General features: G+C 70.8%; 46 protein-coding genes (1 of these 46 running past the window's edge). 16 read left to right on the top strand and 30 right to left on the bottom strand.

Annotated elements, in window-relative coordinates:
* The 9 genes from ACFWW9_RS20505 to ACFWW9_RS20465 all read right to left on the bottom strand — a co-directional run.
* Positions 1-127, bottom strand: partial view of a hypothetical protein gene (locus ACFWW9_RS20505; RefSeq protein WP_390379906.1) — the 5' portion only. The gene continues 338 nt to the left of window position 1, outside the view; the window shows 127 of its 465 coding nt (coding positions 1-127); it begins with the start codon at positions 125-127; the stop codon falls past the left edge of the window.
* A 336-nt stretch (positions 128-463) separates the two neighbouring features.
* Positions 464-2,938, bottom strand: a complete 2,475-nt coding sequence (gene pheT, locus ACFWW9_RS20500) for a phenylalanine--tRNA ligase subunit beta (protein WP_390379903.1) — start codon at positions 2,936-2,938, stop codon at positions 464-466.
* Positions 2,939-2,941: 3 nt separating this feature from the next.
* Entirely contained in the window at positions 2,942-4,009 is a 1,068-nt protein-coding gene (locus ACFWW9_RS20495; RefSeq protein WP_390379900.1) for a phenylalanine--tRNA ligase subunit alpha, read from the bottom strand.
* A gap of 150 nt (positions 4,010-4,159) precedes the next feature.
* Positions 4,160-5,197 (bottom strand): acyl-CoA dehydrogenase family protein, encoded by a 1,038-nt coding sequence (locus ACFWW9_RS20490; RefSeq protein ID WP_390379897.1) that lies wholly within the window; start codon positions 5,195-5,197, stop codon positions 4,160-4,162.
* 18 nt (positions 5,198-5,215) lie between these two features.
* Entirely contained in the window at positions 5,216-6,757 is a 1,542-nt protein-coding gene (locus tag ACFWW9_RS20485) for an aldehyde dehydrogenase family protein (RefSeq protein ID WP_390379894.1), read from the bottom strand.
* 16 nt (positions 6,758-6,773) lie between these two features.
* Positions 6,774-7,697 carry a 2Fe-2S iron-sulfur cluster-binding protein gene (locus tag ACFWW9_RS20480; protein ID WP_390379891.1) on the bottom strand — a complete coding sequence of 308 codons (924 nt, stop codon included), beginning with the start codon at positions 7,695-7,697 and terminating at the stop codon, positions 6,774-6,776.
* Positions 7,694-9,481, bottom strand: coding sequence for an NAD(P)H-dependent oxidoreductase subunit E (locus tag ACFWW9_RS20475; RefSeq protein ID WP_390379888.1), 1,788 nt, complete (start codon positions 9,479-9,481; stop codon positions 7,694-7,696). Before ACFWW9_RS20475 ends, ACFWW9_RS20480 begins: the two co-directional genes overlap by 4 nt.
* 13 nt (positions 9,482-9,494) lie before the next feature.
* Positions 9,495-11,450 carry a molybdopterin oxidoreductase family protein gene (locus ACFWW9_RS20470; protein WP_390379885.1) on the bottom strand — a complete coding sequence of 652 codons (1,956 nt, stop codon included), beginning with the start codon at positions 11,448-11,450 and terminating at the stop codon, positions 9,495-9,497.
* Positions 11,451-12,461: 1,011 nt separating this feature from the next.
* The gene (locus tag ACFWW9_RS20465) at positions 12,462-13,451 is read right to left on the bottom strand and encodes a 2-dehydropantoate 2-reductase (RefSeq protein ID WP_390379882.1); all 990 of its coding nucleotides are present in this window, start codon (positions 13,449-13,451) and stop codon (positions 12,462-12,464) included.
* 225 nt (positions 13,452-13,676) lie between these two features.
* On the opposite strand from ACFWW9_RS20465, the gene ACFWW9_RS20460 reads away from it, so the two are divergent.
* Complete coding sequence (locus tag ACFWW9_RS20460; RefSeq protein WP_390379879.1) at positions 13,677-14,411, top strand: GntR family transcriptional regulator; 735 nt, start codon at positions 13,677-13,679, stop codon at positions 14,409-14,411.
* Between the two features lie 223 nt (positions 14,412-14,634).
* On the top strand, positions 14,635-14,820 hold the full coding sequence (locus tag ACFWW9_RS20455; protein ID WP_390379876.1) for a hypothetical protein: 186 nt from the start codon (positions 14,635-14,637) through the stop codon (positions 14,818-14,820).
* A gap of 942 nt (positions 14,821-15,762) precedes the next feature.
* Here ACFWW9_RS20455 and ACFWW9_RS20450 read toward each other — a convergent pair.
* The 6 genes from ACFWW9_RS20450 to ACFWW9_RS20425 all read right to left on the bottom strand — a co-directional run bounded on the left by ACFWW9_RS20450 (position 15,763) and on the right by ACFWW9_RS20425 (position 24,061).
* A complete protein-coding gene (locus tag ACFWW9_RS20450; RefSeq protein WP_390379874.1) occupies positions 15,763-16,776 on the bottom strand; it encodes a TerC family protein in 1,014 nt (337 codons plus the stop codon).
* Positions 16,777-16,778: 2 nt separating this feature from the next.
* Positions 16,779-17,309 (bottom strand): hypothetical protein, encoded by a 531-nt coding sequence (locus ACFWW9_RS20445; RefSeq protein ID WP_390379871.1) that lies wholly within the window; start codon positions 17,307-17,309, stop codon positions 16,779-16,781.
* 10 nt (positions 17,310-17,319) lie between these two features.
* The gene (locus tag ACFWW9_RS20440; protein ID WP_390379868.1) at positions 17,320-18,726 is read right to left on the bottom strand and encodes an Nramp family divalent metal transporter; all 1,407 of its coding nucleotides are present in this window, start codon (positions 18,724-18,726) and stop codon (positions 17,320-17,322) included.
* Positions 18,727-18,885: 159 nt separating this feature from the next.
* Positions 18,886-21,030 carry an acetate--CoA ligase family protein gene (locus ACFWW9_RS20435; RefSeq protein WP_390379866.1) on the bottom strand — a complete coding sequence of 715 codons (2,145 nt, stop codon included), beginning with the start codon at positions 21,028-21,030 and terminating at the stop codon, positions 18,886-18,888.
* A 16-nt stretch (positions 21,031-21,046) separates the two neighbouring features.
* A complete protein-coding gene (frc, locus tag ACFWW9_RS20430; protein WP_390379863.1) occupies positions 21,047-22,276 on the bottom strand; it encodes a formyl-CoA transferase in 1,230 nt (409 codons plus the stop codon).
* 30 nt (positions 22,277-22,306) lie between these two features.
* Entirely contained in the window at positions 22,307-24,061 is a 1,755-nt protein-coding gene (locus tag ACFWW9_RS20425; RefSeq protein WP_390379860.1) for a thiamine pyrophosphate-binding protein, read from the bottom strand.
* A 243-nt stretch (positions 24,062-24,304) separates the two neighbouring features.
* Between ACFWW9_RS20425 and sucC the strand changes: the two genes are divergently transcribed.
* On the top strand, positions 24,305-25,462 hold the full coding sequence (gene sucC, locus ACFWW9_RS20420; RefSeq protein ID WP_390379857.1) for an ADP-forming succinate--CoA ligase subunit beta: 1,158 nt from the start codon (positions 24,305-24,307) through the stop codon (positions 25,460-25,462).
* A gap of 1 nt (position 25,463) precedes the next feature.
* Positions 25,464-26,345, top strand: coding sequence for a succinate--CoA ligase subunit alpha (sucD, locus tag ACFWW9_RS20415; RefSeq protein WP_390379854.1), 882 nt, complete (start codon positions 25,464-25,466; stop codon positions 26,343-26,345).
* A 73-nt stretch (positions 26,346-26,418) separates the two neighbouring features.
* Here the strand turns inward: sucD and fdhD are convergent, their stop codons facing one another.
* The 3 genes from fdhD to ACFWW9_RS20400 are packed head-to-tail and all read right to left on the bottom strand — an operon-like array spanning position 26,419 to position 28,965.
* Positions 26,419-27,222: a formate dehydrogenase accessory sulfurtransferase FdhD gene (gene fdhD, locus ACFWW9_RS20410; RefSeq protein WP_390379851.1), complete on the bottom strand. Its 804-nt coding sequence runs from the start codon at positions 27,220-27,222 to the stop codon at positions 26,419-26,421.
* Complete coding sequence (locus ACFWW9_RS20405; RefSeq protein ID WP_390379848.1) at positions 27,113-27,679, bottom strand: hypothetical protein; 567 nt, start codon at positions 27,677-27,679, stop codon at positions 27,113-27,115. Before ACFWW9_RS20405 ends, fdhD begins: the two co-directional genes overlap by 110 nt.
* The gene (locus ACFWW9_RS20400) at positions 27,676-28,965 is read right to left on the bottom strand and encodes an MFS transporter (RefSeq protein WP_390379845.1); all 1,290 of its coding nucleotides are present in this window, start codon (positions 28,963-28,965) and stop codon (positions 27,676-27,678) included. The genes ACFWW9_RS20405 and ACFWW9_RS20400 overlap by 4 nt, the downstream gene beginning before the upstream one ends.
* Before the next feature lie 63 nt (positions 28,966-29,028).
* Between ACFWW9_RS20400 and ACFWW9_RS20395 the strand changes: the two genes are divergently transcribed.
* The 4 genes from ACFWW9_RS20395 (at position 29,029) to ACFWW9_RS20380 (ending at position 36,340) form a co-directional block, all read left to right on the top strand.
* On the top strand, positions 29,029-31,338 hold the full coding sequence (locus ACFWW9_RS20395) for a molybdopterin-binding protein (protein WP_390379842.1): 2,310 nt from the start codon (positions 29,029-29,031) through the stop codon (positions 31,336-31,338).
* 82 nt (positions 31,339-31,420) lie between these two features.
* Positions 31,421-33,205, top strand: a complete 1,785-nt coding sequence (locus ACFWW9_RS20390; protein WP_390379839.1) for an HSP90 family protein — start codon at positions 31,421-31,423, stop codon at positions 33,203-33,205.
* Positions 33,202-36,009, top strand: a complete 2,808-nt coding sequence (locus ACFWW9_RS20385; RefSeq protein ID WP_390379836.1) for a hypothetical protein — start codon at positions 33,202-33,204, stop codon at positions 36,007-36,009. The genes ACFWW9_RS20390 and ACFWW9_RS20385 overlap by 4 nt, the downstream gene beginning before the upstream one ends.
* 1 nt (position 36,010) lies before the next feature.
* Positions 36,011-36,340: a hypothetical protein gene (locus ACFWW9_RS20380; RefSeq protein WP_390379833.1), complete on the top strand. Its 330-nt coding sequence runs from the start codon at positions 36,011-36,013 to the stop codon at positions 36,338-36,340.
* Here ACFWW9_RS20380 and ACFWW9_RS20375 read toward each other — a convergent pair.
* From ACFWW9_RS20375 to infC, 4 genes are all read right to left on the bottom strand, one after another.
* Entirely contained in the window at positions 36,337-37,191 is an 855-nt protein-coding gene (locus ACFWW9_RS20375) for a TrmH family RNA methyltransferase (RefSeq protein WP_390379953.1), read from the bottom strand. The genes ACFWW9_RS20380 and ACFWW9_RS20375 overlap by 4 nt on opposite strands.
* Positions 37,188-37,580 (bottom strand): 50S ribosomal protein L20, encoded by a 393-nt coding sequence (gene rplT, locus ACFWW9_RS20370; RefSeq protein ID WP_390379830.1) that lies wholly within the window; start codon positions 37,578-37,580, stop codon positions 37,188-37,190. The genes ACFWW9_RS20375 and rplT overlap by 4 nt, the downstream gene beginning before the upstream one ends.
* Before the next feature lie 76 nt (positions 37,581-37,656).
* The gene (rpmI, locus tag ACFWW9_RS20365; RefSeq protein WP_390379827.1) at positions 37,657-37,851 is read right to left on the bottom strand and encodes a 50S ribosomal protein L35; all 195 of its coding nucleotides are present in this window, start codon (positions 37,849-37,851) and stop codon (positions 37,657-37,659) included.
* A 65-nt stretch (positions 37,852-37,916) separates the two neighbouring features.
* Positions 37,917-38,537, bottom strand: coding sequence for a translation initiation factor IF-3 (gene infC / locus ACFWW9_RS20360; RefSeq protein ID WP_315932154.1), 621 nt, complete (start codon positions 38,535-38,537; stop codon positions 37,917-37,919).
* A gap of 295 nt (positions 38,538-38,832) precedes the next feature.
* On the opposite strand from infC, the gene ACFWW9_RS20355 reads away from it, so the two are divergent.
* Complete coding sequence (locus tag ACFWW9_RS20355; RefSeq protein WP_390379824.1) at positions 38,833-39,174, top strand: DUF1844 domain-containing protein; 342 nt, start codon at positions 38,833-38,835, stop codon at positions 39,172-39,174.
* 1,557 nt (positions 39,175-40,731) lie between these two features.
* Here ACFWW9_RS20355 and ACFWW9_RS20350 read toward each other — a convergent pair.
* Complete coding sequence (locus ACFWW9_RS20350; RefSeq protein WP_390379821.1) at positions 40,732-41,328, bottom strand: hypothetical protein; 597 nt, start codon at positions 41,326-41,328, stop codon at positions 40,732-40,734.
* 68 nt (positions 41,329-41,396) lie between these two features.
* Here ACFWW9_RS20350 and ACFWW9_RS20345 point away from each other — a divergent pair, with 68 nt between their 5' ends.
* A complete protein-coding gene (locus tag ACFWW9_RS20345; protein ID WP_390379818.1) occupies positions 41,397-43,757 on the top strand; it encodes an ATP-binding protein in 2,361 nt (786 codons plus the stop codon).
* A gap of 33 nt (positions 43,758-43,790) precedes the next feature.
* Here ACFWW9_RS20345 and ACFWW9_RS20340 read toward each other — a convergent pair whose 3' ends face one another.
* The 3 genes from ACFWW9_RS20340 to ACFWW9_RS20330 are packed head-to-tail and all read right to left on the bottom strand — an operon-like array spanning position 43,791 to position 45,905.
* On the bottom strand, positions 43,791-44,174 hold the full coding sequence (locus tag ACFWW9_RS20340; RefSeq protein WP_390379815.1) for a RidA family protein: 384 nt from the start codon (positions 44,172-44,174) through the stop codon (positions 43,791-43,793).
* Between the two features lie 13 nt (positions 44,175-44,187).
* Entirely contained in the window at positions 44,188-44,937 is a 750-nt protein-coding gene (locus ACFWW9_RS20335; protein WP_390379812.1) for an IclR family transcriptional regulator, read from the bottom strand.
* Positions 44,934-45,905: a sugar kinase gene (locus ACFWW9_RS20330; protein ID WP_390379809.1), complete on the bottom strand. Its 972-nt coding sequence runs from the start codon at positions 45,903-45,905 to the stop codon at positions 44,934-44,936. Before ACFWW9_RS20330 ends, ACFWW9_RS20335 begins: the two co-directional genes overlap by 4 nt.
* Before the next feature lie 114 nt (positions 45,906-46,019).
* Between ACFWW9_RS20330 and ACFWW9_RS20325 the strand changes: the two genes are divergently transcribed.
* From ACFWW9_RS20325 to ACFWW9_RS20305, 5 genes are all read left to right on the top strand, one after another.
* Positions 46,020-47,303, top strand: coding sequence for an amino acid deaminase (locus tag ACFWW9_RS20325; RefSeq protein WP_390379806.1), 1,284 nt, complete (start codon positions 46,020-46,022; stop codon positions 47,301-47,303).
* A 9-nt stretch (positions 47,304-47,312) separates the two neighbouring features.
* Positions 47,313-48,902, top strand: a complete 1,590-nt coding sequence (locus ACFWW9_RS20320; RefSeq protein ID WP_390379802.1) for an amidohydrolase family protein — start codon at positions 47,313-47,315, stop codon at positions 48,900-48,902.
* Positions 48,899-50,293 (top strand): GntP family permease, encoded by a 1,395-nt coding sequence (locus tag ACFWW9_RS20315; RefSeq protein WP_390379798.1) that lies wholly within the window; start codon positions 48,899-48,901, stop codon positions 50,291-50,293. Before ACFWW9_RS20320 ends, ACFWW9_RS20315 begins: the two co-directional genes overlap by 4 nt.
* Positions 50,294-50,770: 477 nt before the next feature.
* Positions 50,771-51,487, top strand: a complete 717-nt coding sequence (locus tag ACFWW9_RS20310; RefSeq protein ID WP_390379795.1) for a hypothetical protein — start codon at positions 50,771-50,773, stop codon at positions 51,485-51,487.
* Positions 51,484-51,777 carry a hypothetical protein gene (locus ACFWW9_RS20305; RefSeq protein ID WP_390379791.1) on the top strand — a complete coding sequence of 98 codons (294 nt, stop codon included), beginning with the start codon at positions 51,484-51,486 and terminating at the stop codon, positions 51,775-51,777. The genes ACFWW9_RS20310 and ACFWW9_RS20305 overlap by 4 nt, the downstream gene beginning before the upstream one ends.
* Before the next feature lie 69 nt (positions 51,778-51,846).
* Here ACFWW9_RS20305 and ACFWW9_RS20300 read toward each other — a convergent pair whose 3' ends face one another.
* From ACFWW9_RS20300 to ACFWW9_RS20285, 4 genes are all read right to left on the bottom strand, one after another.
* A complete protein-coding gene (locus ACFWW9_RS20300; RefSeq protein ID WP_390379788.1) occupies positions 51,847-53,067 on the bottom strand; it encodes a hypothetical protein in 1,221 nt (406 codons plus the stop codon).
* A gap of 82 nt (positions 53,068-53,149) precedes the next feature.
* Positions 53,150-54,466 carry a nucleobase:cation symporter-2 family protein gene (locus tag ACFWW9_RS20295; RefSeq protein ID WP_390379785.1) on the bottom strand — a complete coding sequence of 439 codons (1,317 nt, stop codon included), beginning with the start codon at positions 54,464-54,466 and terminating at the stop codon, positions 53,150-53,152.
* A gap of 37 nt (positions 54,467-54,503) precedes the next feature.
* A complete protein-coding gene (locus ACFWW9_RS20290) occupies positions 54,504-55,004 on the bottom strand; it encodes an SRPBCC family protein (RefSeq protein WP_390379782.1) in 501 nt (166 codons plus the stop codon).
* Between the two features lie 45 nt (positions 55,005-55,049).
* Positions 55,050-56,804, bottom strand: a complete 1,755-nt coding sequence (locus ACFWW9_RS20285) for a TOPRIM nucleotidyl transferase/hydrolase domain-containing protein (RefSeq protein WP_390379779.1) — start codon at positions 56,802-56,804, stop codon at positions 55,050-55,052.
* A gap of 162 nt (positions 56,805-56,966) precedes the next feature.
* Between ACFWW9_RS20285 and ACFWW9_RS20280 the strand changes: the two genes are divergently transcribed.
* The gene (locus tag ACFWW9_RS20280; protein ID WP_390379776.1) at positions 56,967-57,371 is read left to right on the top strand and encodes a superinfection immunity protein; all 405 of its coding nucleotides are present in this window, start codon (positions 56,967-56,969) and stop codon (positions 57,369-57,371) included.
* Positions 57,372-57,671: the final 300 nt, after the last annotated feature.

The following is a 57,671-nucleotide window of genomic DNA, read 5'->3' as shown; positions in this document are numbered from 1 at the left end:
TGAGGTCCGACACCCCGGCCTCGCCCGCGCTCACCGAGTACGCCATGGCGGGCAGCTGGGGCTCCGGCCACGTCAGGTGCATCGCCGCGACGACCGCCGCGCCCACGCCCAGGATGGTCGTGGCCACGGCGATTTCCATTCGCGGGCCCAAACTTCGCATGGCGCAACTCCACAGGCTGTTGCTCCCCAGGCGGTGGGTTCGCCTCTAGCTCCCTGCCGGACCGGCGACCAACTCGCCCGGCAGTTCATCGCTTCGCCCCTCGGCCCCGCGGGCCGCCCGCCAATCTTGGAGAACATTCAACCGAGACGCAAGGACCATTCACCTAACGTGAGCACTCGTCACTAGGGGCTTTCGGCCCGCGACGCACCCCGAAACACATCGTGAACAGGGAGTACGCCGTTATTCCGCGTGACCGTGATTCACCCGGTCGGGCTAGTGGACCCGACCGGGTGTACCAAAGGATTACCGGAGAGTAGCGCCGTGCCGTTCCGCGAGCGCCGCCACGGCCGCGTCCCGCGCGGCGGTGGCCTCCTCGACGGTCAGCGTGCGGTCGGACGCCCGGAACCGCAGCGCGTACGCCAGGGACCGCTTGCCCTCGCCCACCTGCTCGCCCGTGTAGACGTCGAACAGCCGGATGTCCTCCAGGAGGTCACCGCCGCCGGATTCGAGCACAGCGGCCACCTCGGCGGCGGGCACGGCGTCGTCCACGACGACCGCCACGTCGAGCAGCACCGGCGGGTACGCCGAGATGATCGGCGCGGGCCGGTTGTCGTTGAGCGGCAGCGCGTCCAGGTCCAGCTCCATCGCGACCGTGCGCTTGGGCAGGCCGAGGGCCTCCACGACCTTCGGGTGCAGCTCGCCCGCGTGGCCGACCGGCCAGTCGCCGACGCGCAGCTCCGCGCAGCGGCCGGGGTGCCACGGCGCGAGGTCGGACGCGACCACGCGCAGCGTCACGCCGTACGCGCGCCCGACGAGCTTGGCGGCCTCGACCGCGTCCGCCCAGTCGGCCTGGCGGCCCTTGCCCCACCAGCCCGCGTGCTCGCGGTGCCCGGCCAGCACGACGGCGACGTGCACCGGCTGCTGCGGCAGCGCCGCGAACATGGACGCCACCTGCGCGTCCGTGGGCCGCTGCGCCACGCCGACGTCCGGCACCGGCACCTGCTGGGTGCGCGGCAGCGTGACCTGGGCGATGTTGAACAGCGCCACGTCCTTCTGGCCGCGCGACAGGTTGCGCTGCACGGCGTCCAGCAGGCCGGGCAGCAACGTCGTGGCCAGCGCGTGCTTGTCCGCCTCGAGCGGGTTCAGCACGCTGACGACGTTGCGCCGCGAGTCGTTGGCGTTCAGCCCGAACGAGTCGAACACCGCGGGCGAGACGAACGGGAACGGCAGCACCTCGGTGTAGCCGTCCTCGGCCAGCGCGCGCGACACCGTGCGGCGGCGGCGCTGCTGCTCGGTCAGGCCGCGACCGGCGGGGGCGGGCGGCAGCGTGGACGGGATCGTCTCGAAGCCCTCCAGCCGCAGCACCTCCTCGACCAGGTCGGCGGGCTGCACGAGGTCCGAGCGCCACGTCGGCGGCGTCGCCGTGACCAGGGTCTGGCCGTCGTCGCCGGTGCTGACCTCGACCAGGCAGCCGATCTGGCCGAGCCTGCGCGCGGTCACGCCGCGGGCGTAGCGCACGCCCGCCACGCGGTCCGGCAGGTCGATCGGCATGGTGACCGGGCCGGGCAGCACGGGCGAGCCGACGTCCGTGCGGCCGGGCTTGATCGAGCCGTCGCCGTAGACGTGCAGCAGCTTCGCCGCGCGCTCCAAGGCGACCGGGGACAGCGCCGGGTCGACCGTGCGCTCGTACCGCTTGGCCGCCTCACTGGGCAGCTTGTGGCGGCGCACGGTGCGGGCGATGGTCGCCGGGTCCCAGATGGCGGCTTCCAGCAGGATGTCGCTGGTCTTGTCGCCGACCTCGGTCGACGCGCCGCCCATGACACCGGCCATGGAGATGACGCCGCTGTCGTCGGTGATCACGATGTCGTCCGCGTCGAGCACGCGCACGGTGTCGTCGAGCGTGGTGAGCTTCTCGCCCGCCTTCGCCCGCCGCACGACCAGGTTGCCGCGCACCTTCGAGGCGTCGAACGCGTGCAGCGGGTGCCCGAGCTCGATCATCACGTAGTTGGTCACGTCGACCGGCAGCGAGATCGAGCGGATGCCCGCGAGCATCAGCCTGCGGCGCATCCACCACGGCGTCGGCGCGGTCGGGTCGACCCCGCTGACCTGGCGCGCCACGAACCGCGCGCAGCCCGCCCGGTCCTCGATGTGGACGGGCCACACCTCGCCCTCGGCCTCGGGGACCTCGACCACGGCCGGGTCGCCGAACGCCACGTCGAACGCGCAGGCGATCTCGCGGGCCAGGCCGCGCACCGAGAAGGCGTAGCCGCGGTCCGGCGTGGGCGTGATCTCCAGGACGGTGTCGTCCAGGCCGAGCAGCTCCACGGCGTCGTCGCCGGGCTGCGCGGTGCCGCTGGGCAGCACGAGGATGCCCGAGTGGTCGTCGCCGAGGCCCAGCTCGTCGGCGGCGCAGATCATGCCGTCGCTGGTGTGGCCGTAGGTCTTGCGCGCGGCGATGGTGAAGTCGCCGGGCAGCACAGCGCCGGGCAGCGCCACGACGACCGTGTCGCCCTCGACGAAGTTCGTGGCGCCGCAGACGATCCCGTTGACCTTGCCGGGCCCGACCTCGACCTGGCAGTAGCGGATCGGCTTCTTGAACTCGGTGAGCTCCTCGATCTCGACCACGCGCGCCGCGACGATGGGACCGCTGACGGGCCCGAGCGGGCGCACGTCGTCGATCTCCATGCCGATCCGGATGAAGGCCTCGGCCAGTTCGTCCGGCGTGGGCGCCTCGGCGAACTCGAGGTGCTCGGTCAACCAGCTAACCGGAATACGCACCGGTCAGGCCTCCGTTCCGAAGGGCAGCGTGAAGCGGACATCGCCCTCGACCATGTCGCGCATGTCGGGCAGGCCGTTGCGGAACTGCAGCGTGCGCTCGAGGCCCATGCCGAAGGCGAAGCCCGAGTAGACGTCCGGGTCGACGCCGGTGGCGCGCAGGACGTTCGGGTTGACCATGCCGCAGCCGCCCCACTCGACCCAGCCCGCGCCGCCCTTCTTCTCCGGGAACCAGACGTCCACCTCGGCGGACGGCTCGGTGAACGGGAAGAAGTGCGGGCGCAGCCGCGTCTTCGAGTGCTCCCCGAACATGGAGCGCGCGAACGCGTCCAGGGTGCCCTTGAGGTGCGCCATGGTGAGGCCCTTGTCGATGGCGAGGCCCTCGACCTGGTGGAACACCGGCGTGTGCGTGGAGTCCAGCTCGTCCGTGCGGAACGTGCGACCGGGGCACACCACGTAGATCGGCGGCGTGCGCTCCAGCATCGTGCGGGCCTGCACCGGCGAGGTGTGCGTGCGCAGCACCAGGCCCGAGTCGGCGGGCGCGACGTAGAAGGTGTCCGACATCGTGCGCGCCGGGTGGTCCTTGCCGAAGTTCAGCGCGTCGAAGTTGAACCACTCCGTGTCGAGCTCGGGGCCCTCGGCGACCTCGTAGCCCATGGCCACGAAGACGTCGGCCACGCGCTCGGCGAGCGTGGTGATGGGGTGGCGGGCGCCGCGCGGCGTCCGGTCCCACGGCAACGTGACGTCGACGGACTCCTCGCGCAGGACGTGCTCGTCCCGCTCGGCCTGGAGCACGACGAGGCGTTCGTCGAACGCCTTCTTCACGGCGGCCTGGGCCACGTTGACCCGCTTGCCCGCCTCGGCCTTGGCCTTGGGGGGCAGCGCGCCGATCTCGCGGCGGGCCAGCAGGACCGGGGACCGGTCGCCGACGTGCGCGGGCTTCAGCGCGGCGAGCGCGTCGAGGTCGGCCGCGGCGGCGAACGCCTCCTGGGCCTTCTGGACGGCCGCGTCGAGGGCCTCCGGCGCGAGCGCCGCGACCTCCTTGGGGTCGTACGGGTCGTTTGCTCCGGACATGAGTGGTGGACAGCTCCCGTTGGGCACGTCGCGGATAGGCGGAATCGACTCCACCACCCGACACGCGGCGGAGCAGGCCGATAGTAGGCGATCGACTCCGCGGGCTTCCCCCGCGTGCCCGGTCGATCGCCCAGCGGGCGTTCGGTGACGTCAGCGGAACGGGTGACGGGCCACGAGGTCGAGCGCCGAATCCGCGGTGGGTTCGACGGCCGTGGCGGCGCGGGCGTCGCGGAACCCGCGCTCCACGGCGGGATCGGCGTCGCCGCACAGCTTCATGGCCAGGTCGGTGACGGTGAGCAGGGCGTCGGCGGCGGCGAGGGTTAGCTGGCACGCCTTGCGCCGGGCGCGGGCGGGTTCCCAGCCGTGTGCGGCGAGGGCGTCGTCGTGCAGGACGCGGACGGCGTCGGTGCGCAAGCGCATGCGGGCCAGGTCGGCGGCCGGGTCGCGGCGGTGGCGCAGGGTGGCGGCGAGCGCGCCCTCCATCAGGCCGAGCGCGACGGAGGAGCCCAGCAGCGCGAACCACGGCAGGGCGTCGTGCAGGAGGGTGTCCAGTCCCGCGCCGTCCGCGCCGAGGCGGCAGCTCGCGGGGACGCGGACGGGGTCGGCCCAGACCGTGGTGGCGCCGCTGCCGCGCAGGCCGATGCCGTCGGGGAACGCCGGGACGAGCAGGTCGGGGGCGTGGCCGGAGACGAGCCAGAGGGTCGCCGCCCCCGGTTCGCGGACCGGGGCGGACGACCAGACGTAGCTGTCGGCCTCGCCCGCCGAGATCACCCGCGTCTTGCGATCCCGCAGGGACACGACGTCGCCCCGCCGGGACGCGGTGCCGGTCGGGGCGAGGAGGTCGCCGGTGTGGAAGACCGCGAGCGTGGCGAGGTGCCGCCCGGCGGCGACCTCGGTGCGGAGGGCGCGGTCGCCGTGCCGGTCCAGCACGGCGACCGCGGCGAAGTGCGAGCGCAGCACGGTCGCGGTCCCGGCGCAGTGCCGGGCGACCTCCTCCACGACCCGACTCGCCTCCGCCGGTCCCTGCCCGCCGCCGCCGAGGCCGCGCGGGACCGTCATGCCGAGGATCCCGGCGCGGCCGAACGCCTGCACGGCCGCGCGCGGGAACCGGTGGTCGCGGTCGGTCGCCACCGCGGCGGGGGCGACGACGGTCCTGGTGATCCGGGTCAGCTCGGAGCGGAGCGACATCGTCCTCCCCCTTCGGTGTCAGGTCGGCGGGTAGAGCGAGTAGGACGGGAAGTTGCCGTACAGCCGTTCGCCCGCCGGTCCCTCGGTGACGGCGTGGACCAGCAGCGCGCCGCCGACGAACGCCCCGCGCCAGGACGCGCCCCGGCCGCCGAAGACCTCGTCGCGGTCGCCGCGCGAGCGGGGTTTGTTGACGCCGACCTTGAACGCCTGGAGGTCGGCGGACAGCCGTTTCGCGGTGGCCCGGTCGTCGCACGCGAGCGTCGCGACCAGTGCCCCGTTGCTCGCGTTCATCGCGGACAGGAGTTCGGCTTCTGTATCCACCAGGACAATCGTGTCCACGGGCCCGAAGGGTTCGGCGTAGTGCAGGGGCGACGAGCGCGGCGGCGACAGGATCGCGGTCGGCGGCAGGTAGGCGGCGGTCTGCTGGCCGGGCAGGAAGCGGCCGTCGTCGAGCGAACCCCGGTAGAGCGGGACGCCGCCCATCCGGACGGCCTCGTCCACCACGTCGGTCAGCTCCTTGGCCTTCGCGTCGGTGATCAACGGCCCGAAGTCCAGGTCCGGCAGCGGGTCGTCCGGGTGCTCGACGGCCAGCGGGTGGCCGAAGGCGACACCGCGCACGGCGGGCAGGTAGACGGCGAGGAAGCGGTCGAACAGCTCCCGCTGCACCACGTACCGCGGGTAGGCCGTGCAGCGCTGCTTGGCGTAGTCGAACGCCTTGCGGATCTGCGGGCCGAGGCTGTCCCAGTCGCCGAACTCCCAGATGCCCCAGCAGTTCAGCCCCTCCTGCTCCAGGACGTGCCGTTTGTCGGAGTCGACCAGGCTCGCCACGATCTCGCCGCCGACGCCCCGCCCGCCGACGAACGACAGGCAGCCGATGTCCGGCGACCCGACCAGCACCGGCGACAGCTCGCCGCCGCTGCCGCTGACCAGCGTGAGCGGCAGGCCGTGGCGGGCGGCCAGCGCCGTGGCCAGGGTCAGGCAGCTCACGCCGCCGTCGGTCGGGGCCTTGGCGATGGCGGCGTTGCCCGCGAGGACCTGCACGAGCATCGCGTGCACCAGGACGCTCATCGGGTAGTTCCAGCTGGCGATGTTGCTGACCGGGCCGCTCAACGGCGTGCGGCCCGCCAGCATCGCGTCGATCTCCTCGACGTACCAGCGCACCCCCTCGACGCACCGGTCCACGTCGGCGGTGGCGAGCCGCCACGGCTTGCCGATCTCCCACACCAGCAGCAGGGACAGCAGGTCCCGATGGGTTTCCAGGTCGTCCAGCGCGGCCGTGACACGGGCTTTCCGTTCTTGGAGCGGCACTTCGGCCCACGCGCGGTGGTCGTCGAGCGCGGCCGCGACGGCGGCACGGGCACTCCCCGCGTCCAGCCGGGGCGGACCGGCGATGGTGCTGCCGTCGACCGGGGAGGTCGCCGGGCTGGGCAGGCCCTCCCGACGCCAGCGGCCGCCGTAGAAGTTGAGGAGGCGGTCGTCGTGGAACGCCTCCGGGGCGATCTCGGCGCAGCGGGCGTACAGCTCGCGCCACGACGTTCCGGGCTTGAGGATCAAGGACATGCGCGGACCTCCCGGTCTAGCGGTTCTGCACGTGCTGCCAGCCGAAGCGGCCCTTGATGCAGAGGTTCCCGTGGGTCACCGAACTGTCGTGCGGTGACGTGACCTTGACGATCTCGTTGTCCTGCACGTGGAGCGTGAGGTTGCAGCCGACGCCGCAGAACGTGCAGACGGTCGTGGTCTCGGTCTGCCGCTCCTCGTCCCACGTGCCGTTCTCGCGCCGGTCGTGCTCGGCCTTGAAGCTCAGCGCGCCCGTCGGGCACACCTCGACGCAGTTGCCGCAGTACACGCAGGCGCTGTCCGGCAACGGGTTCGCGAACTCGGTGGAGATCCGCGCGTCGAAACCGCGGCCCGCGACCGTGATGGCGAAGGAGTTCTGCCACTGGTCGCCGCACGCGTCGACGCACTTGTAGCAGAGGACGCACTTGCCGTAGTCCCGCACGTACAAGGCGTTGTCGACCTTCACCGGTTGACGCACGGTCGCGGCCGTCATCCCGTCCGGGATCTCGTGCTCGCCGGGCTGCCGGTGGTCGCGGTCGTCGCTGGGCGGCGAGGGCGGCCCGAACCGCTCCGGCTCGGCGCCGGTGTCCTCCATCCACCCCTGGACCTCCGGCGTGGTGGACAGGTCGGTCGCCGACGCCAGCAGCTCCAGCACGACCTTGCGGCTGGTCCTGGTCCGGTCGGTGTCGGTGCGCACGACCATGCCCGGCTCGACCTTGCGCGAGCACGACGGGACGAGCGTCCGCGAGCCCTCGACCTCCACCATGCAGACGCGGCAGGCGTTCGCGGGCGCGAGCGTGTCGCCGTAGCAGAGCGTGGGGATCTTCGTGCCCGCCGCGGTGCAGGCGTCGAGGATCGTGGCGTTCTCCGGCACTCGCACGGGTTCGCCGTCCAGCTGGAACTCGACGAGCCTGCGCGGCAACCCGATGTCGATGGCGGTCATGCGCGCGTCCCCTTCTCGAGTGCGCCGAGGCGGTCGATGGCCGATTCGATGGCGTTCCACGCGGTCTGGCCGAGGCCGCAGATGGAGGAGTCGCGCATGACCTGGCCGACCTCGCGCAGCACCTTCAGGTCGTCGCTGTCGGTGCTGAGCTTCCGACCGCCGACGACGCGGTGCAGCGCCTCCTCCTGGCGCACGGTGCCGATGCGGCACGGCACGCACTGCCCGCACGACTCGTCGCGGAAGAACGCGGCGATGCGCAGCAGGAACCCGCCCAGGTCGGCGGTGTCGTCCAGCACCAGCACCACGCCGGACCCCAACGTCGTGCCCGCGGCCCGCGCGTCCTCCATGGTGAGCTTGAGGTCCAGCTCGTCCGGCCGGACGAACCCGCCCGCCGCGCCGCCGAGCAGGATCGCCCGCAGCTCCCGGCCGTCCGGCACGCCGCCCGCCAGGTCCAGCAGCTCACCGAGGGTCGCACCGAACGGGACCTCGTAGACGCCGGGCCGCTTCACGTTGCCGGACAGGCAGAACAGCTTCGACCCGGTCGACCCCGCCGTGCCGATCCCGGCGTACGCCTCGCAGCCCTCCGTGAGGATCAGCGGGACGTTGACCAGCGTCTCGACGTTGTTGACCACGGTCGGCTTGCCGAACAGGCCCGCCTCCACCGGGAACGGCGGTTTCGTCCGGGGTTCGCCGCGGAAGCCCTCGATGGAGCCGAAGATCGCGGTCTCCTCGCCGCAGATGTACGCGCCCGCGCCGCGCCGGATCTCGATGTCGAACGAGAATCCCGCGTGTCCCATGATGTTGTCACCGAGGAAACCGCGTTCACGCGCCTTGGCGAGGGCGTTCTCCAGCAGGTGCAGCGCCAGCGGGTACTCGCCGCGCAGGTACAGGTAGCCCTTGGCGCAACCGGTGGCGAACGCCGCGATGGTCATCGCCTCGACCAGCGCGAACGGGTCGCCCTCGAGCAGCACGCGGTCCTTGAACGTGCCGGGCTCGCTCTCGTCGGCGTTGCACACCAGGTAGTGCGGCCGGACCGGCTGCCTCGCCGTGGCGTCCCACTTGCGGCCGGTCGGGAACGCCGCCCCGCCGCGGCCCATCAGCTTCGAGTCGGTGACCTCGCGGATCACGCCGACCGGGCCGAGCAGCAGCGCGTTGCGCAGCCCCGAGTACCCGCCGCTGGCGCGGTAGTCGTCCAGGCTCGTCGGGTCGACCACTCCGACCCGCTTGAGCAGCCGCAGGCTCGGGTCGCCCTCCTGCGGGACGCGCGTCCGTTCGTCCACAGTGGAGGGACCATGCTTCGCGGCCGTGACGAGCGCTTGTGGTTCGGCCGGTGCCAGCAGCTGTTCGGTCGCGGGGTCGCCCGCCTGGAACACCAGCGCGGCGGGCGCGCGTTCGCAGACGCCGAGGCACGGGCTGCGCAACCACGTGACGTCACCGGTCTTGCCGCTCGCCGGGCCGAACGCGTCGGCGAGGGCATCGATCAGCTTCTCGGCCCCGTTGACCTTGCAGGCCAGGTCGACGCAGGCGTGCACGACCCGCTTCGGGCGTTCCACCAGGGAGAACAGCGAGTAGAAGCTGGCGACGCCGTACGCGTCGGTGGGCGGCACCTCCAAGGTCTGGCAGACGTGGTTGAGCGCGCCCTGGCTGATCCAGCCGACCCGGTCGTTGACCGCGTGCAGCGCGGGCAGCAGCAGGTCCCGCGTCGGCGGCTTCCCGGCGACGGCCCGGTCCACGGCGTCCCGCTCGTCGTCGGTCGGGGTGAAGCTGAGGAACTTCAGGTCCACGGTGACTCCCCCTTCAGACGGGCACGACGGTGAACCGGTCGTCCTCGGTGAACCCCGGCGGCAGCTTGTCGACCCGGATCGCGGACGCCTTGTACTCGGCGGTGCCCGCGATGGGGCAGGTCGCCTCGATGGTGATCACGTTGACGTCGATCTCGTCCGGGAAGTGGAACGTCATGAACGCCAGCCCCGGCTTGAGCCCGTCGTCGATCCGCACCGGCGCGACGATCGCGCCCCGCCGTGAGGAGATCTGCACCAGCTCGTCCTCGCGGACGCCGAGCAGTTCGGCGTCGGCCTGGCACAGGTCCAGGGTCTCGCCGCGCCGCAGCGGCGACTCGAAACCGCCGGACTGGACGCCGGTGTTGTAGGAGTCCAACCGCCTGCCCGTGGTGAGGCGCAACGGGAACTCGGTGGTGAGGAGGTCGACCGGCGGGCTGTGGTCCAGCACCGAGAACGGCGCGGGCCTGCCGCGCTTGGCCGGGTCGTCCTCCCACAGGCGGCCGTGCAGGAAGCTCGGCTCCAGGGTGTCCTCGCTGTAGCAGGGCCACTGGATGCCGCCGAGGTCGGCGAGCCGCTGGTAGGTCATGCCCGTGTGCATCGGCGACAGCTGCCGGAGTTCGTCCCACACCTGTTCGGCGCTGGAGTAGTCCCACTCGTCGTGGCCGAGCCTGCGGGCGAGGTCGCAGAGGATCGCGATGTCGTCCCGCGCGCCCTCGGGCGCCTGCAACGCTTTGCGCACGCGTTGGACGCGGCGCTCGCTGTTGGTGAACGTGCCGTCGGTCTCGCACCAGGCGGCGGACGCGGGCAGCACGACGTCGGCGAGCTGCGCGGTCTTGGTGAGGAAGATGTCCTGCACCACCACGTGGTCGAGGTTCGACAGGCGTTTGCGGGTGTGCTCGGAGTCGGCCTCGGACTGCACCGGGTTCTCGCCGATGATGTAGACGCAGGTCATGTCCCCGCGCTCCATCGCCTCCAGCATCTGCGTGAGGTTCTGCCCCTTGTACGGCGGGATGTGCGAGCCCCACAGCGCGTCGTACTTCGCGCGGACCTCGGGGCTCAGGACGTCCTGGAACCCCGGCAGCCGGTCCGGGATCGCGCCCATGTCGCCGCCGCCCTGCACGTTGTTCTGCCCGCGCAACGGGTTCAGGCCCGCGCCGTAGCGGCCGACGTGCCCGCAGAGCAGGGCGAGGTTGATCAGGGAGAGGACGTTGTTCGTGCCGTTGTGGTGCTCGGTGATACCGAGCGTCCACGACATCTGGCCGCGGTCGGCGCGGGCGTAGGCGTGGGCGAGTTCGCGGATCAGCTCCCGCGGGACGCCGGTCACCTCCTCGGCGACCTCCAGCGTCCACGGCTCGACGGACGCCTTGAACTCGGCGAACCCCTCGGTGGCGCGCTCGATGAACGCGGCGTTGGCGAGGTTGGAGTGGATGATCTCGCGAGCGATGGCGTGGGCCAGCGGGATGTCCGTGCCCACGTGCAGTTGGAGCCACCGGTGGCCCCACTTGGCGGTGCTGGTGCGGCGGGGGTCGACCACGAACAGCTTCGCGCCCTTGTGCACGGCTTTGAGGACGTGTTGGAAGAAGATCGGGTGCGCTTCCCGCGCGTTCGAGCCCCACAGCACGATCACGTCGGCGTCCTCGATCTCCCGGTAGGACGACGTGCCACCACCGCTGTCGAACACACGGGCCAGGCCGGCGACGCTCGGCGCGTGACAGGTGCGGTTGCAGGAGTCCACGTTGTTGGTGCCGATCACCGCACGGGTGAACTTCTGGGCCACGTAGTTCATCTCGTTGGTGGCCCGCGCACACGAGAACATCCCGAACGCATCAGGCCCCTTGGCAGCCACGTTCCGCCGAAACCCCTCAGCCGCCCGCCCCAACGCCTCGTCCCAACTGGCAGGCCTCAACACCCCGTGCTCCCGCACCAACGGCTCCACCAGCCGCACGTACGGCTCGCTCTTCCTGCGCTTCATCGCAGACCTCCCGCGCACGGCACTAATAGTCGACTGTATGCAACATACGTTATGTGACCACCACCACGAAGGGAAGACCCCAACCCAGCGAAAGACCCCGCCCCCGGCGGCCAGCACGAACCCGGCCACCTTCACCCCATCGAGCGAACCGACCGAACAGCCACCTTCACGCAATCGGGCAGCCCACATCCCGCCCCGACACCGCCCAACAAGAAGCCGACAACCGCCTTCAGACCAGCCCGCACTCCAGGTGACCAGCGATCACACGACCCTTGCCACCCCGGCGACCACCCTCGCGCGACGAAGCAGACCGACCCCAGTTCCAGCACCCCCGCAGCCAGCGCGCACCCGACCAACCGCGCGGACACTTCACCCGATCAAGCAGACCAAGCCGCGCCCCGTCATCACCCCGCGGTCAGCCCGAACCCCGCCACCCGACCACCGCCAGCCACGACCCCAAAGACCAGCCACACCCCGGCACCGCCCCGCAGTCAGCGCGACCCCTGCCAACTCAACGACCGCCTCCATGCGACCGAGGTGACCAGCCGCGCCCCGGCACCACATCGCCGTCAACGCGAACCCATCCCCCGACCCAAGACCAGCCACACCCCAACGCCGCCCCACGGTCGGCGCGAACCCCGCCAACCCGACGACCGTCTCCCACGCTCCAAGACCAGCCACGCCCCGGCAGTGCTTCACGGTCAGCGCGAACCTTCGCCAACCCGACAACCGCCTTCATGCGACCAAGCCCCCGCCATCTCGCCTCAATGACCAGCGCCGCAACAAGCAGTTGCCTTCACCCGATCGAGCAGACCAACACCCACCCGACTCCACTCGGCGGCAGACAGGAACCCCGCCAACCCCGCGGCCGCTCTCGCCCTGGAGCAGAACAAGCCTTCGCCCCGACACCGCCCGGCGGCCAACACCAGCCCGCCCCCTCCATCTCCTTCTCGCGGTCGAGCGGACCGGCCCCCGCGCCGGCATCGCGGGTTGCCGGCGCGAGGGTCGGGGTCAGGCAGTGGGGACTACGGCGGCGTTGGTGCGGTTGAGGAGGTCGATGGCGGCGTAGACGTTGCGCAGCGCTGGCGCGGGGATTCGGGTCAGGTCGGCTATCTCCACCACCGCGCCGATGATGGCGTCGATCTCCAAGGTCTTGCCCGCTTCCAGGTCTTGGAGCATCGAGGTCTTGTGGTGGCCGACTCGGCGGGCTCCGTCGATGCGCTTCTCGATGGACATCTCGGGGCTGCTGCCCGCCGCTCGGGCGATGGCCATGGTTTCGGCCATCATCGTGGCGACCAACTCCCTCGTGTCGTCGTGGGCGCAGATCTCGGCCATGGTGGCTCTCGTGAGGGCGCTCAGGGGGTTGAAGGCGACGTTGCCCATGAGCTTGATCCAGATGTCGTCGCGCAGGTTCGGCTCGACGGGGCACTTCAGGCCGCCCGCGATCATGGCGCGGCTGAGGGCCTCGCACCGTTCCGAGACTCCGCCCGCCGGTTCGCCGATGGAGAACCGGGTGCCCTCCAGGTGGCGGATGACGCCGGGCTCCTCGATCTCGGTCGAGCAGTACACGACGCAGCCGATCGCACGGCTCGTCTCGAGGACCGCGCTGACGGAGCCGCCGGGGTCGACGGCCTCGATGCGGTGGTTCTCCAGCGGGTGCCCGGCGAGGCCGTGGAAGTACCACCACGGGATGCCGTTCTGCGCGGCGATCACGGCGGTGTCCTTGCCCAGCAACGGTTTGAGCAACGGCCCCGCCGACGCGTAGGTGTGCGCCTTCAGGCCGAGGAAGACGTAGTCGACCTCGCCGATGAGCGCGGGATCGTCGGTGGCGTGCGGGTGTTCGGTGAAGTCCCCCCGCGGGCTGAGGACGCGCACGCCGTGCGCCCGCAACGCGGCGAGGTGCGGACCCCGCGCGACCAGGTGGACCTCTACTCCAGCGCGATGCAGGGCTGCGCCCACATAGGCGCCGATCGCTCCTGCTCCGAGAACGGCGACTCTCATGTCCTGCCTCGTCTCGTATCCGAGTGATTGCATACAGTATACCGATTTGCGCGAACGGCGATAGAGGGGAGGATTCGCACACGAAACGCGATCGGGTGATTACACAGAGTCCGACATCGGCGACAATTGGCCCGTCACGCCAGCAACGTGACGTACCGCACTCTGAACTTTGCATACAACAACCTGTATGCTGAAACCATTCACCCAACGAGCGAGGAGGTGGCCATGAACCAGCCGACACCGTTCCCCGGCGACGTGACCACCGGACGCCGCGGTTCGCGCGCCGCGCTGAGCGGCGCGGCGGCCAAGCGCGTGGAGCGGCCCGCGCCGCTCCGCCAGGCCGTGTACGAAGCCCTGATCGAGCTGATCGTGAACCGCACCCTGAAGCCCGGCCAGCACCTGGTCGAGGTCGAGCTGGCCGAGTACCTCGGGGTCAGCAGGCAGCCGGTGCGCGAGGCCCTCCAGCGCTTGCAGACCGAGGGCTGGGTCGACCTCAAGCCCGCGCAGGGCGCGTTCGTGCACCTGCCGACCGAGGAGGAGGCGGACCAGCTGCTCAGCGTCCGCGCCGTCCTCGAAACGCACTCCGCCCGCCTCGCGGCGGAGCGCGCCACCGAAGCCGACGTCGACCACCTGTGGGAACTCCAGGGCAGGGGCCAGGCCGCGGTGGAGGACGACGACGTCGAGGGCGTGGTGGCCGCGAACGCCGAGCTGCACGCCTTCATCACCAAGCTGTCCGGCAACACCGTGCTCGCCGAGATGATCGGCATGGTCGACCGCCGCGTGCGGTGGTACTACACGCCGATCGCGGGCAGGCGCGGAGCGGACTCGTGGGTCGAGCACGCCAACCTGATCCAGGCCATCTCCGCGAACAACGCCGACCTCGCGGGTTCGATCATGTCCCAGCACACCGACCGCACCCGGCAGGCCTACCACGACCGGCCGCGGGGCGACCGCGCCTGATCCCACCACCGGTGCCATCACCACCTCCTCGCGAGGGCGGTGATGGCCACCACTACCACCCACATTGCATACGAAAGCCTGTATTCTGAATCCATCAGGCGGGGTCAGTGTCGACCCGAACGCCTCACCCGGCACGCACGGCCCCGACGGGGCATCGTCGACGGGAGGAGGCGCACCCGAAAGCCACCGTCCACTGTGGACGTGACAAGTGAAGGAGAAGGTCATGGCGAACTGGTTCACCGAGGCGCTGAACCGCCCACGCGGGTTCTCCGCGGACGGCCGCGTGCTCGGACTAGGACTGGCCACCGCGCTGGAAGCACAGCGCCGCAAGGACGAGTCGGTCACCGGAGTCGAGGACTACCTCCGCGAAACCGCGGCAAAGGACCAGGGCAGCTCCGCAATGCACTGACCCCAACGCCAACACTCGACAGCCAACAGCCGGCAATCAGCCGGTGCCGACAGCTGACGGATGCCGACAGCTGACCGACGCCAGCAGCTGATCAACGCTGGCAGGCGATCAGTGCCAAACAAGCGACCAATGGCCAACCGGCGACCGGCACCAGCACCAGCACCAGCACCAGCACCAGCACCAGCACCAGCACCAGCACCAGCAAACACCCGGTGCCAGCACCAGCAAACGCCGGTATCAGCGGATGTCGTGCCGACAGGCGGTCAGTGTCAGCACGCGATCGGTGCCAGCGCGTGATCAGTGCCGGAAGGTGATCGACGTCGGCAGGTACTCCGTACCAACCGTCGATCGGCTGGCGGACTACCTGGTACAAACGGTCAACCGATATCGCCCGGTGGTCAAAGCTGGGAGGTGATCGGTGCCTGCGGGTTGCCGGTACCAGCGGATGACCGATGCTGACAAGTGATCTACGTCGACCGCCGATCGATACTGGTGGAAACCAGTACCAGCAGGCGACCGATGCCGACCAGCCGTCAGGGCTGGGAAGCGATCCGTGCCAGCAGGTGACCGATGCCAGTAGGTGGTCCGCGCCAACCGCCGATCAGTGCCGACGGACGACCGGGACCAGTGGTGAACTGTTGTGTACCGGTGGTCACGGCTGGGAGGCGGTGCCGCGGTGAGTTGCCGGTGCTGGTGGATGTCGCCGGGTGATCTACGCCAACGGTCGGTCGGTGTCGATGAGCGGCCCAAGGTCGGCAGGCGACTGACGCCGGCAAGTGATCACCATCCGCGACCGATACCCGCATGCCGGTGGGGCACGGCAGGTCGTGGAGCTCGGCGCGGCCGGTGTTGACGGCGTTCGAGGCAGTCGGGGCAGGCCCGAAACCGGCTCGTGCGGGGACAGCCGGGTGGCGAAGGTGTTCCGCCACCCGACCGTGCCCGTCATCGGCCGCTCCGCAACTCCGCTTCTCCCGACTCCGACTCCGCCTCCGCCGCCCTCAGCTCCGCCGCCTCCCGGCGACGGGTGCCGATGAGGCTCGCGATCGTGGTGACCAGCAGGGTCGCCACGATCACGCCGAGGGACACCGCGATCGGCACCTCCGGGGCCCACGACACCCCGTGGTGGTGCAGGGCCTCGAAGATGAGCTTCAGGCCGATGAACGCGAGCACGAACGCCAGGCCCTTGCTCAGGTAGATGAGCCGGTCCAGCAGCCCTCCCACGAGGAAGAACAGCTGCCGCAGCCCCATGAGCGCGAACGCGTTGGCCGTGAACACGAGGTACGGCTCCTTGGTCAGCCCGAAGATCGCCGGGATCGAGTCGACCGCGAACAGCAGGTCCGTGGTGCCGACCGCGATCATCACGATCAGCATCGGCGTCACGACCCGCCGCCCGTTCACGCGGGCCGTGACCGCCGCGCCGTGGTAGCCCTCCGAGGTCGGCACGACCCGCCGCACCACGCGCAGCGCGGCGTTCTCGGTGAACTCGGCCTCACCAGACCCGGACGACTCGCCCAGCAGCTTCCACGCGGTGAACACGAGGAACGCGCCGAAGACGTAGAACAGCCAGTCGAACCGGGCGATCGCGCTCGCCCCCGCCAGGATGAACACCGCCCGCAGCGCCAGCGCGATCACGATGCCGACGAGCAGCACCTTCTGCCGGTACTGCCGCGGCACCGAGAACCTGGACATGATCAGCACGAACACGAACAGGTTGTCCACGCTGAGCGAGTACTCGGTGATCCACCCGGCGAAGAACTCCCCGCCGTACCGGCCACCCGCGAGCAGCGTGACCCCGAGCCCGAACACGACCGCCAGCGACACGTACCCGAGCACCCACAGCAGGGACTCGCGGAACGACGGGTCACGGGGGTTGCGGGCCACGAGCCAGAAGTCGAACCCGACGACGGCGGCGAACCCGCCCACGGTGGCGAGCCACACCCAGGTGTGCAGATCCATGCTCAGGTCCTTCCGGCGCGGGACGGATGTCGGGAACGCCTGCGCTCACGGGCTTCCGCGAGCGCCGCGGCGTGCACGACGTACCGCTCGAACAGTTCGGCCGCCCTGGGGTTACCCGCTCGCACGCGCCGCAGCCATCCCGGCGCGATCCGCTCGTGCAGCCACAGGAACCCGATGGCCCACCCGAGGCTCACCATCGCCTGGTACGCCAGGAACCCCACCAGGTCGGAGGGCCAGCCGGGCCTACCGCCGAGCACCAGCCCGGACAGCACCTCGTGCGCCAGCCGCGCCAGCGGGAAGCCGACGAACCAGAACAGCGCGGCGGGCGCGAACACCCCGATCCGGACCTTCCCCGATCCGACCAGCACGCCGTAGAGCCCGCCGAGCAGCGCCAGCGGCACGCCGAGCGTCAACGCCGTCACCATCGCCCAGCCAGGAGGCTGTCCGACGACGAGCGCCAGCCCGCCCGCCACGAACCCCGCGGCCATCCCGACCACCGCGCCGGGCACGGCCAGTTCCCCGAGTCGTCTCACCGCGGCCACCTCAACCCACCACGACGCCGAACTTGACCAGGCTGAAGATGAGCATCCCCAGGTAGAACACCGCGCCGAACCCGATGATCAGGTTCGTGACCAGCTTGGGCCGGATGGGCTTCGGCAGCATCCTGTTGTTCACCAACAACAGCACGATGCAGTAGGCGCCCATCGCGAACGTCGACAGGAACGCGAGCACGTCGAGGATCGCCCCCGGTCCGTCGGCCGGTCCCCACAGCAGGATCGCGATGCCGAACAGGATCACGCCCCACAGGAATCCGGCGTACAGCTTGGAAACGCCGAACTTCTTGGCCCCCGGCACGAAGTGGTACGCCATGTCGGACTGCCCGCGGGAGAAGGAGTCGAACAGCCCGAGCGTGGCGTTCAGGCCGATCAGGGCGATGAACCCGAGGAACACGCCGCCGAGCACCGGTCCGCCCGCCGAGGCGAACGCGTCGGACATCGCGTTCAACGCCGCCTCGCGCTCGCCGGACTCGATGAGCCCCTTCACGTCCGGGCTCTGCCGCGAGGCGGCCTGCGCCAGGACCGTGAACGAGATGGTGACCAGCATCGTGATGCCCCAGAACAGCAGCAGCGCGTCGAACGTGACCCAGCGCCGCCAGCCCTTCCACTTCTTCATCTCGTCCGCGTCGTCGGTGTCGAACATGAAGCCGCGGGACGGCATCTCCTCCTCTTCACCGGCGTGCCGGAGGCCGCGCACCTTCGGGATGTGCGCGCCCATGCCCGCGCCGCTGTCGCGCAGGTGCAGCGTGTACCACATCTGCTGCATGCCGGACGGTCCCGCGAACGCGATGGAGCCGACGATGATCGGGAACCACGCGGGCGACATCGCCTGCTCGGGGAAGTAGCCGAAGTGGAACATGCCGGTGATGGTCGAGACGACGTCGGACCACTGGCCCACCATCGCCGCGACGATCGACGTGCTCACCACCAGCAGCCCGATCAGCAGCGCCAGCACGTTCTCCAGCAGCGGGTAGATCACCTTGGCCATGCTGAAGAGCACGCCGACGAGCACCAGGCCCACGCAGGCCGAGATCACCCAGGGAATGCCCGTGATCCTCTCCAACGCCGCCGCGCCCGCCGAGAGGTGGCCGGGCCAGATGTACACGAGGATCGCGACCACGAAGAAGAACCACATGATCGGCTTGAACACGCGCGCGGCGCCGAAGAAGATGCTCTCCCCGGTGGCCATGGCGTAGCGGGCCATCTCCAGCATCACGACCGCTTGCAGCGTGACGCCGATGAGGAACAGCCAGCGGATCTCGGGCCCGAACAGCAGCACGAGCCGCGGCCACATGTACGACTCCCCCATGCCGACGCCGAGCGCGACGAGGAAGACCGTTGGCCCTAACAGGTGGATGGAGGGTGGTGCGTCGGGCAACTTGCGGATGGGCATGGGTTCCAGGCGCCCTGCCTGCCACACCCGCTCGTCCGCGGGCGGAGGGGTGACTCCGCTCTCGGACGAGCTTGCGGCGGGCGCGTTCGACGAGTCCACGGTTCGGCCTCCACGGGGAGTTGGGTTCTCGACTGACCTCCAAGGCGGCGGAGGTCGGCGCTAGAGCAGCCGGGCGGACCGCGCCCAGCGGTACTTCGCGCCGAGCACCGCGACCGGCTTCTCGGTGGTGTACGGGTACGCGACGATCCCGTGGGCGTAGAGGTAGTCGCTCGCCTCTTCGACCTCGACGTCGCCGGAGAGCGAGGCCACGACGGGCTTGTCGATGCCGTTGCTCCGGTATTCCTCCACCACTTCGACCACGAGCTTCGCGAACACCATCGGCGGGGTGACGATCGTGTGCCAGTACCCCAGGATCAGGGCGTGGATCCGCTCGTCCGCCAGCCCGAGCGCGATCGTGTTGCGGTAGGTCGACGGCGGTTCGCCGCCGGTGATGTCGATCGGGTTGCCCGCCGCGCCGAACGGCGGGATGAACTTCCGGAACGCCTCGTCCAGGTCGTCCGGGATCTCCATGAGCGCCAAGCCGTTGTCCACGCACGCGTCGGACAGCAGCACGCCGGAGCCACCAGCGCCGGTGATGATGACGACGTTCTCGCCCTTGGGGGTCGGCAGCAGCGGGATGCCGCGCGCGTACTCCAGCATGTCGTTGAGGCCCGGCGCCCGGATGACGCCGCTCTGCCGCAGGATGTCGTCGTACACGCGGTCGTTGCCCGCCAACGCGCCCGTGTGCGAGCTGGCCGCTTTCGCGCCCTGCGCGGTGCGCCCGGCCTTCAGGACCACGACGGGCTTCTTGCGCGAGACGCGTTTCGCGGTCTCGGCGAAGGAGCGGCCGTCCTTGAGGTCCTCCAGGTGCATGGCGATGAGCTGGGTGTTCGGGTCGGCCTCGAAGAACGTCAGCAGGTCGTCCTCGTCGATGTCGGCCTTGTTGCCCACGCCCACGATGGACGACACGCCCATGCCCGCCGACCGGCTGAAGCCGAGGATGGCCATGCCGATGCCGCCGCTCTGCGACGTGAGCGCCACGCCGCCCTTGACGTCGTAGGGCGTGCAGAACGTCGCCGACAGGTTTTCCGGCGTGTAGTAGTAGCCGTAGATGTTCGGGCCCAGCACGCGCACGCCGTGCTTGCGGGCGATGGCCACGACCTCGTCCTGGAGTTCGTGGTTGCCGGTCTCGCCGAAACCGGACGGGATCAGGATCGCGCCCGCCACGCCCTTGCGGCCGACCTCTTCCAGCGCCTGCGGCACGAACTTGGCAGGGATGGCGAACACCGCGACGTCGATGTCGCCCGGCACGTCGGCGATGCTCTTGAACGCCTTGCGGTCCAGGATCTCGGTGGCCTTGGGGTTGATCGGGTGGATCTCGCCTGCGTAGCCGCCGTTCACCAGGTTCCTCATCACCGAGTTGCCGATCTTGCCCTCTTCGTTCGACGCGCCGATGACGGCGATGGCGGACGGCCGCATGATGCGGTTCATCGAGGTCAGGATCTCGTCCTGGGTGAAGCGGTGCGGCACGTCCGCCGCGGTCGCGTCGACCAGGATCCGCACGTCGACCGCGGTCGCGCCGGTCGGCGTGGCCAGGACGGGGTTGAGGTCGACCTCGGCCAGCTGTGGGAAGTCCGTGACGAGGTCGGACACCCTGGTGATGAGCTCCGCCAGGGCTTTCCGGTCCACGCCGGGGTTTCCGCGCACGCCGCGCAGGACCTCCGCGGCGGCGATGCCGTCGACCATCGACGTCGCCGTCGCCGCGTCGGTCGGCGCGAGCCGGAACGTCACGTCCTTGAGCACCTCGACCAGGATCCCGCCGAGGCCGAACGCGACGACCTTGCCGAACGTCTCGTCGGTGACCGCGCCGACGATGACCTCCTGGCCCTCGGTGAGCATCTGCTGCACCTGCACGCCGACGACCTTGGCGTTCGGCTGGTAGGACAAGGCGTTGTCGACGATCGTGCGGTAGCCCTGCGCGACCTGCGCCGCCGTCCTCAGGCCCACGAGCACGCCGCCCGCCTCGGTCTTGTGCAGGATGTCCGGCGACACGATCTTGAGGACGACCGGCAGGCCGATCTCCTCGGCCAGCGCGACGGCCATCTCCGACGAGGTCGCGAGCCCCTCCTCCGGCGTCCGGATGCCGTAGGCGTCGCAGACCCGCTTGCCCTCCGGGGCGGTCAGCGAGTCGCGCCCCTCGGCGGCGACGACCCCGAGCACTTCCTCGACCGCGGCGCGGTCGTAACCCGTTGCTGTGTCGGGCATGGCTGTCTCCTCGGGGTCAGATCACGCCTGCGGTGCGGAGTTCGCCGAGCTGTTCGGGGCTGTAGCCCAGCGCGCCCAGCACTTCGTCGTTGTGCTCGCCGAGCAGCGGCGAGGTCACGATGTCGACCGGGGAGTCCGACAGCTTGATCGGGCAGCCGACGGTCTTGAACGAGCCGCGCTGCGGGTGCGGCACGTCCACGACCGCGCCGATCGCCGCGAGGGTCTCGTCCTCGATCAGCTCCTTGGTGGACAGGATCGGCCCGCACGGCACGTTGCGGGCGTTCAACCTGTCCATGACCTCCCACTTGGTGTGCTGGAGGGTCCAGTCCTCGATGAGCGCGAACGCCTTGTCCAGTTTGGACAGACGGGCCTCCGGCGTCGCCCACTCGGGGTCGTTCGCCAGCTCGGGCCTGCCGATCAGCTCGGTGATCGGCGCCCAGCCGACGGGCTGGATGATCACGTAGATGTAGTCGTTCGGGCCGCCGGGCGCACAGCGCACCGCCCACCCCGGCTGGCCGCCGCCGGAGGCGTTGCCGGAACGCGGGACGTCCTCGCCGAAGGACTCGTTGGGGTACTCCCCCAGCGGCCCGTGGGACAGGCGCTGCTGGTCGCGGAGCTTGACGCGGCACAGGTTCAGCACCGCGTCCTGCATGGCGACCTGCACGCGTTGGCCGCGCCCGGTGGTGGTGCGCTGGTACAGCGCGGCCAGGATGCCCGCCACCAGGTGGATGCCGGTGCCGGAGTCGCCGATCTGCGCGCCCGTCGCGGTCGGCGGGCCCTCCTCGAACCCGGTGGTGCTCATCGAGCCGCCCATGGCCTGCGCGATGACCTCGTAGGCCTTGAAGTCCGCGTAGCGACCGGGACCGAACCCCTTGATCGAGGCGTAGACCAGGCCGGGGTTGATCTCGGCGAGGCGTTCCCACGGGAACCCGAAGCGGTCGATCACGCCGGGGCCGAAGTTCTCCACCAGCACGTCGGTGTTCTCGACCAGCCTCGCGAACACCTCCTTGCCCTGCTCGCTCTTCATGTTCAGCGTGATGCTGCGCTTGTTGGCGTTGAGCATCGTGAAGTAGAGGCTGTCCACGCCGGGGATGTCCCGGAGCTGGCCGCGGGTGATGTCGCCGCGGCCGGGGGTCTCGAGCTTCACCACGTCGGCGCCGAGCCACGCGAGGAGCTGCGTGGACGACGGTCCTGATTGGACGTGCGTCATGTCGAGGACGCGGACGCCCTCCAGTGCCTTTCCCATGGGGAAGTCCTCCCGCTAGAGGGGCGCGCGCTACTTGTACATGGTCTGGTTCATGGTTCCGGGCGCGTACGCGTCCGGGTCGACCCAGACGTTGATCAACGACGGCAGCCCGGACTCGCGAGCCCGGTGCAGTGCCCCGGCGATGTCCTTGGGGTCGCGGACCTCCTCGCCGTACCCGCCGAGCATCTTGGCGAACTGGTCGTACTTCACGTCGCCGAGCGTGTTGCCGACGCGTTCCCGCTCCACGCCGTACTTCTGGGCCTGGCCGTAGCGGATCTGGTTCATCGACGAGTTGTTGCCGACGATGCCGACGAACGGCAGGTTGTAGCGGACGAGCGTCTCGAAGTCCCAGCCGGTGAGGCTGAACGCGCCGTCGCCGAACAGCGCGACGACCTCCTTGTCCGGCCGGGCGAGCTTGGCGGCCAGCACGAACGGGACGCCGACGCCGAGCGTGCCCAGCGGGCCGGGGTCCATCCAGTGGCCGGGCGACTTCGGCTGCACGACCTGGCCGGAGAACGTGACGATGTCGCCGCCGTCGCCGATGTAGATGGAGTCCTCGGTGAGGAACTCGTTGATCTCGTGCACCAGCCGGTACGGGTGGATCGGCGAGGCGTCCGACAGCAGTTGCGGCAGCCTGCGCTGCCGGGCCTGCTCCTCCACGCCGTGCAGCTCCTCCAGCCACGCCTTGCGGCCCACGGCGCCGTTGTCGACCCGGCCGGTGGCCGCGGCGGCGACCGCCGACAGCACGAGGCCCGCGTCGCCGACGATGCCGAGGTCGATGTCGCGGTTCTTGCCGACCGTGCGGTAGTCGAGGTCGACCTGCACGACGGTCGCCTGCTGCGAGAGCCTGCGGCCGTAGCCCATCCGGAAGTCGAACGGGGTGCCGACGATGACGATGACGTCGGCGTTGTCGAACGCGTACCGGCGGGACAGCTGGAAGTGGTGCGGGTCGCCGGGCGGCAGGCTGCCGCGGCCCGCGCCGTTCATGTAGGCCGGGATGTTGAGCTGCCGCACCAGGTCCACGGCCGCGTCGGTGCCGCGGGTCGTCCAGACCTGGCTGCCCAGCAGGATCGCGGGCTTCTTCGCGCCCACGAGCAGGTCCGCGAGCCGTTCCACGTCGGCGGGGTCGCCGCCGGAGCGGGTGGAGGCGCGGTAGCGGCCCTCCTCGGGGACGCGGGCCTTGTCGACGGGGACCTTGGCGTCCAGGACGTCGCGCGGGATCTCCAGGAACGACGGGCCGGGAGCGCCGTGGTAGCACTCGCGGAACGCCATCGACACCAGGTCCGCGATGCGGGCGGTGGCCGGGACGGTGGCGGCGAACTTGGTGATCGGGGTCATCATGTCGACGTGCGGGAGGTCCTGCAACGAGCCCATCTTGTGCTGGCTCAACGATCCCTGGCCGCCGATCAGCAGCATCGGGCTCTCCGCGCGGAACGCGTTCGCCACGCCGGTGACCGCGTCGGTGGTGCCGGGGCCCGCCGTGACGACCGCGCAGCCGGGCCTGCCGGTGATGCGGGCGTAGCCGTCGGCCGCGTGCGCCGCCACCTGCTCGTGGCGCACGTCGATGACCTGGATGCCCTCGTCGACGCAGCCGTCGTAGATGTCGATGATGTGGCCGCCGCACAGGGTGAAGATCGTGTCGATGCCCTCGGCCTTCAACGCCTTGGCCACCAGGTGTCCACCGGAGATCAGTTCCGGACCGGCGGGTGTGGGATCAGTGGGGGTGCCGTCGGTGCCGGGCGCAACGCTGCCGCCTGAGGCAGCCTCGGTCGCTGTCCGCGCCATAACTGGTCAACTCCTTAGTTCGCTCCACTCGGCCGATCCGGCTGGCCGCTCCGGTGATGTTCTCTGTAGATTGCATACCGTATGGGGTAGGCATATAGTTACGCTTCGTTGGGGCCGATGTCCAGAGGGCGTCAGGAAGATTTCCGCGACGTGACCCGGTCGGCCCGCTCATCCCTCCCAGACCGGTCGCCGCACGGGGATTCCTCCCGTGCGGCACGGTCGCGCGCAGAGAGGACGGCCGCCTTGGACCTCTACGAACACGAGGCGAGAGACCTGTTCGCCGCCCACGGAGTACCGGTGTCCGCCGGGCTCGTCGCCCGGACGCCCGAGGAAGCCCACGACGCCGCGGCGCGGATCGGCGGGGCCGTCGTCGTCAAAGCGCAGGTCAAGACCGGGGGCCGGGGCAAGGCGGGCGGCGTGCGGTTCGCGCCGACGCCCGACGACGCCGCCATCGCCGCGGCGGCGATCCTCGGCCTGGACATCAAGGGGCACACGGTGCACAAGGTGCTGGTGACCGCCGCCAGCAAGATCGCCCAGGAGTACTACTTCTCGTTCCTGCTGGACCGGGCGAACCGGACGTTCCTGGCGATGGCGTCCGTCGAGGGCGGCATGGAGATCGAGGAGATCGCCGTGTCCAAGCCCTCCGCGCTCGCCAAGGTGCCCGTCGACGCGCTCGCGGGCGTCGACCTGGCCAAGGCGCACGAGATCGCGGCTGCGGCCGGACTCCCGCCCGAGGTGGCGCCGGTGGTCGTCGCGCTGTGGGAGGTGTTCGTCGCCGAGGACGCCACCCTGGTCGAGGTGAACCCGTTGGCGCGCACCGAGTCCGGCGAGATCCTCGCGCTGGACGGGAAGGTGACGCTGGACGACAACGCGGCGTACCGGCATCCGGGCCACGCGGTGTTCGCCGATGAGCACGCGGGCGACCCGCTGGAGCGGGCCGCGCTCGACCGGGGCCTCAACTACGTGAAGCTGGACGGCGAGATCGGCGTCATCGGCAACGGCGCGGGGCTGGTGATGTCGACGCTCGACGTCGTGGCGCAGGCCAGCGCCGAGATGGGCGGGTCCGGGCCGGCGAACTTCCTGGACATCGGCGGCGGCGCGTCGGCGAAGGTGATGGCCGACGGGCTGGAGATCATCCTCGGCGATCCGGGCGTGCACAGCGTGTTCGTGAACGTCTTCGGCGGCATCACCGCGTGCGACGCCGTGGCCGACGGGATCGTGCAGGCGCTGGGCATCCTCGGCGACCGCGCGCACAAGCCGATCGTCGTGCGGCTCGACGGGAACAACGTGGAGGCGGGCCGCAGGATCCTGCATACCGCAGACCACCCGCTGATCACCTTGGCGGACACCATGGACGGCGCGGCCCACCAGGCGGCCGCGCTCGCGGCTCAGGGGGTGTGAGATGGCGATCTTCCTCAACGAGGGCAGCCGAGTCGTCGTGCAGGGCATGACGGGCTCCGAGGGCACCAAGCACACGCGGCGGATGCTCGCCGCGGGCACGACCGTCGTGGGCGGGGTGAACGCGCGCAAGGCCGGGCAGTCGGTCGACTTCGACGGGCGGTCGCTGCCGGTGTTCGGGGACGTGGCCGAGGCGATGGCGAAGACCGGCGCGGACGTGTCCGTGCTGTTCGTGCCGCCGCGGTTCGCCAAGGACGCCGTGGTCGATGCCGTCGACGCCGGGATCGGCATGGCGGTGGTGATCACCGAGGGCATCCCGGTACACGACACCGCGGCGTTCTGGGCGCACGCGGTGAGGTCCGGGCGGACCAGGATCGTCGGGCCGAACTGCCCCGGCGTCATCTCCCCCGGCAAGGCGAACGCGGGCATCATCCCGGCGGACATCACCAAACCCGGCGGGATCGGGCTCGTGTCCAAGTCGGGAACCCTGACGTACCAGCTGATGCACGAGCTGCGGGACTTCGGGTTCTCCACGTGCGTCGGCATCGGCGGCGACCCGATCGTGGGCACGACGCACATCGACGCCCTCGCGGCGTTCGAGGAGGACCCGGAGACCGAGCTGATCGTGATGATCGGCGAGATCGGCGGCGACGCCGAGGAGCGGGCGGCGGAGTTCGTGCGGGACAACGTGTCCAAGCCGGTCATCGGGTACGTGGCCGGGTTCACCGCGCCCGAGGGCAAGACCATGGGGCACGCCGGGGCGATCGTGTCCGGCTCGTCCGGCACGGCCGCGGCGAAGAAGGAAGCCCTGGAGGCGGCGGGGATCCGGGTCGGGCGGACGCCCGGCGAGGCGGCCGCGCTGGCACGGGCGGTGCTGGAGGCGTGAACCCGCTGGGCCCACCCCGGTGACGGGTGGGCCCAGCAGGGGTTCGGGAGCGGGGGACGGCGCTCCCGAAGGCTCACACGGCGGCCGCCACCAGCCCGAGGCGGTGCGCGCCCGTGTAGACGTTCATCGACGTGCCGCGCAGGAACCCGACCAGCGTCAGCCCCATCTCGGCCGCGAGTTCCGCCGCGAGCGACGACGGCGCGGACACCGCCGCCAGCATCGGGATCCCGGCCATGACGGCCTTCTGCACCAGTTCGAACGACGCCCGGCCGCTGACCATCAGCACGGTCCCGGCGATCGGCAGCCAGTTCGCCCGGCTCGCCCAGCCGACGACCTTGTCGACCGCGTTGTGCCTGCCGACGTCCTCCCGCAGACACAGCAGATCGCCCGTGGCGGAGAACAGCCCCGCCGCGTGCAGACCGCCGGTCCGGTCGAACACCCGTTGCGCCGCACGGAGCTTGTCCGGCAGCGACGACAGCACGGGCAGGCCCACGCGCAGCGGGTCGTCGCGGACCGACCACGTCGACGCGGTGCGCACGGCGTCCAGGCTCGCCTTGCCGCACAGGCCGCAGGACGACGTGGTGTAGAAGTTCCGCTCCAGCGACGGGTCCGGCGGCGCGACACCGGGCGCGAGGTGGACGTCGAGGACGTTGTAGGTGTTGACGCCGTCGGCCGTCGCGCCCGCGCAGTAGCGGATCCCGGCGACGTCCGACGCCCGCCGGACCACGCCCTCGCCGACCAGGAACCCCACCGCCAGGTCGAAGTCGTCACCCGGTGTGCGCATCGTGACGGTCAGCGGGACGCCGCCGACCCGGATCTCCAGCGGTTCCTCCACGGTCAGGGTGTCCGGGCGCGCGGTCGCCCTGCCGTCCGCCACGCGGAGCACTCGCCGTCTGGTCGTCACTCGTCCCATTGGTCCACCAGTTCGTCGTCGGGGTCCGGCAGAGCGCGAGGCAGTCCGCCAGGAGTCGGTGCAGCACCTCGTCGCGGCGGTCCCCCGCCTTGAGGGCCGCGACCCTGGTCGCGTGGGCGACCACGGTGGGGGCGAAGAGCTTGCCGCGCACGGGATTGATGCCCGCCAAGGTCGTGCAGTGCAGGACGAGGTCGACGGTCGGCGCGCGGGTCGTGTGCAGGAGTTCGGCGGCGAACGGCACGAGCAGTTGCCTGCCCTCGTCGGTGCACTCGTCGTTGACGGCCCTGGCGATCGAGGCGAGCACCGGGTGGACGGCGGCGGGGCGGTCGGACCAGACCTCGCCCGCCAGCGTGGACACGAGTTCCAGCAGGCACTGGCCGTGGCCCGGCGTCGGGTGCCTGCCGCGCGAGAGCCTCGTCATGGCGTCGGGAGGAGTCGGGTGCGGCCGGGCTGGGTCAGGGCCCTGGTGAGCAGCGCGCCGACGAGGCCGACCAGTCCGGCGGCGATGAACGCCACCGGGTAGCCGTGGGTCGTGACCACCGCGCCCGCGACGCCGACGCCGAGCACGCCGCCGAACGCCTTGGCGCTGTAGAGGACGCCGAAGTTCTGCAAGCCGCTCTCCTCGCCGAAGTACTCGCGGACCAGTGCGACCAGGAGGGTGTAGCCGCAGCCCGTGCCCAGGCCCGCGAGGCACGCGCCGAGCAGGAGGGCGACCGGGCGGTCGTGGGTGCCCGCCCAGAGCAGCAGGAACTGGGCGGCGCTGCCGGTGAGCAGGGACAGGTACCAGGTGCGGCGGCGGCCGAGCCGGTCGGAGACGCGGCCGACGAGCACGCGGCCCAGGCCCGTGCACGCCGCGAGCGCGCCGAGGGCCAGGTGGGTGCCGCTGAACGTGGCGAGGAAGGCGAGGTCGAACAGCAGCACGGCGGCGGCCAGTGCGACGGCGACGAACATCGGGCCCGCCGCTCCGCTGCGCAGGGCTTCGACCGGGAGGAACTGGCGGACCGCGGACTGATTACGCCGCCGTGCCTTGTCCAGTGCCCACTTCTGCGGCTCCACGTCGGCGGGCCACCAGTGCTTCGGCGGGTCCTTCAGCGTCGCCCCCGCGACCACGATGACGACCAGTACGACGGCCGCTGCCGTGTCGAGGAACAGCATTCTGTTGTCTGTATGCAGTACAAGTCCGGCGGCGATCACGAAGGGCACGCAGCCGTAGGCGAACGCGCCGCTGACGACCCCCACCTTCGCCGCCACCCGTTCGGGGAACCAGCGGACCACCGTGCCCACGCAGGCCGCGTACACCAGGCCCGCGCCGACGCCGCCGAGCAGCGAGTAGCCGAGGTAGACGGTCCACAGCGGGCCCGCGTGCCCCAGCGTGGCCAACCCGATCGCGCACAGGACCCCGCCCGCGACCGCCGCCGGAGCCGGGTCGAGCCTGCCCCGGTCGCGCAGCCACATCGCGGGGAACACGGTGGCGGCCTGGCACACCGTCCACAGCGCCAACGCCCACACCACGTCGGCCAGCGGGTGGGTGTCGACCAGCACCGGCACGACCGCGCCGAAGCCGTACTGCTGCACGCCCGCCGCGAGCATCGCCGCCCACGCGGGCCACAACATCCAGTTCCGGGACCGCCCCAGCAGTTCCCGGTCGGACTCGCCAACGCGGTAGCGCCTGCCGTAGACGTCCCGCATCTCCTGTGATTCGGGCATTTTCCACCCACCAACATTGGAGATCGTATACAGTATTAAGTAACCTCTTGTATAACACCGCCTATGCCGGATGTCCACGCCGGGAGCGCACAGATGACCACTTGGCCGGAAGCCCGCCACCAGGCACACACCACAGCCACCCCACTACCCCCGACCAAGCTGTCCCTGGCAGAGGCCCTGGGCACCACCCTGGCAACCCCTCTCACCGCCCACACCCCCATGCCCGCGTTCGACACAGCAGCAATGGACGGCTACGCCGTAGCTGGCCCACCCCCGTGGACCGTGATCGGCGAGATCCTGGCGGGCCAACCACCGCTGCCACGACAGACCAGCAACGGACCGGCCCACACAAGCCCACCGAAGCGACTCACAGCCGAAATGGCGATGGCGACAGACCGGACACCCGACCCCCACCAGCCTCGACCCGAAGACCCGCACACCGGAGCACCCATCACCCCCGAACCGGCCACGGTGGGGAGCAGTGAGCCACCCCCGACCCTCTCGGCACCGTCACCCGGACTGGAGGCGATCACCCATCACGCAAGGGCCCCGCACCCGACCACCCCAAAAACGGCCCCTTGCCACGCAGTAACCACGAACGCGGCGACCCCACGCCTGAGCACAATCCCCCCACAAGCCACCGCCCAGGCAACAACCCCTCCACCACCCCGCGTGGGACCGGCTTCTCGACACCCGGCCACCCAGGAATCCGCTCCGGATCCCATCGCCCCGACAACGACTCCCCCGCGCCCAACAGTCCCGCCCCACCTCGCCACTCCGGCAACCCATCCAGACACAACCGCCCTGGCAACAGCTCCACGCGCGGTCATCCCGACGACAGTCCCGCCCCACCTGGCCGCTCCAGAAACCGACCTTCGACACGCGTCCACGCTGGAAGCCGCTCTGCCACAAGCACCCACCGCGACAACCGCCTCACAGCACATGCCCATCTCGGATGCGGTCCCGCCGCCTGTGGCCACCTCGGAAACCCACCTCCGACACGCGACCACTCCGGCCATGGCCCTGCCACGTGCACTCGCTCCGGAAACCAATCCTCAGCACGCACCCACCCCAGCCCCACCACGCGCAACCACCCTGACAACTGCCCCACAGCACGAACCCACCGCGAAAGCGGTCCTACCGAACGTGGCCACCGGGGAAACCGGCTCTCAGCACACGCCCGCCCCGGAAGCGGTGCTGCCCCCTGTGGCCACCGGGGAAACAAGCCCTCAGCGCGTGCCCAGCTCGGAAGCGGTGCTGCCGCATGTGGGTGACTCGGAGGCCGAGCCTCGACGCGTGGTCGACTCGGCCGCAGTTTCGTCGCACGCAGTCGGGCCGGAGACCGCCGCTCGGCCCGCGATGCAGCACACCACTCATCATCTGACCGCTGGTGGCCCGCAGGCCTCCAACCCGTGTTGCATACAGAATCCTGGCGACCGTAGTCGGTCCACGGGCAGCATCACCCTGGCTCCTGGACAAGCCGTTGGGATCGCGACCGGTGCACCCGTTCCCCGTGGTGCGGAGGCTGTGTTGCCGGTTGAGCGGGCTGTGCGGATTGGGATGACTGTGGTTGGGGAGGTTCGGGCTGGGCAGCACATTCGGGTTGTCGGGGAGGACTGGGGGGCTGGGCGGGAGTTGTTGGCCGGCGGGACCGTTGTGTCGTCCGCTGTGCTCGGGTTGGCGGCTGCTGTGGGGATGGACTGGTTGTGGGTTCGGCGGCGGGCGCGGGTGGCTGTGGTGGTTACCGGGGATGAAGTTGTGTGCTCCGGGGTGCCTGGGGACGGGTTTGTGCGGGATGCGATCGGGCCGGTGGTGCCGGGGGTCGTGGCGAAGGCCGGTGCGGAGCTGGTGGAGGTCGTGCACGTGCCGGATCGGGTGGAGGCGCTGGTCACGGCGTTGCGGAGGGATGACGTTGACGTGATCGTGGTGTGTGGGGCCACGTCGAAAGGGCCCGCTGATCACCTTCGGGTGGTGTTGGGTGAGTTGGGGGCGGACGTGGTGGTGGCGGGGGTCGAGTGTCGGCCGGGGCATCCGCAGTTGTTGGCCGCGTTGCCCGGAGGGCGGTACGTGGTCGGGTTGCCGGGGAATCCGTTCGCCGCCCTGGCGGCCTGCGTGACGCTCCTGGAGCCGTTGCTCGGCGCGTTGGCGGGGCGCGCGCCCAAGCCCGCGGTGACTGCGGAACTGCGGGAAGGCGTAGTCGCGCATCCTCGGGACACGCGTCTTGTTCCCGTCGTCGTGTCCGGTTCGACCGCCACGCCCGTCGGGCATGACCGACCGGGCACGCTGTGGGGGGCCGCGTTGGCGGACGCGCTCGCCGTGGTGCCTCCGGGGTGGACCGGCGGGCCCGTGGAGCTGATCGACTTGACCGGGTAGTGGAAACGCAGGCCTCACCCGGCTCGTGGCGCACTAGGATCGGAGGTTCAGGCCACGCGACCCCGAGGTGAGCTGCACTCCCATGTCCCACACCTTCGGCGTCGACCTGCGCGGGATGATCGACCTGCTCAGCCACCACCTGTACAGCAGCCCCCGCGTCTACGTGCGCGAACTGCTCCAGAACGCGGTCGACGCCATCACCGCGCGCCGCGAGCTGGACCCGGACGCGCCCGCCGAGGTGCGGATCGAGCCGAGTGAGACGGCCGGGGGTGTGCTCCGCGTCACGGACACCGGAATCGGGCTGTCCGAGCGCGAGGTGCACGACCTCCTGTCGACCCTCGGCCGGACGTCCAAGCGGGACGACCTGGGGTTCGCCAGGCAGGGGTTCCTGGGCCAGTTCGGGGTGGGCATGCTGTCCGCTTTCCTGGTCGCCGAGGAGATCCGGTTGACCACTCGGTCAGCGCGGGGTGGACCGGCGGTCCGGTGGACGGCGGACGCGTCCGGCAACTACCGGGTGGAGGTCGACGACAGCGCGCACGACGCGATCGGCACGACCATCGAGCTGGTGCCGAACCGCGACGCCGAGCACTGGCTGACGACGGACATGGTGCGCGCGCTGGTGACCGAGTACGGGGACCTGCTGCCGGTGGCGGTGCACGTCGCGGGCGAGGTCGCCACGACCGGCGAGCTGCCGTGGGCGCGGCGGTCGGAGGAGACCGGGTCCGACCTGTCCGAGCGGATGGCCGACTACGGCGAGCGGCTGTTCGGGTTCCGGCCGTTCGACGCCATCCCGATCGAGGTCCCGACGGTCGGGTTGACCGGGGTCGCGTTCGTGCTGCCCGAGGGCGTCCACCCCGGCACGCGCCAGTCGCACCGGGTGTACCTGAAGCGGATGCTGGTCGGCGACGGGGTCGAGGGCCTGCTGCCGGACTGGGCGTACTTCGTGCGCTGCGTGGTCGACTCCTCCGCGCTGCGGCCGACCGCGAGCCGCGAGTCGCTGTACCAGGACGAGACGCTGCTGGCCGTCCGCGACGAGCTGGGCAAGCAGGTGCGGGACTGGTTGGTGCGCCTGGACGCGACCGACCCGGACCGCACGTCGCAGCTGCTGTCGGCGCACCACCTCGGCATCAAGTCGTTGGCGCGCGCGGACGACGAGATGCTGCGGCTGGTCGAGCGCTGGCTGCCGTTCGAGACGACCGAGGGCGCGGTGCCGCTGCGGCAGTTCCGCCGCGTGCACGGCACCGTCCTGTACGTGCCGAACGTGGACGAGTTCCGCCAGCTCGCGCCGGTCGCGCAGGCGCAGGGCATCGGCCTGCTCAACGCCGGGTACGCCTACGACGTCGAGATCCTGGACCGCCTGGTGGCGCTGGACGGCACGGCGGCCGCGCGCCAAGTCGCGCCCGGTGAGCTGCTGGCGGCGCTGGACCACCCGGAGGCGCTGTTCGACTCCGAGCTGAGGTCGCGGCTCGCCGAGGCGCGCGGGGTGCTCGACCGGCACGACTGCGAGGCCGTGACGCGCGACTTCGACCCGGTGTCGCTGCCCGCGCTGCTGATCTCCAACGTGGACGGCGAGCGCAAGCGCGACGCGGAGGAGATCTCCGGCGACGCCGACCCGCTGTGGGCGGAACTGCTCGGCGAGCTCGTGGGCGAGGAGTCGACCGCGAGCCAGCAGCTGGTGCTGAACTGCCGCAACCCGCTGGTGCGCAGGCTGGCCGCGCTGTCGGACCCGGCGCTGGTCGAGCTGACCGTGGAGTCGCTGTACGTGCACGCGCTGCTCCAGGCGCGCCGCCCGATGCGGCCGAAGGACACCGCGGCGCTCAACCGCTCGTTCCTGGAACTGCTCAACCGGGCCGTGGGGGACCGTTGACCGACAAGCTCGCCGCCGAGGAGCAGTTCACCGAGGCCTACCACCTGCCGCCGGGCATGCCGCGCCACGAGGCGCTCGAACGCGCGGCGCGGGCCGCGGACGCGGCGGACCACCAGCAGTTGGCCGTGTCGTGCCGGGTGGCGCTGATCCGCTCCTGCTACGACCTCGGCCGCTACGACCTGATGCTCGCACCGTTCGCGTGGTGCACCGCCGCGGAGAAGCGCGGGGCGGAGGACTTCGGGCGCTGGGAGTCGCACACGTTCGACTGGTGCCACAAGTGGATCGCGAACGGCCTGCGCCGTGACCCGAGGTTCAGCCTCGCGCAGCTCAACGCCGTGGTGGAGCAGTTCGCGGACCGCTACCGCAAGCACGGGTTCTCGCAGCAGCCGGTGCACGGCGTGCGCGCGACCCTGGCGCTGCACGTCGGCGACGACGAGGCGTACCGGGAGCACCTGACCCGGTTCCTGGCGCTCGACCGCGGTCCGATGAGCGACTGCGAGGCGTGCGTCGTCGAGGACCAGGCGTCGCACCTGACCCGGCTCGGGCGGCACGCCGAGGCCGTGGCGCTCGCGGAACCCGTGCTGCGCCAGGACTCCACGTGCTCGACGCAGCCGCAGGGCATCCTCACGGCGCTGCTGCCCGCGTTCGTCGCGCTGGGCGACCACGAGCGGGCGAGCAACGCGCACCTGGTGTCGTGCAGGCTGGTCAAGGACGACCCGCTGTCGACGTACCTCAACGCGCACCTGGAGTTCTGCGCCACCTCGGGCCACGTCGCCCGCGGCGTGGAGTTGCTCTCCGGGCAACTCCACCGGGTGCGGAGCTCCACCAGCCCGGCCGAGGCGATGGACTTCGCCGCGTCGGCCGCGCTGCTGCTCAGCCGGGTCGAGGACCACGTCGGGTTCGAGGTGCCGCAACCGGACGGCGTCACGACCCGCACCAGCACCGCGCCGGAGCTGCGGGCCGAGCTGGAGGCGTCCGCGCTGTCGTGGGCGAAGCGGTTCGACGAGCGCAACGGGACCAGCGCCGTGAGCGACCGGGTGCGGGAGACGTTGCTGCGCCCCGATTCCGCGCACGTGCCGCTGGCCGTCCCGGTGCTCACGCCCGCGGAACTCGTGGAGGAGCCGGAGGAGGCCGACCTCGGGGCGGACCCGGTCGAGCTGGCGGTGCGGGCGAACGCCGCGTTCGACGCGGGCGACTTCGTCACCGGCAGCAGGCTGCTGCGGTCGCTGCCCGCGGACATGGACGCGCTGCTGCCGGACGCGCTCGCCGCGCAGCTGATGGCGAAGCGGTTGACCGCCAACGCCTCCCGCATCCCGCGCGAGCAGCTGCTGGACGGGTTCGCCGACGTCGTCGACCAGCTCGACGAGGTGGGCGAGGCGGACCTGGCCACCCGCTACCGGGCCCGGCTCGCGGTGTGGCGGCTGCCCGAGGACGGGCTGGCCGCGAGCACCGCCGTGGCGCGGGAGTGCCTGGCCGAGGCGGACCGCGACGGCACGGCGTTCACCGCCGTGCTCGTGCGGCTCGTGCTGGCGGAACTGCTGGACCACGCGCACGACCACCAGTCCGCCGAGGCGCTGATCGCCGAGGCGTACTCGCAGGCGTTCGACGACGCCCCGGAACTGCTGGCCAGGGTGCGGATCGACAGCGCGGAGCACCTGGCCCGCAAGCAGGACCTTGACCTCTCGCTGGACGCGGTCACGACCGTGCTGGCCGACGAGGTGCCGGAGAGCGTGCGGTTCGACGGGCTGCGGATCAAGCTGCGGCTGGAAACCGTGCTGGGCAAGGGGGAAGCGGCGATGCGCACCGCCGAGGTCCTCGTCGCCCGGTCCGCCGGGTATCCGGGGCGGTGGCGCGCGGAGGCGCAACGGCTGCGGGCGATCACCGTGGAGGAACTCGGCCTGGAGGCGACGCACCTCGGCGAGCTGCGCGAGGCCGTGGCCGCGTGCCGCGAGTTCGGCGGCGAGGCGCACACCGCGCAGGCGTGCTACTCGCTGAGCGGCGGCTACCTCAAGACCGGCAGGCTCGTCGAGGCCGCGGAGACCCTGGAGGAGGCGCTGCGGCTCGTGCAGTCCGCGCGCGCCGAGGCCGAACTCGGGCTCCAGGTGCGGTTCCGGCTCGGCCAGACGTGCGCGCAGCTCGGCGAGAACCAGGCCGCGCTGCGACACCTGACGACCGCGCTGGAGCACATCGCCGAGGACGAGCACTGGCAGCGCGCGGTCGCGCTGGACGCGCTGGCCAACGCCCGCCGCAGGCTCGACCAGCTCGTCGAGTCGTCCCGCACCTACGCGGAAGCGGCGGAGTGCTGGGAGCTGATCGACCAAGCCGGCGAGGCCGCCGGGTCGTGGGTCGAGGCCGCGAACGTGTTGCCCGCCACCGAATCCACCGAGGGACTGGCCGCGCTGGTGCGCGCCGAGAACCTGCTGCCGGACGTCGAGGAGGACGGGGCGCGCACGCACGTGACCGCCCGGATCGCCGCGATCCGGGCGTTCCTGCACGCGCACGCGGGCGAGTTCGGGCTGGCGATCGAGCAGAACGCCCTCGCCGAGCAGGCCGCGATCGAGCTGGAGGACGTGGGCTGGCAGGCGTTCCTGGTCGCGCGCGGCGGGCGGTTCCGGCTGCGCTCCGGTGACGCGGCCGCGGCGGAGACCGCGGCGCGGCGGGCGGCGGCGCTGCTCGACGACGGGACGCCGAGCGAGGTCGTGGCCGAGGTCGTGTCGGTGCTGGAGGACGCGCTGACCGAGCTGGACCGGCCGAGCGGCACCGATCCGCTGGTGCGGGCGTTGACCTCGCGGCTGGAGGGCTGACGTGCGGCGGGCGGTGGCGGCGGCTCTGCTGCTCGGGCTGGCGGCGTGCGGCTCGCCCGCTCCCCCGACCGCCGCACCGTCCACAGTGGTCTCGACGCGCGATCCCGCCGCCCAGTGCGCCGATCGGCTCCTGTACTGGCTGGAGCGGATCCGGACGTCGCCCGACGCGAGCGGGCTGGACTACCAGGAGATGGGGCTGACCGGCGCGGAGTTCGAGGAGCTGACGAAGCTCGAGGCGCTCACCGGTCCCGCCGACGCCGAAGCCCGCGCGGCGTGCGTTCGGATCGAGGCGTTGCCCAAGCCGTCGGGCGGGACCGGCTGGCCGGGTTAACCCTTGTGCCGCAACGCCCGCGCCGAGGCGTAGAGGCAGACGGCGGCGGCGGTCGCGAGGTTGAGGCTCTCCGCGGCACCGTAGATCGGCACCTTCAACGACGTGTCCAGGCTCGCCACCACGGCGTCCGGCAGACCGTGCGCCTCGCTGCCGAACACCCACGCCGTGGGGTGGCCGAGGTCGCCGCGCTGGTCCGCGGTGTCGAGGTCGTCCGTCGCGTAGCCGTCGGCCGCCACGAGCGCGAGACCCGCCGTGCGGCAGGCTTCGAAGACCTCGTCGGCGTCGCGGACGCGGCTGATCGGCAGGTGGAAGACGCTGCCGGTGGACGCGCGCACGCACTTGCCGTTGTGCGGGTCGACGGTGTCGCCCGCGAAGACCACGGCGTCCGCGCCCGCCGCGTCGGCGACGCGCACGACCGTGCCCGCGTTGCCCGGATCGGTGACGCCGTGCAGCACGGCGACCAAGCGCGGCGAACCGCGCAGGGCGTCGGCCAACGGAACGTCGACCGGGTCGCACACCGCGATGATGCCTTGCGGCGTCACGGTTTCCGAGAGACCGGCGGCGGCCTTGTCCGTGACCGAGGTGACCCGCACGCCGTCGTCGTGCGCGGTGCGCAGGATCGACGGGTTGCGGTCGGCGGCGGTGTCGGTCACGAACAGCTCGTGGACCCGACCCCGGCCGGCGGCGGACCAAGCGAGGGCCTCGCGGACGGCTTGCGCGCCCTCGGCGAGGAACTGTTCGGCGCGATCCCTGCCCGGACGGCGGGTCAGCCTCCGAGCAGCAACGACCCGAGGTGTCCGTTCGGTGAACGGAGCGGCCTCGGGTCGTTGTGCGCGAGTGTGGTCGCTCAGGCCTTGTCCTCGGCCAGCGGCGCGTTCACGTCTTCGGGCATGGCCAGCTTGGCCAGCTCGACGATCGCGGAGAACGCGGCCGGGTCGCTCACGGCGAGCTCGGCGAGGATCTTGCGGTCGACCTCGATCTCGGCCAGGCGCAGACCCTGGATGAAGCGGTTGTACGTCATGCCGTTCGCGCGGACCGCGGCGTTGATGCGCTGGATCCACAGCTTGCGGAAGTCGCCCTTGCGCGCCCGGCGGTCCCGGTACGCGTAGGAGAGCGAGTGGAGCACCTGCTCCTTGGCCTTGCGGTACAGCCTCGAGCGCTGGCCGCGGTAGCCGCTGGCGAGCTCAAGGGTGGTACGGCGCTTCTTGTGGGCGTTCACGGCCCTTTTGACGCGTGCCACTGTTCATCCTGTCGATCTCGTGGGGCCCGGCGGGTGGCGCCGAGGCCCCGGTGTGCAAAGGGGGGCGGAGCAGGGCTCAGATGCCGAGCAGCCTCTTCAGGCGAGGCACGTCGTTCTTCGCGACCTCGACCGTGCCGCTGAGGCGACGGGTCAGCTTGCTCGACTTCTTCTCCAGGAGGTGGCGCTTGCCCGCCTTCTCGCGGAGCAGCTTGCCGCTGCCGGTGACCCGGATCCGCTTGGAGGTCCCCTTGTGAGTCTTCTGCTTCGGCATTTCCGTCCTCGTCTCGTGCTGCCACCGGGATGGGGCGGCAATGCTTTCCTGCGGCGGACCGCAGATCAGCTCTGTGCTGACGCGTCCTCTTCGGCGGCTACGTCGACGCCGTCGCCGTAGTCCGGCTTCAGCGGGCGCGTCTTCGTGGTCTTGTGCGGCGCCAACACCATGATCATGTTGCGGCCGTCCTGCTTCGGGTTGGACTCGACGAAGCCCAGCTCGGCGACGTCCTCCGCCAGCTTCTGCAGCAACCGGTAACCCAGCTCGGGACGCGACTGCTCGCGACCGCGGAACATGATGGTCACCTTGACCTTGTTACCACCGGACAGGAACCGGGCCACGTGGCCCTTCTTCGTCTGGTAGTCGTGCGGGTCGATCTTCGGTCGGAGCTTCTGCTCCTTGATGACCGTCAGCTGCTGGTTGCGGCGTGACTCACGGGCCTTCTGCGCGCTCTCGTACTTGAACTTGCCGTAGTCCATGAGCTTGCAGACCGGCGGCCGAGCCTGCGCGGCGACCTCGACGAGGTCCAGATCCGCTTCCTGGGCGAGTCGGAGCGCGTCCTCGATGCGAACGATCCCGACCTGCTCGCCGTTCGGCCCGACGAGACGGACCTCCGGCACCCGAATGCGGTCGTTGATGCGCGGCTCGGTGCTGGCGGGAGCACCTCGGTTCGAGGGACTTGTCATTCACGTCCTTTGAGACTCGTTGTGCGCCAAAAACAAGAGCCCCGACACCATTGCTGGTGCGGGGCCCGCCTCCGACCGATCACCCTCAACCGACGCGCGAACGCGTCGGGCGGAACGGCACGGTGGCCTTCCGCGGGGACCGGAACCCGGCCGCCTGAACGGCTGCGCGGGTGGGAGCGGGGCTCCACTTGCCGCCCTCGCACGAACGAGGGCTGGTCGCGCCGTAAAGACTAGCAGACGCGGTTGTCAACCCCCGAATCGGCGCCCCGGTCGGGGGGCTTGCGACAATGGCGGGGTGACCGAGGAGCCCGAAGGCGACGTGCGTGAACTGTCCGAGGTGCCGAGCATCGAGGTGATCAGCCGGGCGGCGGTGATGCTGCTGTCGGCGGCCGCGGAACGGCTGGGGTTGGCCGACGAGGACCCGGCGACGAGCCCGCGGAGGGACCTGGACGAGGCGCGGAGGTTGATCACGGCGCTGGCCGGGTTGATCACGGCGTCGGTGGAGTACCTGGGGCCGCACGCCGGACCGTTGCGGGATGGGTTGCAGTCGGTGCAGAGGGCGTTCCGGGAGGCTTCCGTGGTGCAGGACGCTCCGGGGGCTGGGCCTGGGGAGAAGTTCACTGGGCCGGTGTACTGAGGTTTGAGCGTGGTGGGTTGGACCGGGCTGGCCCGGTCCTGGAGGTCCGGTCCTGGAGGTCCGGTCCTGGGTGGCCCGGACCTGGACTTGCCTGGTCCTGGACTGGCCCGATCCTGAGCGGCCGGACCCAAGGCGGTCCGGACCGCGCCGGCCCGGTTCGGGGCGGCCGTTTCCAACTGGCTCGGCCCAAGGCAGCCCGGTTCCAACCAGTCCGACCCCAGGCGGTCCGGTCCTGACCGGCCTGATCCAAGGCGGCCCGTTTCCAACCGGCCGGTCCAAGGCAGCCCGGATCCAACCAGCCCGACCCAGGCGGTCCGGTTCTAACCGTCCCGATCCAAGACGGCCCGTTTCCATCTGGCCCGATCCAAGGCAGTTCGGTTCTAGTCGGTTCGCCCCAAGGCGGTTCAGTTCTAACGAGCTCGGTCCCAGGCGGTCCTGTTCCAACCGATCCGGTCTCAGGCGGTCCGGTTCTAACCGGCCAGTCCAAGGCAGCCCGAATCCAACCGGCCCCACCCAAGGCGGTCCGGTTCCAACCGTCCCGATCCAAGACGGCCCGTTTCCATCTGGCCCGATCCAAGAGAGTTCGGCTCTAGCCGGTTCGCCCCAAGGCGGTTCAGTTCTAACGAGCTCGGTCCCAGGCGGTCCTGTTCCAACCGATCCGGTCTCAGGCGGTCCAGTTCCAACCGGTCTGGTCCAAGGCGGTCCAGTTCCAATCGGCCAAGCCCTGGGCGGTCCGGTTCCAATCGGCCAAGCCCCAAGCGGTCCGGTTCCAACTCGCCCAGCCTCAGGCAGTCCGGTCCGAACTGGTCCAGTCCAAGGCGCTCTGGTCTGCATTCGGGTTCTTCGCCTGGATCGGTTTCGGTTTGGGCTTCGGTTTGTCGATCGGGAGTCGCTTGTGCGGCACTCCTCTTTCGAGGTGGTTTTGCATACAGTCTGCCGAATGCGGTATGTCGGATGGGGTTCGGTGGCTGCGGGTTTCAGCGTGGGTCGGCCAGTGGCTGCTGCTTCCAGCGGGGTCACCGGGCGATTTCCGTAGTTGGTGTGGCCGATTTGACTTGGGGACCCCTCATTTCGGCCTTGATCGGGCCAAAAGGCAGTGCCCCAAAGCCCTGCCCGATCTCCAATTTTAAGGCCAAAATCCCCAAGTAAAATCGGCCACGGCTGCGGGCGGCCCGTAGCGTTCCGTAGCAGATCAACAGGCGAGCGCCAGTCCCGTAGCAGGTCAACAGGCGCGTGCCGGTCCCGTAGCAGGTCAACAGGCGCGTGCCGGTCCCCTAAGTGGCCGTCAGTCGACTGCCATTCCATTGGTGGTCACCAGCAGGCCGCCGGTCCCGTAAGTGGTCGCCAGTCGATAGCCGGTTCCATGGTGGTCGCCAAGTGCGCACCAGTCCCGCAGGTGGTCGCCAGTCGACCACCGGTTCGGTATTGCCACCACACGCGCGCCGGTCCCATGGGTGGCCGCTAGTCGGTTGTTGGGCTTGTTGCGGGTTGTTTGGGCGGCCCTCACTCTTTCGAGTGGGTGGTGCATACAGTATTTCGAATGGTGGCTGGGGTGGGTTAGTCGCGGATGCCCAGGCGGGATAGGCGGCGGGAGGCCAGGGTGGCGATTGTTTCCGGGTCGCCGCGGCGCCAGCCGTCTACCGGGTCGGTGTCGAACTTGGCCAGTTGGGCCAGGGACATGGTGTTCAGGGCGTGTAGTGCCAGTAGATCTGTGCGGCCTGTGTCGCGGAGGCGTCTGGCTGCGAAGGCTCGGCGGGCGAAACGCAGTCGTAGTGGGAGCCAGGTGACTAGCAAGAAGACGATCGGTACGGCGATGAGTGCGACTGTGAGCCACGTGGCGACCGTTTCCACCGCGTCGATCTGGGCGTGGCCGACGTTGGAGAGGGTGGTGCCCGCGTCCGTGCCCTTGCCCAGTGCGCCTGCCAGGTCGTCGCCTACGACGGGGACTCGGCCCGCGCTGCCCGCGGCGTCGGCGAAGGCGTCGTGGACCTTCGTGCCCGCGCTGACCAGGCCGTCGCCTGGGGCTCGGGCGGTGAGGACGCCGTCCCGCGCTCCCAGTGCGAACCAGATCCAGAACCACACCCAGCCCGCCGCCAGCACGTCGGCGATGATCTGACGGGTGAACCGCGCGGCGCCGTCCGCGTACCACTTCATGGTCAACGGTCTATCAGGATCGTGGTTCCGCGGGAAGTGGCGGGTGGGGTCCCACTACGCTCGGGTCGGTGTCCACGACGTTCGGCGATCTGCTGCGTTCCCACCGCGTCCGGTCCGCTCTGACGCAGGAGGAGTTGGCCGCCGGGTCCGGGGTGAGCGTGCGCGCGATCAGCGACATGGAACGCGGGCGCGCCAAGGGCCCGCAGCGGCGCACGGTCGAGGCCCTCGCCCACGTGCTCCGGTTGGACGGCGCGGAACTGCGGGCGCTGCTCGACACCGCGAAAGCCGGTCGGATGCGGCACCAGCCCGCCACCGCCGCGCCCTGGGCCTTACCGCCGGACGTGCCGGACCTGACGGGGCGCGAGCAGGAGCTGCGGCTGCTGGAGGCGTCCGCCAAGGCGGGGCGCGGCACCGAGGTCGTCGTGGTGCACGGGCCGCCCGGCGCGGGCAAGACGACGCTCGTGGTGCACGTCGCGTACCTGTTGGCCGAGCGCTTCCCGGACGGGTGCCTGTTCGTGAACCTGCGCGGGATGGACGCGCGGCCGGTGCCGCCGGGCGAGGTCATGCACAAGGTGCTGCGGACGTTGGGGATCGCGGAGGAGCGGATCCCGGCGCGGGCCGAGGAGCGGGCGGCGCTGTACCGGGCCGAGCTGCGCGGGCGGTCGACGGCGCTGGTGCTGGACAACGCCGCCGACGAGGCGCAGGTGCGGCCGCTGCTGGCGACCGGGAGCTCGTCGCTGGTGCTGGTCACGAGCAGGCAGACCCTCGGCGGGCTGGACGCGGGCACGCGGCTCGCGCTGGACGTGCTGTCGCTCGGCGAGTCGGTGCGGTTGCTGGGCGCGATCGTCGGCGAGCGCCGGGTGTTCGCCGAGCACGCCGCCGCCGAGCGGGTCGCGGAGCTGTGCGGACGTCTGCCGCTGGCGCTGCGGATCGCGGGCAACCGGCTGGCGAGCAGGCCGCGCTGGACGGTCGGGCACCTGGCCGAGCAGCTGGGCGACGAGGGCCGCAGGCTCAGCGCGCTCACGTCGGGCGACCTGCGGGTGCGGGCCGCGTTCCTGATGTCCTACCAGCACCTGAACCCGCGGGCGGCGCTGGTGTTCCGGCGGATGTCGTTGGCTCCGGGCGCGGACGTGACGCCGGAGCTGGTCGGGGTGGCGGCGGGCGTGACCGCGGACGTGGCCGAGGAGACGTTGGAGGAGCTGGTCGACGCGAGCCTCGTGGAGGTGTCCGCGGCGGTCGGCCGGTACGTGTGCCACGACCTGCTGCGGGTGTTCGCGCGGGAGCGGCTCGTCGAGGACGAGTCGTCGTCGGTCGTGGACGAGGCGCGCTGGCGGACGGTCGACTGGCTGCTGCGCGAAGCCCGTGCGGCGGCACGGGTTTTCGGCCCGGACGGGTCGTCGGACAACCGGGACCGGGCGGCGGGCTGGCTGCACCGCGAGACGAGCCACTGGATTGGCGCGCTGCGGATCGCGCACGCCGCACGCCGGCACCGCACGGTGCTGGACGTGGCGACCGCGATGCACTGGTACTCCGACCAACGCGGTGACGGCGCGCTGTGGCACGAGGTGTTCCGCTTCGGCGTCGACGCGGCGCGCGCGCTCGGCAGCAGGCGCGACGAGGCCGTGCAGCTGAACTTCGTGTGCTGGACGCTGTGCGTGCTGCTGGACCGGCAGGAGGCCGCGCTCGTGGTGCACGAGCAGGCGTGGGCGGCGGCGGTCGACTGCGGCGACCTGATGGAGCAGGCGTGGGCGCTCTACTACCGGTCGGCCATCGAACGGCGGCAGGGGCGGCTGGACGAGGCGAGCGCGTTCGCCCTGCGGGCCGTGGACGGGTTCGAGGCGGCGGGCAACGAGCTGGCGGTGCAGTTCGCGCTGTCGAACCTCGGGCTGGTGCTGCACCTGTTCGGCCGGTACGCCGAGTCGGCCGAGGTGCACCGCAAGTGCGTCGCGTTCCACCGGTCCCGCATCGAGGGCAGCCCGAACAGCCACGAGCGCGAGACGCTGGCGGTGAACCTGCTGCGGCTGGCGGCGAACCTGATCTCGTTGCGGGACTGGGACGCGGCGCGCGAGGCGTCCGAGGAGGCGTTGGAGCTGGCGCGGGTCACGCAGGCGCGCAACACCGAGTCGGACGCGCTGTTCCGGTTGGGCGCGGCCCTGCACGGGCAGGGCGACACGGCGGGCGCGATCGTGCGGCTGCGGGAGGCCGTGGCGGCGGTGAACTGGATGCGCACGACCGCGCTGGTGGAGATGCTGAGCCTGTACGCGACGGTGCTCGACGACGTCGGCGAGGGCGACGAGGCCCGCGTGCACCGCTTGCGGGCGTTGGACATCTGCGAGCGGTCGGAGACGGCGGCGACCCGCGCGCTCGCCGACGGCCTGCGCGCGGCGCTGGACGCGCCCGCCGAGGCGCGCAGCGACGGGCACGCCTGAGGGCCGGGGCCCGAGGGCCCCGGCCGTCGGGGGTCAGTCGCCGAGCACGGCCAGCGCGTCGATCTCCACGAGCAGGCCCGCGGGGAGCCCCACGTAGACGGTCGTGCGGGCGGAGTACGGCTCGGTCATGAACTCGCCGTAGGCGTCGTTCATCTCGCCGAAGTGCGCGGTGTCGGTGAGGTACACGCGCAGCATCACGACGTCGTCGAAGCTCGCGCCCGCGGCCGCCAGGACGGCGGCGACGTTGCGCAGGGTCTGCGCGGTCTGCTCCTTGACCGTGTCACCGACGATCGACCCGGTCTCGGCGTCGAACGCGACCTGGCCCGCGACCTGGAGGATGTTGCCCTTGCGGACGCCCTGGGAGAACTTCGCGATGGGCTTGGGCGCGGACTCGGTGTGGATCTCGATCTTCGGCAAGGCAGGAACCTCTCTAGTCGCGCGGCGTGTGGCCGCACTCGATGGACGCCGCTCGCGCGGTGGCGAGCAGGTTGGGCACGAGGGCCAGCAGGCCCTCGAAGTCGAGCAGCACCTTGGGGACCGACATGGACACGGCCGCGACCACCTCGCCGCGGGAGCCGCGGATCGGCGCGCCGATGCAGTGGATGAAGTCCTCGTGCTCGGAGTTGTCCACGGCGTAGCCGCGTTCGCGCACCCGTTCCAGCTCCGCCAGGTACGCGGCCGGGTCGGTGATCGTGTTCGCGGTCAGCCTCGGGTACTCCATGGACGCCGCGATCTCGCGCCGCTTGGCCTCCGGCAGGTCCGACAGCAGGACCTTGGCCACGGCCGTGCAGTGCAGCGGCGCGCGGCGGCCGACGCGGGAGTACATCCGCATCGGGTGGGTGCTGTCGTACTTGTCGATGTAGATCACCTCGCCGCCCTCGTAGCTGGCGAGGTGCACGGTGTAGCCGGTCAGCGCGTTCAGCTCGCGCAGCGCGGCCTCGGCGCTGCGGCGCACGTCCCGCTCCTCCAGCGCCCGGTTGGCGAGGTCGAACAGCGCCGTGCCGAGCCGGTAGTGGTGCACGCCCTCGCGCTGCACGAACCGGTGCGACTCCAGCGTGCGCAGCAGCCGCAGCGCGGTCGACTTGTGCACGTCGATCACGCCGGACAGCTCCTCCAGCGTCTTCGGTCCGGTCGCCAGTTCGCCGACGAGCGTCAGCGCGCGGTCCAGGCTCTGGCTCATGTGCTCTCCCGTAGGTACGCCGCCGCCCACGTGCCGTCGTCGGCGTCCAGCAGGGGGCCGGTGACCGACGCGGGCAGCGGCTGCCCGACGTCCTCGGTGGTCAACAGCACCGCGGCCGCCTGGAGGTGACCCGCGCGCAGTCGCCTGGCGGGAGGGTTCCCCGCCAGGTGGGCCGCAAGATAACCCGCGGCGAACGCGTCGCCCGCACCGACCGGTTCCACCACGTCCACGCGCAGCGCGGGCTGGTGGGTGAACACGCCGTCCTCGACCAGCGTCGCGCCCACCTCGCCCTGCTTCACGACGAGGCTCGCCGGTCCGGGCAGGAGTTCGCGCAGCTTCGCCGGGTCGCCGGTCCCCCACACGGCTTCGGCCTCGTCGGCGCCCGCCAGCACGATGTCCGCGGCGTTGGCCAGCTCCCGCAGCACGGAGGGGTCGCGGTCGCGCCACAGCGCGGGCCGCCAGTTGAGGTCGAACGACACCACGTGCCCGTCGCGGGGTCCGGTCAGGACCGCCCGCAGCAGCGCGAGGCAGCTGTCGGACAGGGCCGCGGTGATGCCGCTGACGTGCACGAGCCGGACGTCCGTCCGGTCAAGCCGGTCGAGCGCCTCCGGGCCCATCGCCGAGGCGGCCGACCCCTGCCGGTAGTAGCGGACGGGACTGCCGGAAGCGTTGGCCTCCTTCACGTACAGGCCCGTCGGCCGGTCCGGGTCGACGCTCACCCCGGTCACGTCCACGCCCGCGCCGCCGACCGCGTCGAGCACGGCCCGCCCGAACGCGTCCCCGCCCACCGCGCTCACCCACGCGCTCCGCACGCCGAGGCGCGCGAGGTGGCAGGCCACGTTGGACTCGGCTCCCCCGATGGCACGGGTCCACTTCACGACCTCGTGCGGCGGGCCCGGTTCCGCGGGCACCAGCACCACCATCGTCTCGCCGAGGCAGACCACACCGCCCGCTTGTTCGAACCTCATCCGCTTCTTTCCTCCGGACTTGCTCGTTGACGGCGGCTCACTCGGATGTTACACACTTCAACACCACATCGCGCAATAGCCGTTGCAAAATATGCAACGTGAGGAGCGAGACACGTGCCTTCCGCCGACATCGACCGAACCGCGGTAGCAGCGCTGCGCGCGGAACGCATCGACTGGCAGTTCAAGGGTTTGCCGAGCAGCACGTTCGGTGCGACCGTCGGCGAGGTGGCCGACCGGCGCCTCGACCTGTTCGCCGACGGCTTCGTGGGCCCGCTCGTGGTGCTCGACGCGGCCGCGCTGGAGCACAACCTGGCCACGATGGCGGCGTGGTGCGAGGAGCACGGCGTCGCGCTCGCCCCGCACGGCAAGACGACCATGGCCCCGCAGCTGTTCGAACGGCAGCTCGACCACGGCTCGTGGGCGATCACCGCGGCCAACGCCAGCCAGCTCCGGGTGTACCGGGCGTTCGGCGTGAGCCGGGTGCTGCTGGCGAACCAGCTCGTGGACCCGGCCGCCCTGCGGTGGCTCGCGGACGAGCTGGCGGCCGACCCGGCGTTCGAGTTCACCTGCTGGGTGGACTCGGTGGCCGGGGTCGCGGCGATGACCGAGGCGCTCGGATCCGTCACCCGTCCGGTGGACGTGCTGGTGGAGCTGGGCGCGACCGGCGGGCGGACCGGAGCGCGGGACCCGGAGACCGCGGTCGCGGTGGCGCAAGCGGTTGCGGACAGCCCGGCGCTGCGGCTCGTCGGCGTCGGCGGGTACGAGGGCGCGCTGGCGCACGACGCGTCCGACCAGGCGAAGTCCACTGTGGACGCCTATCTTGACGCCGTGCGGGACCTGGTGCTGCGGCTCAACGACGAGGGCCGGTTCGACGGCGTCGAGCAGGTGATCGTCACCGTCGGCGGCAGCGCGTACTTCGACCAGGTCGCCGCCGCGCTGACCAGGCCGTGGCCCGAGGGACTCCCGGTGCTGCCCGTGGTGCGCAGCGGCGCGTACGTGACGCACGACGACGGCTTCTACCGCGGGATCTCGCCGTTGAACAGGACCGAGGGCGAGCAGCCGTTCCGGTCGGCGCTGCGGGCGTGGGCGCAGGTCACGTCGAAGCCGCAGGCGGACTTGGCGCTGCTGACGCTCGGCAAGCGCGACGCGTCGTTCGACGAGGGCCTGCCGGAGCCGCAGGTCGTGCGGTCGGGAGGGGTGGAACGGCCGCTGAGGGGTGCGGCCGTCACAGCGCTCAACGACCAGCACGCGTTCCTGGCGATCGGCGAGGACACCGTGGAGGTCGGGGACTGGGTCGGGCTCGGCCTGTCGCACCCGTGCACGGTGTTCGACAAGTGGCGGCTCCTCCCCGTCGTCGACGGCACGACCGTCGTCGACTTCGTCCGGACCTACTTCTAGGGAGCAGGCGTGGACATCGTCTTCAAGGGCGCGCGGGTCGTGGACGGCACGGGCGCGCCGGAGTACCGGGCCGACGTCGGCGTGCGCGACGGCCGGATCGCGGAGATCGGCGACAGGCTCTCCGGCGGGCGGACCGTCGACGCCGACGGACTGGTGCTGGCGCCCGGTTTCATCGACATGCACTCGCACTCCGACCTCCAGGTGCTGGCCAACCCGGATCACCTGGCGAAGGTGTCGCAGGGCGTGACCAGCGAGGTCCTCGGCCAGGACGGGCTGTCGTACGCGCCCGTGGACGACGCCGTGCTGGAGACGCTGCGGGGTCAGCTGGCGGGGTGGAACGACGACCCGCCGGGCTTCGACTGGAACTGGCGGTCGGTCGGCGAGTACCTGGACCGGCTCGACCGGGGCATCGCGGTGAACGCCGCGTACCTCGTGCCGCAGGGCACGGTCCGGATGCTGTGCGTCGGCTGGGAGGACCGGCCCGCGACCGAGTCCGAAGTGGACCGGATGCGGTCGGTGGTCGCGGAGTCGTTGCGGGAAGGGGCGATGGGGCTCTCGTCCGGTCTCACCTACACGCCCGGCATGTACGCGAGCACGTCGGAACTCGTGCGGCTGTGCGAGGTCACGGGGTCGCTGGGCGGCTACTACAGCCCGCACCACCGCAGCTACGGCGCGGGCGCGCTGGAGGCGTACGCGGAGATGGTCCAGGTGTCGCTGGACTCCGGCTGCCCGCTGCACCTGGCCCACGCCACGATGAACTTCCCGGTCAACGAGGGTCGCGCGGGCGAGCTGCTGACGCTGCTGGACGACGCCATCGCCGCGGGCGCGGACATCTCGCTGGACACCTACCCGTACCTGCCCGGCGCGACCTACCTGTCCGCGCTGCTGCCGAGCTGGGCCACCGAGGGCGGGCCCGAGGCCACCCTGGCACGACTGTCCGATGTGGACACCCGTGAGCGGATCCGGGTGGAGATCGAGGAGACCGGGTCGGACGGCTGCCACGGCGTGCCGGTCGACTGGGACTCCATCGAGGTCAACGGCGTGCGGCGCACCGAGAACGCGCACTTGGTGGGGCACAGCGTGGCCGCGTCGGCGCGGACGGCGGGCCGCCTGGCCGCGGACCTGTACTTCGACACGCTCCTGGCCGAACGGCTCGGCACGTCGTGCCTGATGCACGTCGGCCACGAGGGCAACGTGCGGGCGATCATGAAGCACCCGGCGCACACCGGCGGCAGCGACGGGCTGCTGGTCGGCGACCGGCCGCACCCGCGCGCGTGGGGCACGTTCCCCCGCTACCTCGCGCGGTACGTGCGGGAACTGGGCGTGCTCGGGCTGGAGGAGTGCGTGAACCACCTCACCGGGCGGGCCGCCGAGCGGCTGCGCCTGACCGACCGCGGGCTCGTGCGCGAGGGCTACGCGGCCGACCTGGTCCTGTTCGACCCCGCCGAGGTCGCGGACACCGCGACGTTCGACGAACCGCGGCAGGCGGCCGTCGGCATCCCGTTCGTGCTGGTGAACGGGGTTCCGGTGATCGACGGAGGTACGCACACCGGGGCGCTTCCCGGTCATTCCCTGCGCAACAACGGGAGTTCGAAGTGATCAACTGGCTGCAACACGAGACGGGCGGGCTCCTCCTGCTGTCCGCGATCAGCATCGCCCTGCTGCTGGTCATGATCATCCGGTTCAAGGTCGAGCCGTTCATCGCGCTGCTGATCGCCGGCCTGCTGGTGGCGCTCGCGGCGGGCCTGCCGGTGGAGACGCTGGTCGGCTCGGCCCAGAAGGCGTCGGGATCGCTGCTGGAGGGCGGTTTCGGCGGCATCCTCGGGCACATCGCGTCGATCATCGGCCTCGGCACGCTGCTCGGCGCGATCCTGGAGGCCTCCGGCGGCGCGCAGGTGCTGACCGGGTCGCTGCTCAAGGCGTTCGGCGAGAAGCGCGCGCCGCTCGCGATGGGCTTGGCCGGCCTCATCTTCGGCGTGCCGGTGTTCTTCGACATCGGCATCTTCGTGCTGGCGCCGCTGGTCTACGTGGCGGCCAAGCAGGGCGGCAAGTCGATCGTGCTGTACGCCATGCCGCTGCTCGCCGGCCTGTCGGTCATGCACGCGTTCATGCCGCCCCACCCCGGCCCGGTCGCCGCGGCCGGCCTGCTGCACGTGGGCCTCGGCTGGATCATCATCATGGGCCTGGCGTGCGCCATCCCGGCGTGGTTCGTCGGCGGTATCCTGTATTCCACCTGGATCGGCAAGCGGATCAACGTGCCGGTGCCCGAGGAGATGCTGGCCGCCGCGGAGGAAGCCCGCGGCGACGAGGTGAAGAACCCGCCGACGCTCGGCCTGGTGCTGGGGATCATCGCGATCCCGCTGGTGCTGATCCTCGCGGGCACGTTCGGCAGCATCCTGCTGACCAAGGGTTCCCGTCTCTACGGGGTGTTCACGTTCTTCGGCACGCCCGCCGTCGCGCTCACCATCGCGGTCCTGCTGGCCACGTACCTGCTCGGCTACCGCCGCGGCATGACCCGCGAGCAGCTCACCGAGCTGACCGGCAAGTCGCTGCGCCCGGTCGGCATGATCCTGCTCGTCGTCGGCGCGGGCGGCTTCTTCGGCGCGGTGCTGTCGGCGACCGGCGTCGGCAAGGTGCTGGCCACGTCGCTGGCGGACGCGGGCCTGCCGGTCATCGCGCTGGCGTACGTCATCAGCTGCGGCATGCGCATCGCCCAGGGCTCGGCCACGGTCGCGATCGTCACGACCACCGGCATCGTCGCGCCGGTCGTGGCGGACCTCGGCTACTCGCAGCCCCAGCTGGCGCTGCTGGTCATGTCGATCGCGTCCGGCTCGATCATCGCCTCGCACGTGAACGACGGCGGGTTCTGGATCGTGTCGCGCTACTTCGGCCTGTCGGTCAAGGAAACGCTCCAGACGTGGACCGTGCTGGAGACCGTGCTGTCCGTGGTCGGCTTCGCGATGGCCGCACTGCTCAGCCTCGTCGTCTAGCCCGCTCGAAAAAGCCAGGCCCGCCCGGAGTCATCACACCGGGCGGGCCTTTTTCGTCACCGGGGAACACCACCTCACCCGTTCAGCCCAGCACGGGACGTCGAACAGCGATATCGATCATCCCGCGCTATCGCGAGTCCTTTTTCACCCTTTCCCGAATTCGCCGCACAAGTGCGGACCGCCTCCACCGCAGAACTCCACCACGCACAGCCCGTCGCGGCGGAGCGACCGGAACTCCACCCGATCCGGGGAGTGCCACCACTCCATCCAGCCATTTCCGCCCTCTCCGGCACACCCCCTCGATTGGGTGCCACCTCTACCGAATCCGCCGGACGCTGCGGCAGACTTCCCCTGGCACGCCGAACAGAAGTCCCGACCGGACCACTTCGGCGGCGCGATCCCGGAATGGATTTCCCCTCACGCACGCCTTTTCCGGGACCCGGCAGGAGAATTCTTCCAACAGGGAGTGTCGTTCACATGGCTGGAACCCAGTACACGCTTCGAGTGATCAACAACTCGACGAACTTCGTCGACATGTGCATGTACCAGGAGGACCCGAACATCGGGAACCCCAACGTCCTGTCGCTCGCCTGGTTCGCCAAACCGGCTTTCCCGACGACGACCGTGGTCTTCCGCTGGACGGTGGACTACTCGTTCCTCTGGTCGGAGACGGGCGAACTCGTGCCCGGCGCCTTCTTCGACGCCTCGCAGATCTGGCCCGCGGACCCGGCGAACATCGCCCCCTCGACCCCGGTGAAGGGCGGCAACCAGATCGGCCTCGACTTCAAGGGCGGCGCCTACAACTTCACGTCGACGCCCGCGGCCAACCCGCAGGCGGGCACGCTGTACGTGAAGGAGAACGACCAGATCCCGTTGAAGCAGGCCAGTGTCGGCATCGGCATGTCGGGCGCGGGCACGTTCGCCGTGCAGGCCCAGCCGCGCACCAACCTGACCTTCACCCCCCACCCCGTCTACTACCTGGCCGCGGGCACGTTCGCGGCGGGCGAGGTCCTGGACATCGGGTCCATCTCCAACCCGACGGACGTCCGGTTCCCGGCGGGCGTGTTCTCCATGACGGCGACGCTCAGCGAGGGCAACGCCTGGACCGTCGTGCCCACCAAGGGCCTGAACGCGGTGGAGCACAAGCAGATCATCGCCGACCAGCGCAGGGCGCTGGCGGGGGCGACCCGGTGAGCCGCCCGGACCAGGCCGTCCGCACGGACGGCGGCAGCGGGGACGTGGGCTACCCCGAGGGCCACTACACGAACGTCTCGGTCACCCCGATCACCGGATCCGGGACGCTGCGCAACGGCACCGGCACGTGCTCCGCGACCGGCACGTTCTCGGCGGGCACGTTCGCCGCGAACGACCTGCCGCAGGTCGGCACGCTGTACAACATCACGGCCACCAACAACGGGACCGTGTACAACTTCCCCGGCTGGAGGTGCGCGCACTCCGGTCCCACCAGCGACTTCCTGGCCTGAGCCGCGACATGGGGAAAGGGCCCGTCCGGGGTGGTCACCGGACGGGCCCTTTCGCTTGTGGGGCAAGGACTAGACGCCCGCCTTCTTGCCTTCCGGGGTGGAGACGAACCACGTGCCGCCGATGCCCTGGCCGTTGGCCTCGCCGCAGATCTTGTCGCCCGAGAAGGTGTAGAGCGGCCAGCCGGCGATGGTCAGCTGCTTGCCGCCGTCGGCGCGGGTGATCGTCCCGACCAGCGCCTTGTCGACACCCTGCACCTCGAAGCTGTCGGACGTCACCAGGGCCGGCGGCCACTTGACGGCGCAGTCACCGGCGCAGTTGGAGGCCGACGGGTTGGTGGTGTCCTTGTCGAAGCGGTACAGGGTCATGCCGCCCTTGTCGGTCAGCACGGTGCCGAGGTTGCCGACGGAGGCCGTGGTGAGCGCGAGTTCCTTGTTCTCCGTGGCCTTCTGGCCGTCGGGGGCCGCCGCGAACCACGCGTCCTTGAAGCCCTGGCTCTTGGCGTCACCGGGGATCTTGTCCTCGGTCGAGGTGTACAGCGGCCAGCCCTTGGCGGTGACCTGCTTGGTGCCGTCCTTGCGGACCACGGTGCCGAGCACCGCCTTGTCGACGCCCTTCACCTGGATGTCGTCGGAGGTGGTGAGCACCGGCGGGAACTTCTTCACGCAGTCGTCGTCGCAGTTCGACACCGACGGGCTGGCAGTGTCCTTGTCGAAGCGGTACACGGTCAAGCCGGTGCCGTTGGTGAGCACCGTGCCGAGGCCGGGGACGACGGCGGTCGCGAGCACCGGACCGGCGTTCGCCCCGGCCTTCTTGCCCTCGGGGGTCGCGGCGAACCAGACGCCGCCGATGCCCTGGCCCTTGGCGTCACCGGGAGCGGCGTCCTGGGCGAACTCGTAGAGCGGCCAGCCCGCGATCGTCAGCTGCTTCTTGCCGTCCTTGCGGTCCACAGTGGACACGAGGCCCTTGTCGACGCCCTGCACCTCGATGTCGCCCGTGACGAGGGCCGGTGGCCACTGCGTCGCGCAGTCGTCGTAGCAGTTCGACGTCGGCGGATCGGTCTTGTCCTTGTCGAAGCGGTACAGCGTCTTCCCGTTGCTCCCGGTCAGCACCTGACCCAGGTCGCCGACCTTCGCGGAGGTCAGCGCGACCACCTTGGTCTGCGCCAACTTCTGCGAGTCGGAGTCGACCGCGGCGGACCCCGCCGTGGTGCCTGCCTGACCGCACGCGCTCAACAACGTGAGCCCGAGCACAGCAGCTGCCCCGAAAATGGCCGCACGAGTACCAGACATGGTGCCCAACCTCCTTGGATGGTCGCTCGCACCTCTACGCGGCGACCGACTGCCCACAACACGGACAGCCCCGCGGAACGGTTCAACACTTCTCGGAAGTTTTTCGGCCGTGGTTGAAGAGGAGGTTCAGGACGAACGCCACGAGCGTCGCGCTGGTGATCGCGCTGCCCGCCACGATCTGCGCCCACGCCGGGAAGTTCTGGTAGATCCGCGGCGCCACGACCGGCAGCAACCCGACCCCGATCGCCACGGCGACGATCATCAGGTTGTCCGTGCCCTCGTACTCGACCGCGCGCAGCGTCGTGACGCCGACCGCCGCCACGGTCGCGAACATGACCAGCCCGCACGCGCCGACCACCGGTCCCGGCAGCGACGCGACGACCTCGCCGAGCTTCGGCACCACCCCGAGCACCACCAGGATCCCGCCCGCCGCCGCGGCCACGTACCGGCTGCGCACCCTCGTCATGCCGACCAGCCCGACGTTCTGCGCGAACACCGTGTCCAGGAAGGCGTTCATGATCCCGCCGAGGACACCGGACAGCCCGTCGGCCGCCATGCCGCGCGCCAGGTCGGCGGAGGTGATCGGCTTCCCGGTCAGCTCGCTCACCGCGAGCATGTCGGCGGTCGACTCGGCGAAGGTCACCAGCATGACCACGCACATCGAGATCACCGCCGCGATCGGGAAGTGCGGAGCCCCGAAGTGGAAGGGCGCGCTGATCCCGAGCCACGGCGCGCCCGCGACGGACGAGAAGTCGGTCAGCCCCAGCGGGATCGCGGCCACCGTGCCCAGCACCAGCCCGACCAGCACGCCGAGCTGCGCCAGGAACCCCCTGGCCAGCCGGGTCACCAGCACCACGACGACCACGACGGCCGCCGCCAGCGCGAGGTGGCTCGGAGCGGCGTAGTCCGGCGCGGTCTGGTCGTTGCCCGCGATGAGCCCCGCCGCCACCCCGATCAGCGACAGCCCGACGACCGTGATCACCACCCCGGTCACCAGCGGCGGGAAGAACCGGACGACCTTGGCGAACGGCACCGCCACCAGCAGCCCGAACACCCCGGCGGCGATCATCGACCCGTACACGGCCTGGAGCCCGTACTCCCCCGCGATGAGGATCATCGGCGTCACGGCGGTGAACGTCGCGCCCGCCACGACCGGCAGCCGCACGCCGAGCAGCCTGCCGACGCCGAGCGCCTGGATCAGGGTCACGACCCCCGCGACGAGCAGGTCGGCGTTGATCAGCAGCCCGATGGTCGTGCGGTCCAGGCCCGCGGCCGCGCCGAACACGAGCGGGACGGTGACGCAGCCGGTGTACATCACCAGCACGTGCTGAGCGCCCAGGACGAGCAGCCGGGCGAGAGGGAGGGGGACGTCCACCTGGTGCCGGGTTTCAGTGGTCATCCTCCGCACCCAACCGTGGCCGGGTTACGGACGGGCGTCAACCGCGCAACACGGCGCCCTTCGTGAACCCCGCGATGTACGTCCGCAGGCCGCGCTTGCCGTGGCGCATCATCAGCTCGTGGTTGGCCACGAGCGCGGGCCGCAGCAGTGGGCCGAGTGTCCGCAGCAGCGGCTTGTCGACCGTGACCTCCTGCTCGTAGAGCAGCCGCGCGCCCTTGCCGCGCGGCTCGATCCGCCAGCCGACCGTGCCGTTGAGGTCGCCCTCCAGGTTGGCGACCAGCACCAACTTCTCCGCGTCCCGCGTGTGGTGGCTCGCCTCGAACACCAGCTCGTACGGCAGGAACGACCGGCAGTGCAGCTCCGCCCGTTCCTCCCCGATCTGCACGGCCCGCCGCACCTCCGGCCACCAGAGCGGGTAGCTGCCCAGGTCGGCCAGGACGTCGAACGCGTCGGAGGGGAGGCAGTCGACCGACCAGACGCTGCGGAAGCGGTAGTGGTTCAGCGGCACCCGGCGAGTATCGCCAGGCAGCGGGGTCATGTGCTTGACAGGCCCATCCACATCACCCGTTCGGCCGTTCGGAACCTACTCAGAGCACGTCCGCCGGAGCGCCGAGAAGACGTCGCGCACCTCGCGCGGCACGTCCTCTGGCCGTTCCAACCGCAGCACGACCTCCATGACGAGCGCGGACCGGTGAACGTCCGCACCGTGCTCGCGCAGCAACGCCCGCACCCGTTCACCGAACCCCTCCACCCCGCGCACCGCCGCGAAGTCCCCCGACCCCCACGGACGATCACCCCTCGGCCACACCGCGTTCGCGGTGTCCGCCCAGGTCGCGTCGTCGAACAACTCCTCCAACTCCGGCAACGGCCGGACCACCTCCTCGTGGTCCTGCCCGAACCACTGCCGGAACAACCCGTCCCGCTCCTCACCACCGGCGGCGGGCACCAGCACCACCGACCGCCCGTGCCGGTGCAGGTACTCGGCCAACCGGAGCGCCCCCGCGTTCCCCCCGCACGCCCACAGCGCGATCCCGGCGGCCTGGAGCGGCAGACCCTCGGACAACGAGAACAGGATCGGCATCACCTGCCGCTCGGTCTCCCCCTCGACCGCGAGGAAGCACCGCTCGTGCAACAACACGGAGTTCCGCAACCCCACGGACGCCGCCACGGCCCCCACCCGCCGGTCGAACGGATCGTCCGACGCGACACCGAGCCGTTCCACGCGGGTGCGCCGCCCACCGTCCAACGCCAGCAGCACCACGTCACCGATGTCCACCGCGTCCACCAGGTTCATCGAGTGCGTCGCCACGACCACGCTGACGTGCGCGACCTTCCCCTGGTCGCGGATCAGCCGCATGACCTCCCGCTGGTGGTGGTAGTCCAGGTGCGTGTCCGGCTCGTCGTACACCACGACGACCTGCACCGGCGGACCGCTTTCGTCGTCGCCACCACCCTGCTCGGCCAGCATCCCGGTGGTGGCCTCCCAGACCGCCATCGAGATCCGCCGCGCGCTCCCCAACCCGGACCGGTCCAGCATCACCGCCTCCCCGGACGCCCGCTCCAGCCGCAACGCCGTCGTCTGCAGGAAGTACGACGTCGCCACCTTCGGCTCCACGCTCACCGCCGCGATGTCCCCGCACCGCTCCACGATGTGATCGGCCAACGGCTTCACCTCGTCGGCCAGCCACCGCTGCGCGTCGTCCTCCAACGACCGCACCCGACTCCGCACCACGTCCTCGGCGAGGTAGTCCTTCAACCGCAGCGTCAACGCGGACCGGACCACCGCCTCCGGCTCCAGATCCCGCCCCTGGAACGCCGCGACCCGCGGCAACCGCTCCACCAGCCCCGGCGGCACACCCGTCCACCCCTCACCACTGGAGTGCTCGACCCCGTACGCGTGCAGCGCCGCCACCAGGAAGGGTTTCGTGGGCTTCTCCGGCTTCACGCCGAACTTCTTCACCAGTTCCCGAAGATCCGGCACCAGTTTCCCGTGCAGGTCCCGCAATTCCTCGTCATCGGGAACAGCCGCCCAGATCTCGTACCGCGCCACCAGGTCGACGTCCACGCTCCGCCGCACCACCACGGCGGCGGGCAGCCCGAGCCGCTCGCACTCCCACTCGTCCAACCGGAAGTGCCCCACCACTTCCGTGAGAGGACAACGCACCCCCGACTCGCCTTCGAGAAAGGTGCGGTCGTCCTCGGTCACCACGTAGTCCCCGACCAGGAACCCCAACGCCGCCAACGCGGCGGACTTCCCACCGTCATTGGGCCCGGCCAGGATGGTCGGCCCGCTGATCGGGATGTCCACCACATCGGCGAGCGACCGAAATCCACGCACGGAGAACCGTTCCAGGTGCACAGCCAACCATCCACGAGTCGTAGTTGAGCGCACTGTACGACCGGGCACCGACAAATTCCCGACCGTAACGGACACCGCCACCAACGCGACTGGACGACAGAGGTCGTACGGATGTGCGCCCCCGATTCCCGAGGAGTACGCATGTCCTACCCGAACCCCACAGGCTCCTGGAACACCCCGGCGGTCCACACGACAGGCGCCTACATCAACACCCGCCCGGTCGTCTCGGACGCCCACATCACCATCGCGTGGGTGATCACGGTCCTCACACTCGGCTACATGCTCCCGTGGGCGATCGCCGCGACCCGCAGGAAGTCGAACTCGGCGGCAATCGCCTTACTCACCTTCTTCGCGGGCTGGACCGCCATCGGCTGGCTGATCGCCCTGGTCATGTCCTGCATGGCGGAACCGGTCCAGGGCGTCTACATGAGCGTCGCGGCCCCCACCTACCAGGCACCGGGGGCGGTAGCCACCCCACCGGGCTGGTACCCGGACGGCACAGGCGGCACCCGCTACTGGGACGGCACCCAATGGACCACCATCTAAACCAACAAAAGCCAATAACAGCAACAACAACAAAAACCCGGCTCAGGACTGGCCCAGCACTGAATGGTGACCACAAGCAAGCGCCGGGGCAACGTAGCGACCCACCACCCCGGCACAGGGCAGACCGGTGACCACGCTGGAACTGGCAAGCGCAGGCCACGGAACGTGGCCGATTTGACATGGGGATTTCGGCCTTAAAATTGTAGTCGGGCGGGACTCTCTTTGGACCGCCTTTTGAGCCCGACAAAGGCCGAAATGAGGGGTCCCCATGTCAAATCGGCCGCAGCACGCTGGAAATCG

This window comes from Umezawaea sp. NPDC059074 (genome assembly GCF_042738955.1).
In the GTDB taxonomy this organism is placed as follows: Bacteria; Actinomycetota; Actinomycetes; order Mycobacteriales; family Pseudonocardiaceae; genus Umezawaea.
Note: the sequence above shows the minus strand (reverse complement) of the source record. Positions and strands in the feature narration are given on the sequence as shown.

Excerpts from the sequence above, each read along its gene's own strand:
- ACFWW9_RS20310 (WP_390379795.1), top strand. The coding sequence starts at position 50,771 with ATGGCTGGAACCCAGTACACGCTTCGAGTGATCAACAACTCGACGAAC.
- ACFWW9_RS20435 (WP_390379866.1), bottom strand. The coding sequence starts at position 21,030 with ATGCCCGACACAGCAACGGGTTACGACCGCGCCGCGGTCGAGGAAGTG.
- sucD (WP_390379854.1), top strand. The coding sequence starts at position 25,464 with ATGGCGATCTTCCTCAACGAGGGCAGCCGAGTCGTCGTGCAGGGCATG.
- rpmI (WP_390379827.1), bottom strand. The coding sequence starts at position 37,851 with ATGCCGAAGCAGAAGACTCACAAGGGGACCTCCAAGCGGATCCGGGTC.
- ACFWW9_RS20300 (WP_390379788.1), bottom strand. The coding sequence starts at position 53,067 with ATGTCTGGTACTCGTGCGGCCATTTTCGGGGCAGCTGCTGTGCTCGGG.
- ACFWW9_RS20350 (WP_390379821.1), bottom strand. The coding sequence starts at position 41,328 with ATGAAGTGGTACGCGGACGGCGCCGCGCGGTTCACCCGTCAGATCATC.
- infC (WP_315932154.1), bottom strand. The coding sequence starts at position 38,537 with ATGACAAGTCCCTCGAACCGAGGTGCTCCCGCCAGCACCGAGCCGCGC.
- ACFWW9_RS20440 (WP_390379868.1), bottom strand. The coding sequence starts at position 18,726 with ATGCCCATCCGCAAGTTGCCCGACGCACCACCCTCCATCCACCTGTTA.
- frc (WP_390379863.1), bottom strand. The coding sequence starts at position 22,276 with ATGGGAAAGGCACTGGAGGGCGTCCGCGTCCTCGACATGACGCACGTC.
- ACFWW9_RS20490 (WP_390379897.1), bottom strand. The coding sequence starts at position 5,197 with ATGTCGCTCCGCTCCGAGCTGACCCGGATCACCAGGACCGTCGTCGCC.
- ACFWW9_RS20405 (WP_390379848.1), bottom strand. The coding sequence starts at position 27,679 with ATGACGAGGCTCTCGCGCGGCAGGCACCCGACGCCGGGCCACGGCCAG.
- ACFWW9_RS20280 (WP_390379776.1), top strand. The coding sequence starts at position 56,967 with ATGTCCTACCCGAACCCCACAGGCTCCTGGAACACCCCGGCGGTCCAC.
- ACFWW9_RS20460 (WP_390379879.1), top strand. The coding sequence starts at position 13,677 with ATGAACCAGCCGACACCGTTCCCCGGCGACGTGACCACCGGACGCCGC.
- ACFWW9_RS20390 (WP_390379839.1), top strand. The coding sequence starts at position 31,421 with ATGTCCCACACCTTCGGCGTCGACCTGCGCGGGATGATCGACCTGCTC.
- ACFWW9_RS20470 (WP_390379885.1), bottom strand. The coding sequence starts at position 11,450 with ATGAAGCGCAGGAAGAGCGAGCCGTACGTGCGGCTGGTGGAGCCGTTG.
- ACFWW9_RS20480 (WP_390379891.1), bottom strand. The coding sequence starts at position 7,697 with ATGACCGCCATCGACATCGGGTTGCCGCGCAGGCTCGTCGAGTTCCAG.
- ACFWW9_RS20485 (WP_390379894.1), bottom strand. The coding sequence starts at position 6,757 with ATGTCCTTGATCCTCAAGCCCGGAACGTCGTGGCGCGAGCTGTACGCC.
- ACFWW9_RS20335 (WP_390379812.1), bottom strand. The coding sequence starts at position 44,937 with ATGAGCCAGAGCCTGGACCGCGCGCTGACGCTCGTCGGCGAACTGGCG.
- ACFWW9_RS20425 (WP_390379860.1), bottom strand. The coding sequence starts at position 24,061 with ATGGCGCGGACAGCGACCGAGGCTGCCTCAGGCGGCAGCGTTGCGCCC.
- ACFWW9_RS20450 (WP_390379874.1), bottom strand. The coding sequence starts at position 16,776 with ATGGATCTGCACACCTGGGTGTGGCTCGCCACCGTGGGCGGGTTCGCC.
- ACFWW9_RS20330 (WP_390379809.1), bottom strand. The coding sequence starts at position 45,905 with ATGAGGTTCGAACAAGCGGGCGGTGTGGTCTGCCTCGGCGAGACGATG.
- ACFWW9_RS20295 (WP_390379785.1), bottom strand. The coding sequence starts at position 54,466 with ATGACCACTGAAACCCGGCACCAGGTGGACGTCCCCCTCCCTCTCGCC.
- ACFWW9_RS20465 (WP_390379882.1), bottom strand. The coding sequence starts at position 13,451 with ATGAGAGTCGCCGTTCTCGGAGCAGGAGCGATCGGCGCCTATGTGGGC.
- ACFWW9_RS20395 (WP_390379842.1), top strand. The coding sequence starts at position 29,029 with ATGCCGGATGTCCACGCCGGGAGCGCACAGATGACCACTTGGCCGGAA.
- ACFWW9_RS20290 (WP_390379782.1), bottom strand. The coding sequence starts at position 55,004 with ATGACCCCGCTGCCTGGCGATACTCGCCGGGTGCCGCTGAACCACTAC.
- ACFWW9_RS20400 (WP_390379845.1), bottom strand. The coding sequence starts at position 28,965 with ATGCCCGAATCACAGGAGATGCGGGACGTCTACGGCAGGCGCTACCGC.
- ACFWW9_RS20495 (WP_390379900.1), bottom strand. The coding sequence starts at position 4,009 with ATGTCCGGAGCAAACGACCCGTACGACCCCAAGGAGGTCGCGGCGCTC.
- ACFWW9_RS20455 (WP_390379876.1), top strand. The coding sequence starts at position 14,635 with ATGGCGAACTGGTTCACCGAGGCGCTGAACCGCCCACGCGGGTTCTCC.